Here is a 57,671-nt window from a genome sequence, read left to right on the forward strand (position 1 = left end):
CCACCGTGGCAAGAACGGCAGACATAGCAAGTGGAGTTCCTCCAAAGGTCGTAGCATGACTGCCCGCTGTGAACGCTTCACGCAGGTATCCTTTACCAAGCATCGCTCCCACAGGGAAGCCGCTCGCAATCCCTTTTGCTACGGTGAAAATATCCGGTTCAATACCGTAATGTTCATGCCCGAACAATTTTCCTGTCCGGCCCATTCCCGTCTGTACTTCATCCATAATAAGCAGCAGTCCATGTTCCTCACACAATGCTTTGACCTCTGCCAAGAAAGCAGGTTCTACGATGTGAATGCCGCCTTCTGCCTGAATCATCTCAAGCATAATGGCTGCTGTATGCGGCCCAATCGCTTCTTTCAGCGCCGGAATATCGTGTAGAGGTACGTGAACAAACCCTTCAGGAAGAGGAAGAAATCCTTCTTTTACCTTGTCTTGGCCCGTTGCCGTCAGCGTAGCCAGTGTGCGTCCGTGGAAAGACTGCTTGAAAGTAACAATTTCATAACGATCGTTACCTAGCACTTTTTGCTGATATCTTCTCGCCAGTTTAATAGCCGCTTCGTTCGCCTCAGCACCGCTGTTGCAGAAAAACACAGCATCTGCACAAGTGTTCGCCGTAAGCAGCGCAGCCGCTTTCTCTTGAGCAGGGATATGAAACAGATTCGATACATGCCACAATTCATCCAGCTGATCTTTTACTTTGGCAATAACTCGATCTGGCGCATGACCGAGATTCGTAACGGCGAGTCCGCTCATGAAATCAAGATATTGATTCCCCTTATCATCCCACAAATAACTTCCTTTTCCTTTCACAAGGCTTATCGGATAACGAGCATAGGTTGGAAAAAGGGAACTCTCTGTATTCGCTGTCTCTATCGTCTGCTGTTCCGTGTGTGATTCCTTTACAGGCTGCTGAGATGAATTGGTAATCGTCAATTATTTCACTCTCCTATCCATGAATACGCGTATACTGCGTCCACTTACTTATTTAGAAGTTCTATGAATTACATCCGTACAATTCGAGTGCCGATCACTTCACCTTGAAGTACTCTGCTGAGCACGCTTGGCTCACTTCCATCGACGATAATAACTTCCTTCACTTTCCCCTGAATACATTCAATGGCTGCTTTTACTTTGGGAATCATGCCTCCATAAATTTCGCCGGTCTGAATCATATCCTGTATCTCTTGCACCGCTACGGTACCTAGCACTTTTTTCACACCATTCACATTCTTCATAATTCCCGGCACATCGGTTACCACAATTAATCGGCTCGCCCCAAGGTGTGAAGCTACTGCTCCTGCTGCTGTATCTGCGTTGATGTTATAGCGCTGTCCATCCCCATCTATTCCAATCGGAGCAATAATCGGCATATATCCCATATCTAGCACCCCTTGAATAATTGATGCTTCTATTCGGGTGACATCTCCTACATGACCTACTTCTGCATGGTTACTGACGGGTTTCGCCTGAATGAGTCCTCCATCCACACCGGAGAGGCCCAGCGCTTTACCACCAGAAGACTGGATTCGCCGTACGATCTGCTTGTTAATGCTGCCGGCAAGTACCATCTCTACAACATCAAGAACGGGTTCAGTCGTTTTACGAAGTCCATTCACAAATTCGGTCTCAATCCCCAGCTTTGCCAGGTTCTCAGATATTGCAGGTCCGCCGCCATGAACAATGACAGGCTGCATCCCTTCTGCTTGGAGCTTCTGCAGGTCTTCAAAAAAAGCATCCGGAAGCGCAGCAAGTGTGCTGCCTCCGCATTTCATAACAAAGGTGCGGATATCTTTTTGCGCCTCGTTATTCTTTTTCAAAGTGTCTTGTGTTATCGTCATGCCTCTATCCCCTTCCTCGTAACAAAAGTAGCGGACAGCCCTCTCTTACGTCCGGTAGGCCGCATTAATTCGAACATAATCGTAAGTCAGATCACAGCCCCACGCGGTTGCGTTCCCGCTTCCTCCATGCAGATCCACATGGATCTGAACTGAATCTCCTTGCAGATAACGCAGAGCTTCTTCTTCATCAAAAGCAACCGGACGTGATCCCGATAACACTAAAATAGATCCAAGCTTCACATCCACCTGATCGGGCTGAACGGGTTCTCCTGCACGACCTACAGCTGCAATGATCCGTCCCCAGTTCGCATCCGCTCCAAACATCGCCGATTTTACGAGACTCGAACCAATGACCGTCTTAGCTATCGCTCTTGCTGAATCATCCGATACCGCACCCGCAATATTCACTTCAACGAGTTTGGTCGCTCCTTCTCCGTCTCTTGCAATCGCCTTAGCAAGCACTTCACACACATAGTTAAACGCTGCTGCGAAGTTCTCCCAATCCTTATGCCCCGGGTGCAAAGTTTTATTACCTGCAAGCCCGCTTGCCATCGCAATGAGCATGTCATTTGTACTTGTGTCACCATCTACGGTAATCATGTTAAAGGTAGCATCAGTTGATTTTCCAAGCAGACCTTGAAGTGCAGCCTGATCCACCTGTGCATCGCATGTCACAAAAGCCAGCATGGTTGCCATATTCGGATGAATCATCCCGGAACCTTTTGCAGCCCCTGCGATCATTACTTCTTTTCCATCTATATAAGTACGGACGCAAATTTCCTTCTTCACCAGATCCGTTGTCAGGATGGCTTGGGAAAAATCACTCGCTTCTTGTTTTCCTGAACCTACTCTTGCAGGTAATCCTTTAATCCCGGCATGCACTTTTTCCATATTAAGCAACTCACCGATCACGCCTGTCGATGCCACGGCTACATTCTCTACTGCAATACCCAGCTCTCTTGCTGTTGCGAGCCGCATGGCATAAGCATCTTTTTCACCTTGCTGCCCTGTTACGGCATTCGCATTCCCGCTGTTTACAACAATCGCCTGCAGTTTACCGTTCTGCATACTCTCTCTGGTAACTTGAAGCGGTGCGGCTTGAAATACATTCGTTGTATACACTGCCGCTGCATCCGCTAGAACTTCACAGGTAATGACACCAAGGTCATTACGCTCTGTCTTTTTGAGTCCACAATGCAGTCCCCCTGCTGCGAAACCTTTTGGTGATACGATTGATCCTTCCGGTATAACTTGAAACGCTTGATATGCAACCTGTGCCATAACCTCTCCCCATTTCCATACAGGTAAATAAAATCGACTGCAATACGGCTATCTCATTCGAATTACGGGTATACTGGTAAAAAATTCAGTCCGGTCTGTTCATCCCAGCCCATCATCAGGTTCAAATTCTGGATCGCTTGGCCTGCAGCACCTTTTACGATGTTGTCAATGACGGATATAATCGTAACTCGGCCTGTTCGCTCATCCACTGCAAAACCAATATCACAATAATTGGATGCGAATACTTCCTTTGTAGCCGGCCAAATCCCTTTATCACGGATTCTTACAAAAGACCGGTTCTCATAATACTGCTTATAAACATCTATAAAATCTTGATCAGTATATTCGCCTTTCAGCGGAGCGTACATTGTACTCATAATTCCTCTAGTCATCGGAACCAGGTGTGTTGTAAACGTAACGGTAACCGGCTCTCCTGCTTGGTCGCTAAGGACCTGTTCAATCTCAGGAATATGCTGATGCTTATTCACTTTGTAGGCTTTAAAATTCTCATTCATCTCTGCGTAATGGGAAGATAGACTCGTTCCTCTCCCAGCACCAGATACTCCCGACTTCGCATCAATGATAATACTGCGGTGATCGATCAGCCCTGCCTTGATTGCGGGAATCAGTCCTAGCAGCGTCGCTGTTGGGTAACATCCTGGATTGGATATAAAGGAAGCACCTGCTGCATTCTCTCCATAGATCTCGCTTAAACCGTATACCGCCTGATCCAAATAGATATCTTCTGCCGGACTATGTTTATACCACGCTTCGTATTCCGCACCATCTGTCAGTCTAAAATCACCTGAAAGATCAATCACTTTCAAACCTGCATTAATCAGCTGAGGAACCAGCTTCGTACTTACTCCCGATGGAGTTGCTGTGAATACGAGATCAATCTCTTCTGCCATCTTCACAATATCAATCCCGTCCAGCTTCTGATCCACAATTCCTGTCAGATGAGGAAACCCTTCAGTGATCGAAACACCGCTTGTTGAAGACGAAATTACAGAAGTAATCTCTACATGGGGATGCTGATACAAAAATCGAATGAGTTCCACACCGCCATATCCAGTAGAACCTACGATTGCAACTTTGCATTTCTGAGTCATTGGGTTGCCTCCATCTCATGAATAGTCTATTTTCTATGTATGTAATCCATTTATAGGTTGATCATGCTAAAATATACTTTTTTATTCATCGATGTGCATTATTATACATTGATGTTTATATAAATACAACACTTTATACATTATTCTATACAAATGAAATCATTCATTATTATTTAGCACCCAGGGATTCGATGAAAAATGAAATATCTATTTCCGATGTTTCCAACAGAGTGTTATGATGCATAATAGGGTTTAAATAAATCTCTATATCATATTTAAAGGAGCTATCGCTTTGGATATTAATCACATCAGCTCTATTATCATTCTGGTGATCAATATGCTGCTGGCGGCAGCTGTTGTTTTCCTGGAACGAAAGGATGCTACCTCAACGTGGGCTTGGCTGCTTGTGCTCACCTTCATTCCGATTCTCGGATTTGTTCTCTACCTGCTGCTTGGTCAGAACCTCACTCGCTATCGCCTCTTCCAATGGAAAGAACGCGCTAAACTTAATATCGATCAGATGGTCATTGATCAAGTTCATCTTTTGCAGGAAAAAGATTTCCCGTTTCGCAAACTAGACACTTTAGAATACAAAGACTTCATCTATATGCATCTTATACAAAATGGAGCTTTATTCACCGAAGATAACAAGGTCGATATCTTTGTAGACGGTCATCAGAAGTTTGATAAACTGCTTGAAGATATTCATAATGCGAAAGACCATATTCACATTCAGTACTACATTTATCGTTCTGATGGACTTGGGAAACAAATTCGGGATGCACTGATTAAGAAGGCTAAGGAAGGTATTTATGTACGAGTTCTTTATGATGCGCTTGGTTCTAGAACGCTGAGAAAACGTTTCTTTAAGGAACTGACTGAAGCTGGAGGAAAAGTAGAAGTGTTTTTCCCATCCAAACTAAGTCCCATTAACCTTAGACTAAATTACCGGAATCACCGAAAACTCGTCATTATTGATGGACAGATTGGATATACGGGTGGATTTAATGTAGGGGATGAGTATCTCGGTCTCGACAAAAAATTTGGATACTGGCGTGACACGCATCTGCGAATTCAAGGAACTGCAGTTGCGACCCTTCAAGCTCGCTTTATCATGGACTGGAACGAAGCTTCTCGGTATCATGACATCACGTTTGTACCTGCCCATTTCCCTGAACCAGAAAAAACAGGCCATGTAGGGATGCAGATCGTTACCAGCGGACCTGATGCAGAAATCGAACATATCAAGAACGGGTACATAAAGATGATATCGGCGGCCAAGAAATCAATCCTGATTCAGACCCCGTATTTTATCCCGGATGCTAGTATGCTCGATGCTGTTCGTATCGCTTGTTTGTCGGGAATTGATGTACGTATCATGATTCCGAATAAGCCGGACCATATGTTTGTATACTGGGCAACCACTTCCTATGTTGGTGAACTGATTAAAGTGGGCGCAAAAATCTTTGTTTATGACAATGGCTTCCTCCATACCAAAATGATTGTCGTCGATAATAAAATAGCAACCATCGGGTCAGCTAATTTCGATGTGCGCAGCTCCCGTCTGAACTTTGAAATCAATGCTTTTATCTATGATTCTGATATTGCACAGCAGCTGACCGATGCTTTCGAAAAAGACTTACAGCTCTCAGCCGAGCTGACAGAAGAACATTACAAGCAGCGTTCCCTCTGGATTCGCTTTAAGGAATCCATCTCCAGATTGCTTTCACCTATCTTGTAAGAGGATACGAAAAGCATAAATACAAAAAAGGACAGACCGATGAAGGTCTGTCCTTTTTTTCAGTTCATTTGAGCAACTAGCCATTTGCTACCGCATTTCCAAGTTATTTATACCATATGCTCAGCTGTTTAAGCTCTCGTAAATCCTTCACCTAATACTTCATGTGCATTCGTAATCGTCACAAAGGCATTCGGATCAACGGAACGTACGAGGGCTTTTAAACGAGTAATTTCATTTTGTGCAACGACGACCATCAGCACCGTCCGATCATCATCTGTGTAACCGCCTTGTGCGGAAAGTTTGGTTAGACCACGGTCCAGATCATCGAGAATCGCTTTTGAAATGGACTCTGTTTGTTCCGAAATAATATAAGCCACTTTGGAGGTGCCAAAGCCCATTTCAACAGAGTCAATTACTTTACCTGTGACATACAAACTGATGAGAGCAAACAAAGAGTTCTCCAGTGAAAGTATCCATCCCGCCAGAATAATGACGGTTCCATCAAGCAGCATGACACATAAAGAAAGTCGTAAACCGCTAAATTTCTGAATGATCTGTGCAAGAATCGTAAGACCACCCGTTGAACCGCGGCCCCGATATACAATCCCAATCCCTAGACCGACTCCAATCCCGCCGAAAATGGATGCCAAGAGCGGATTGCTTGTCGGAACTGCCCATGTATCCGTCAGATAAACAAAGAAGGGAAGCATAAAACTTCCGAGTAAGGAACGAACTCCATATTGTCTGCCCAGAATGAGATAACCGGCAATAAATAGAGGGATATTCAGCGCCCACTGGGTGTACGCAGGTTCAACACCTACCGCCTCCTGCACGAGAATGGATATTCCCGATACACCGCCTGATGCAATCTGATTGGGAACAAGGAATAAATTAAAGGCAATCGCCATAACAAACGATCCAAATATAATCAAAAATGTATCTAGTGCCATTCGTAGCGGTCCATCAATCGGAATGATGGAGTTCCATCTTTTGTTTTTGGGTTGTTGTGCTTGCTGCATTACGTTCTAATCTCCCCTTAAAATAATATCGCTATATATTTATTTCATAATCCATGCCACAAGGATAAAAATGATTACGGCATGATCGATGTATCCCCTATTTCAACCAGCAAAAAAATTCCTACACGGTTATACCCCTTACCATGTAGGAATTCCCTATAAATTATTCAGACTCCACCTTAATTTGCTTGCGGAGATATCCGTCAATAAACGGATCCAGGTCGCCATCCATGACAGCACCTACGTTCCCTGATTCTACACTTGTACGGTGATCCTTTACCATACTATAGGGATGGAACACGTAGGAACGAATCTGGCTGCCCCATGCAATATCCGACTGTTCCCCTCGGATTTCATCCAGTTGTTTTCTTTGTTCTTCTATTTTACGTTCATAGAGTTTAGAACGAAGCATCGTCATCGCACGCTCACGGTTCTTGATCTGAGAACGTTCATTCTGACATGTTACGACTACACCCGAAGGTAAATGGGTGATACGCACCGCGGAATCCGTCGTATTGATATGCTGACCACCGGCACCACTTGCCCGGTACGTATCAATCTTCAGATCTTCCGTCCGGATATCCACCTCTACATCTTCCGTAATCTCCGGTACCACATCACAAGATACAAAAGAAGTATGTCTACGGCCAGAAGAATCGAAAGGTGAGATCCGAACCAGTCGGTGTACTCCTTTTTCCGCTTTTAGATAACCGTAGGCATTATAACCTTTGATGGAGAGAGTTACACTTTTAATGCCTGCCTCATCTCCCGCTAGATAGTCGAGCACTTCCACTTTGAAGCCATGTTTCTCGGCCCAGCGTGTATACATCCGAAGCAGCATCTCGCCCCAATCCTGGGATTCCGTTCCGCCTGCCCCTGGGTGAAGTTCGAGAATTGCATTCATTTTGTCATAAGGCTGATCGAGAAGTAACTGTAGTTCGAACTCATCCAGCTTATTCACAAGCGATTTGATGGTCTCTCCTACTTCAGCAGCGACATCTTCATCGCCCTCTTCGTCGGCAAGTTCCATCATCATCGTGGCATCGTCATATTCTCGTTGTAACTTCAAATAATCGTCCACGGATCCTTTTACCGCGTTCATCTCAGCAATGATTGCTTGTGCTTTATCACTATCGTCCCAAAAATCAGGAGCAGACATTTTCTCTTCAAAGTTAGCAATCATTTCATTCTTTAGGTCTAAGTCAAAGAGACCCCCTAAGGTTGGTTAATTTCTTGCTGATTTCGCGCAAATCTTGTTTTACGGACGGATCGATCATATTGCAAATTCCTCTCTTTACTGTAGATAAAGCCCCATCAGAGCCTGCCAGGTATACTAGCAAGCTCCAAGGAGCTGTATAGGTTGTTATATGTTTACGTTATTGTATGGCTGGTTGATTAATTTTGTCCATGGCATTGTTTATATTTCTTGCCGCTGCCGCAAGGACAAGGATCGTTACGTCCGATCTGGTCATCCACTTTCACAGGACGTTTCTCCGCAGGTTCGCCGCTGGTAGAAATTTTGTTCTCATCCACTACCGCTTGACGTTCCTGGTTGCTCTCGATTTGAGCTCTCATGACATAGGTCGAAACTTCTTCCTGAATGGTAGCGATCATCTCATGGAACATCGCAAAACCTTCAAACTGGTATTCGCGAAGCGGATCGGTACCGCCGTATGCTCTAAGGTGAATCCCTTGACGGAGTTGATCCATCGCATCGATGTGATCCATCCATTTGCTGTCTACAGAACGAAGCACGATAACTTTCTCGAATTCACGAACCATATCTTCCCCGATTCGTTCTTCTCGCTCGTCATATTTCTTCTGCACTTTATCGAAGATAAATTCGACGATCTCTCCGACTTCTTTGCCCCATAGATCATCACGTGTAATGGCGCCTTCTTCAAGCATTTTGCTGTTGATATAGTCTGCCACTTCTTGCAGTTCCCAGTTCTCAGGAATGTCATCTACACAGTGTGCTTCCACATTACGCTGAATCGTTCCGCGAATCATCTCCATAACAATGGTTTTGATGTTCTCGGATTCGAGCACTTCACGGCGCTGTTTATAAATAACTTCACGCTGCTGATTCATAACATCATCGTACTGGAGTACGACTTTACGCATATCAAAGTTATTACCCTCTACCCGTTTCTGAGCAGATTCTACAGCACGTGTAATCATTTTACTCTCAATCGGTTGATCTTCTTCAAATCCAAGACGCTCCATCATGTTCAGTACATTATCTGCACCAAAACGTTTCATCAGTTCATCTCCAAGAGAGAGATAGAACTGTGTGGAACCTGGATCACCTTGACGTCCTGCACGGCCGCGCAGCTGGTTATCAATCCGACGGGATTCGTGACGTTCCGTACCAATAATGTGAAGGCCGCCTAGTTCAGCTACACCATCACCCAAAATAATATCTGTACCCCGTCCAGCCATGTTCGTTGCAATCGTAACTGCACCCGCTTGGCCAGCACCGGAGATAATTTGTGCTTCTTCTGCATGGTATTTCGCATTCAGTACCTGATGCTTCACGCCTTTACGTTTAAGCATTTCGGAGAGAAGTTCAGAGTTTTCAATGGAGATCGTACCTACGAGTACCGGCTGGTTCTTCGCATGACGTTCTACGATCTCATTCACAACTGCTTTAAACTTGCCTTCCACACTCTTGTACACAATATCCGCCATATCATCACGGCGATTTGGACGGTTGGTTGGCACTTGGAGTACTTCAAGTCCATAAATTTTCTTGAACTCTTCTTCCTCGGTCTTCGCCGTACCTGTCATACCTGCCAGCTTCTTGTACATCCGGAAATAGTTCTGGAATGTAATCGTAGCAAGTGTCATGCTCTCGTTCTGAACCTGAATTGCCTCTTTTGCTTCAATCGCTTGGTGGAGACCATCACTATAACGGCGTCCAGCCATCAGGCGTCCCGTAAATTCATCAACGATCACAACTTCATCATCGGTTACTACATAATCCACGTCACGGCGCATAATGACATTCGCTTTGAGGGCCTGTACGACATGATGATTCAGTGTAACGTTCGCTTGGTCATACAAGTTCTCAATGCCAAAAGCACGTTCTGCTTTTGCAACCCCTGCTTCGGTAAGGGCCACGGATTTCACTTTAATATCTACCGTGTAATCTTCTTCTGCAACGAGACGTTTCACAAAACGATCTGCTGCAAAATAAAGTTCAGTCGATTTTTGAGCTTGTCCTGAAATGATTAGCGGTGTACGAGCTTCATCGACCAAGATGGAATCGACTTCGTCAATAATACAGTAGTAAAGCGGACGCTGTACCATTTGCTCTTTATAAAGGACCATGTTATCGCGGAGATAATCAAATCCGAATTCATTGTTTGTACCGTACGTAATATCGCAAGCATATGCTGCCTGTTTTGCCGCATGATCCATACCGTTGAGGTTAATCCCAACACTCATGCCTAGGAATTCATAGATCTGTCCCATCTCTTGGCTATCCCGCTGAGCAAGGTAATCGTTGACCGTAACAACATGGACCCCTTTACCTAATAATGCATTCAGATACACAGGAAGCGTACCTACGAGGGTCTTACCTTCCCCTGTCTTCATCTCTGCAATACGGCCTTCATGAAGGGCAATACCACCGATCATCTGTACATCATAATGACGCTTGTTCAGGACCCGTTTAGATGCTTCCCGCACCGTAGCAAAAGCTTCAGGCAATAGTTCGTCGAGCGTAGCTCCCTTTTCAATACGAGAACGGAATTCCTCCGTTTTACCTTGCAGCTGAGCGTCGGAAAGCGCGGTAAATTCCGGTTCCATTTTATTAATTACATCGACCGTCTTCATCAGACGTTTGACATCACGCTCATTGGTGTCGCCGAAGATCTTCTTCACTAGTCCTAGCATGGTTAACCCCTTTCGTGCAAACAGATAATATAATCAAGCTCGGCATACTAAGGGTAGTGTTAGAAAACTCCAATGTGAAATACATTAACAGTTCTTACATGCACAAGCTGACGTTATCAAAATCATATTATTAAAATCATATATATATAGAAACATATCCATTATAAATTAAACCCAAACTCGGGCTTCAATTGAAAAATGGTTTTGCCTAAATTGTAACAGTTTGTAAAGACTGTCGCAACACGGAGCACCCTTTATTTTACTTGATTTACCATCGATCTTACGAGTTTTATGGCAAAAAGCAGACTCTCACCCCGTGTATATATTAGACGCAGGTCCTGCCTAATAAGTTTCGCTTCATCTGTATGCAATTAATGGAAATCAAAAAGGACCCCCTTTCCGCAGAATTGGAGGCCCTTCACTATCATCATATTATAATATTCTCATTCAACACTTAAGTAATTCATAAAGAAAATATCAGATATCCTTCGCTTCCGAGTGGAAGGGCTATTCTTTCTCAATTAAACCATATTTACCGTCTTTACGTTTGTAAACGACGTTTACTTCATTATTCTCAATATTGGAGAATACGAAGAAATTATGGCCGATCATATTCATCTGCAGAATCGCTTCTTCCACATCCATCGGTTTGAGTAAGAAACGTTTCGTACGCACCACTTCAAAATCATCAATATCCATATCCAGTTCATCATCGGTTGTAGGAGATGCACTAGCAGGCACATTTTCTACAAAGAGAGTCTTCAGATTGCCTTCTTGGCGGAATTTACGATTGATCTTTGTTTTGTGCTTGCGAATCTGACGTTCAAGCTTGTCTACTACAGCATCGATGGAGCCATACATATCATTGCTTTCATCTTCTGCGCGGAGTACTAGACCTTTCATAGGAATGGTTACCTCTACGGTGTGCAGGCCTCGATTAACACTTAGCGTAACATTGCCATCAGAGGTAAGAGGTTCGTCGAAATACTTTTCCAGTTTATTCAGCTTCTTATCTACGTAATCTTTCAAAGCATCAGTAACCTCGATTTGTTGTCCTCGAATACTCAAATTCATAGGGCAGTCCTCCTTTTCCTTTACACCTCGATTATAACATGAATGATATGGTAAAGTAAAAAATTAAAGCGGTTTCTTTGTTCATATGAAAAGAGATGTGACAATTTTATTAAGTCCGTTTGAAAAGGGTTGCAATCGGTTAATACTAGAGTTAATTCTTCCTAAGAAAACATAAAAAAACCTCAAGACCGAAGTCTCAAGGTTTGAAGCTAACTACTATACAATTGTTAACCATCTAACCGTATATGTAGGTCGGACTATGCCGGATGATTATAATTTGATTACGTTAGCTGCTTGTGGTCCACGCGCACCTTCAACGATCTCGAATTCTACGGATTGACCTTCTTCCAAAGTTTTGAATCCTTCGGATTGAATTGCGGAAAAGTGAACGAATACATCGCCGCCATCCTCAGTTTCGATAAAACCATAACCTTTTTCTGCGTTAAACCATTTAACTTTACCTTGCATGCACGAACATTCCCTTCGTCTTCAAATGAAGTGAGCGTAGCTCACAATTCAGACTATAACATCCAAACTTATCCATTGTCAATTGGAAAAGAAAATGATTACCTGCAAATATATAACATATCAATGTTAATAATTTTAGAGGTGAATATAGTATCTTCACTAATACAAAGTAGTCCCCACACCTCTGTAATTTAGATTAATTATTTCCGGCGATCTAGAAGGAAACTCTCAGAGCTATATGGATTCTCATATGCATTACGCTGCGTCTTTATAAGGGTTCGTTTCTGTATCCAATCCATTGCTTCATTCTTTAGTTCTTCCATTTTCTTATAAATAACTGAATCAAACTCTAAAAGTGCCCTTATCTTCACTTTCATTTCACTAGACACATTATAATTAACAACCTCTGCTAGTAGAAAACCAATTAATTTTTGACGACCTTCAACAAATTCTTCTACATCCTCGAAGGTTATAAAATCAAGGCGACTCAGAAAATGTAAGGTAAGCTCCTCCAACTCTCTAATATAGCTATTCATTTCCTATACCAGCATTAGCAATTTTACTTGCTTGGATCCAAGTATCTCTCAGCTCAATTAACAGTATAAGCGTTGTGGAAGCAGGTTCAGCACACTTTTTAATATTAGCCTGAACTAGTGAGTAATTCATATATTCATACAGTGAAAATAGGTCTTTAGAAATAGTTATGTCATGATTTAACGTTGACATAAGTTCGCTGATAATCATCTGCGCTTTTCCAAAATAACTGTTTACCTGGTCATAATTCCGTATTTCTAACTCTTGAAGGGCAGTTTTGATAAATTTAATTGCACCATCATATAGCATAATGACCAACTGAGAGGGTTTGGATGTTTGTACGGAAGACTGACGATATTTTTCATATGGATTAGCAATCATCTTATTCACTCCTTCATATTATGAAAAATAGCTCGACAGGCTTGAAGACTGTGCATTATATTTATTCATCGCTGTTTCCATCGCGGAGAACTGCTTGTAATAGCGAGTTTCCATGTCATCCAAGCGACTTTGCAGCGCCTCAATTTGTTTGTTGTAGTTCTTAAGTTGATTACCCATAGAGCTTTCTTCTTTAAAAATACTATTTACACTTGCATCAAATTTAGATGTACCTGCTTTGGATACTAGCATATCCAGTGTGTTGTTCAGCTGATTGTTTAAACTTTTAAAAATTCCGCTTTTAGAGGAGGATGAAGAACCTTGAAACAAATCCATAACCTTCTGAGGATCCGTATTGAGAGCAGCTTTTAATTTGTCTTCGTTTATATATAACTTACCATTCTCATAATATTGTCCCGTAGCAATTCCAACTGAACTTAGATCTCCTAAAGCGGAATAGATAACTGACCGCATAGAGGAAATAGCGGAAGTCAAAATACCATCATTTTTGTGCAGTCCGCTTTTCGCTTTTTCTTCCCAAAGTTCAATCTCTGACTCTTTCATTTCACTCTTCTGTTCATCGGTTAACGGTGTATAGTCGCGGTAACGTGTCTCTTTAGTCCTTGTGTTTAATGTGTCGAGCAAACTGTTATATAAGTCTACAAAAGTTTTGATAGTTTCCAGCGCTTTATCCGGGCTCGGTTGGGTCGTAACCGTAGTAGGATTACCCTTGTTTTCCTGTAGCAACGTCAGCTGAACACCGTTTACCGTGACTGTATTATTTGAAGTAGTAAATTCTCTGCTCGCACCATTAGAGGTAACTTTTACCATTCCATCTTGTGCCTTTTTGAAATCTCCACTTGGTGAATCCGCTCTTATACCAAATAAATCCAGTAAAGTACTGTCTTTTTCTATCTTCTCTGTACCGGTAAATTTCAAATCATTTGAAGAACCATACTCTTTAGCTGAAATTGAAAACTTCCCACTGATTTCATCAAAAGTAGCAGTGACATTTGCTGTTGAAGCATTAATCTTTGCTACTACTGTATTGATCGAATCAGCCCCATCAAATGTAATAGTAGTATTATTGATGTTTAATTCAAATTTCTTAGATGTGTCACCCGAAATTTCTGCCAATGTGTTCGTAGCAATAGCATTTGTCTTACGATCTGCTAAAACTAGCATAGTTGGGCTTTGGACTGCAGATTTCGTAGCCAGCTGTGCAACTTCTACTGTCATGTTCGACAGTAAGGCACTTGCGGAAGGATCAGCTTTTACTGCTGTAATATTTCCAGTTACCGTTGATTGGTTTGTATTCATAGCAGCGGACTGTGTAAAACTGGACAACTTAGTTCTAAAATTAATAATTTGGCTGTTAATTTCGCGATAACTGTCCCGTGTCCACTGTAAAAGTTGCTTTTGCTGATTTAATTTATCTAGTGGAACACGCTGAGCTGTCATTAATGACGAAACCAAGCTGTCAACATCCATCCCTGAAAAACCGGTAATACGCATAGTTTTCCTCCTTACACCTTCTCATCTATAATCATTCCAGAAATCTCCATCATTTTAGTTACTAAGTCTAACGTTTTTTCCGGCGGTATTTCTCTTATAAGTTCTCCGTTTTCTTTATTCAAAACTTTTACCATAATTCGATTTGATTTTTCATGAATACTGATTTCTAGGGTGGTTTCAGGACCTTGCAGGGCCTTGGCTGCACGCTCAATCGAACGGATGAGTTGATCATCTGCAGAAGATACAGCAATACCTAGTCTCTCAAGTCTAGCAAGCTCAGAAACCCTTCTTATTGAATTGATTAATTGCTCATTCGTGTTTGAAGCAGCATTCTCACTTGGCTGACTTGAACTAGTTGTTTGGCTACATATAGTATTTGTGGAAAGAGATAATTGCAAATTCACTTATACCCCTCCGTAAGCATTATTTACTTACTTTATCGGTTATATATATATATATTATGAAGAGTAAAACCACTAAATTCTTTTGCTGTTCAGTCGTATATTTAACAGTTCAGTGACCTTTTTTGCACCTTTTTCATTCATATGGTCCATATCCACAAAATCTTCCTCTTCAAATTCTATGTTCTCCTTTAGGTCAATGAACTCAAAATCATGTATTGTTTTTAGTTCTTTAATGATCTGATAGTATTCCTTTTCAAATTGATTATCCAGAGAATTAGCATAGTATTTAGTGCTTGGAAAATTTAAAATAATTAATTTTATTTTTTTCTTATACAAGTAAGTCAAAAATTCATTAAGCATTATTTGGGAATTTATTCTTGTTTGTTTAAACTTAATTAGTTTATTATGTTGACCCGCTCGGGCAATCCCTATTTCTCTCTTTTTTAAAGCATCTAATTTTGTTAATGCACAGGGAATCAATTCTGTACGCTCTGCACGTGACAGATTGGCATGAAAATAGCTACTGTTATAATGCCGAAAAATAAGATGACCAAATATTCTATATAATTCATCTACGTCAAATATTTTTGTGATTAAAGGAGGTACGAACATGGATATGTCAGAAATCCGTTTAAGGTCTTCATATATGTAATTATTGCTATCTCTAAATATTGGATAATACACCTTTTCGATGCGAGTGATAGCACTATTTTTAGCTTTGGATAAATCAAAATGAAAGGACCAATATCCTGTTCCTAAATAAACCTCTTTAATACTATTGTTCTTATCTATAACACTCTTAGCAATCAATAAGGAATAGTATATATCTTGAGATGGCAAGGATAAATTAACAGTACTTTGTGATATTCTTCTATCATCTATACCAAACATTGGATAAGAAGAACCGATTATTATGCTTTCTGTTGCCGCTTCCTTAGCTTTGGTAATAGCATTAACCAGAAAATTATAATCGTAATTTGAATTATATATATTATTTGATAAGCCGTACAAATCGTTCATTAACTTATCATAGGTTATAACTTCATCAAAATCGTTAAAAAACATCCCTTCCGACACTGTCTCTTCACTTAGTAATAGTATATTAAATTCAAAACAACCTTCCTTACTACGAGCTCGTGTCTCACCATCTTGCAAAATAACAATCTCATAATTAATAATTTTCTTTAGGATCTTGTACTTGTCTGTACCTTTGAAGTAAATCTTAAATTTATAACTATTTAACACATCATTATATAGCTGTGAAAGCAACTTTATAATCTTAAAATACTTATTTAATAAATCACGGGTTGAGTAGGACCTGCTATTGCAGAAGTTAATAATATCAACGAGTAAATCTGCTATAGCGATATAGGAGGAAATCACAGAGTATTGACTGTTCTTCTGAATAAAATCAGCTAATTGATTCATGAAGTTAAAAACCTCATCTTCGTCTTCTATTACTTCACTTTCTATAGATTTATGAATACATAAAAAATCTAAATTTCTTATGTGTTCCTCTATAGTATATCGATGTCCTAACAATTAAATCACTTCATTTCCCCAAAATAAAAGCCTGGTCTTTTACAAGTTTTGCCCAACTAGATATAACTTGAAAACCTACTTTCTCATGCAGTCTATGTGCTTGAAGTGTATAGTAATAAGCGAAAACCTCTTTTCCCTCTTGCAAGAGATCAAAGCAAAGTTTGCAGTAAATCTGATGAGCATATCCATTTCCTCTTTCATTAGGAACGGTAAATATTCCCGATGTAACACCGATCTGATTAGTTTGCGCATACGTCGCACAGTGAGAAACGATAACCCCTCTTTTTTTAATAATATAGTTTCTTCCAAATCCTTCATTGTAACGCTCTTTTAATTGATGTTCCAACAAAAGAATGTCGTAATGTCTTCCTAATCCATCATCTTCACTTAGTAGTTTTGCAATATCATACATATCATCTAAAGAAGCTTCTTCTATTAATTTCGAACTTACACAAGGAATTTTCTTCACTTGCCCAACACTTCCATAGTGTGCGGTATAGTCTGTAAAAAAAACTTCGATTCTTTTAATAATGGGGCCTGTACTATTAACAATCGAAGGACTATTTTCACGTATAAAAAAAACGAGATCCTCCACAATATAATCATCTGACCTGCAGTAAATATGAACACCTGTATAATACCTTGCTATAAGAGCAGTTATCCCCCCCTGATCATTCAAGCTAACCCATATTTTGAAATTATTATTCTTAAAACCGTACTTTTGAAAATTTATATACGTATATAAGCATTTTGAGTAATCTTCTTTGATATAGTCTAAAATAGCGGTTGTCCATGAAGAATTACATTGCTTCAGCATTCCACCCACCCTTTACTATTAGTTATGACATTTGAAACAAAGTGAAGGCAGGTCTCTGTTTATAACTGTTTTCTATTTCGCTTTAATACAAATATCCATTGTTTGGTCTCTGTTTGAGTTTTAATATCTTCATGGAAGAATTCCTCACTTAGCTTTAATTCAAATCCTTCTTTATATAAAATATTTAAAATCTCATTATATTCCTTTTCAGTTCTGTAAATTGCACTATACTCATTCTTTAGTTCTTTAGAATAAAATTTGTCTAAAGTCAGTCTTTCATTAAGTGCAATCGGTTCAGACAAATAAACAATACAATTTTCCTCAAAATTCAGGATCAACTTATCCAGTATCTCTTTAATCTCTTCGTCGTTAATGTACATAAAGACTCCACCTGATATCACAAAACGGTCGAACTTGTTTTTAGGTAAAGTCTCATCAAGCCCACTTGCATACTCTTGTACTGATGAATGTATAAAGTGAGTGGTGTCCTTCTTCTCAATATCTTCTCGTGATTGTATTAAATCAATAAACTCCTTTACATAGTCTACACCAACGTATAAATCCACTATAGAAGTAATATACTTGGATATCCTCCCTGTCCCGCATCCAAACTCAAGCACTTTACTGCTGCTATTCAGACATAAGTGAGAAAGTCTGTGCTCTATCTCAAATTTGGTCCACTCTTCAATTTTGCTTTTATCCTTGTCCCCTACTAAAACTACAGGTGCATCAATGTCTATTGAAACTTTATCTATCGCTCTTTTTTTATAAAACTCTCTAAGGCTCTCAGGATCGATATCGACTTTTTCTAAGTATACTCTTCTCAATATTGTTCCCCTCTCATAGCGTCAATTAAAATTTCAATTCCGTACCGTCCAAAAATTTAATAAAGGAAGCATGACTATTGCCTTGACGCTTCTCTACAGGTGGCAATTTCATATACTCACCATAAATCATTGATAATGTCTTATCATATCCTTTGGGTGCGTAAAATAGGTGTCCTTCAAACTCTAATGTAATCACACTGTCATACCATTCGCGTTTAAATATGTATCCTGACAAATAATTATGTGATACCAAGAATGAGGTGTTTTTCCTATTGTCACATTTAGCCATGAAATTAAATATAGATACAATTAGGCTCCGAGGAATATAAGATAACAGCTTATAAATTCCTCTTAGTAACGGTTGACTGGCGTTTTTCTTTCCCACTTGCGCCCACAAAATTTTCCTGCAAACTTTACATATGAGCAATGTTAATCTTTGTTTGAATCTATTATCCGTGATATGGTCTAAAGGAAAAATATCAATAAATATCCCATCTTGCTGCTTTAAATGTTCTTGTCCAGATCGAACGTAAGAAGTGTTTTTCAATTTTAATTTACCAAAAACCCAATTATAGTGTTGATCAGTTTGTTGATTTTGCAGCGAAAATTTCGTGTGATCCAATTCTGTTTTGCATAGCTCGCAGAATTTTTCATAATCCTCCCGTAGCATTTCAATATCCACATCATCATCCCAAGGAATAAAGCTTCCATGTCTAACTGCCCCAATTAAGGTTCCATATGCTAAAAAGTATTGAATGTTATGTTTTCTACATATGCGATCTACTTCTAGCAAAAGTAAAAGCATTTCTTTTTGTAATTTTTTCAGATGATATTCACTAAGTCTTAAGTAACCAGTCTTTTTATTCATCTTAGACCTCCACTGAGACTACTTATCTCCTTATCAATATGGGCTATAATTCTCTCATAATCGTCAAAGTAATCTATTTCCGACCAAAAACAACCTTTAATGTCTATAGTCTCAATGTCTTTTTCTTTTGAATCAGCCAATGAATACAAGATATTTTCCCACCACAATTGATGTTGTTGATTATCCATTAATTCTCCCAGTCTTTCTTTGAATTTCCCCGTAAACTCTCTTCTTATTTTCCCTATACCCACATATTCGCAGCTACGCTCCTGCAATGGTAAGTCTTTTCCATACTTTTCAATGAAGCCGTTCTCCAACTTCAAAAAATAATCGCCTTCTACTGTTCGTCCAGTGTCTACCATTAAGGAACATACTTTTTTTGTCTCAATAATTCGATTCAATATGTCCTCATCTATATAAACATCGCCATTCATTATAATTGTATCTTCAGTCAACTCTTCTCTAGCAAACCAGAGAGAGGCGAGGCTGTTAGTTACATCATAGAATGGGTTATAACAATAAGTAACATCCAAACCTTCTAGAGCCTCAAATATCTTATTCTTACGATATCCGACACATATTATTGGATGAATGTTTTTTTTTATCAACATCATTACACTTCTTCTAATCAACGGTGTTCCATCTATTGGCAAAACTGACTTTGGAATATCTTCAATCATTCTTGATATTCTTGTTCCTCTTCCTGCTGCTAATAATATCGCTTTCATAATTTCACCCTACTTCCCTACTTGAATTACAATATACCTTTTCAATTATGATCTACCTCTTTGAAACTTCCCCAAAAAATTTGCATAATTTCTTTATTTGCAGTGGTTACTCGGATCCAGTCGGATAGTATAGGATTGTTATATACCTTGATTAGAATCTTACGTCGTTTTAACTCATCGAATAGATACTGTGGGTGTTTATTGGTTTTGATCAGCAAGTAGTTTCCATTGTTAAAATGATACTCGTATCCATGATTCTCAAGTTGTGCTAGTAAATATTCTCGCCCCTCTCTTTCTTTATCCATTAGCTCCTCAATAATTTGAGGGTTATCTAGAATAGTTTCAGCTATTTCAACAGCGAAGTAGTTTACTGCGTAAGTAGAACTTGCTTTTTTTGCCTCTTTAATTAAGTGACTATTTGAGTAGATATAACCTATTCTAGCACCCGCAATAGATAACATTTTAGAAAATGTACGAAATAACATTACATTATCGTATTTATCTACATAATGAACAAATGTACTTGATGAAAAATAATAATATGCTTCATCAATTGCAACTATCGCATTATTTTTTTGAGCTTTCTCTATGATTGCTCTAACTTCTGTTTCTGACCAAGCTGTCCCTATAGGACTATTTGGGTTAAGTAACACAACAATACTTGTATCATGGTCAATGGAATTCATAACTTGATCTAGATTAACTTGGAAATCATCATCATAAGTAACTGGCTCATGAACTAGCCCATACATGTTGGAGTATACTGAATACATTTCAAAGCTAGGGCTAACCGATACAACTTTTTTGCCTGGTTCTCCGAACACTTGAAATAGCAGCCGAATTGCATCATCAGAACCATTCGTTAAACAAATATTAGATGGCTGACATTCTAAATACCTTGCTAATTTATCAATTAAAGGAGACATCTCAGGATACATTGCAACATATTCCGGACGGATATTATCTATAAACTTCTCAAAAAATTCAGTAGGTAGTCCAACTGGATTTTCATTCATATCAAGACGAAGGAATTGTTTACGGCTTTCATTGTAAGAAGTTCTGTATAAGCTTTTTATATTCGGATTTACATAATACATATGAGTCTCACCTTTCCTGTATCAAGCATGCTTCATTTGCTTAAGAACTTCATTCTTAATATTGGTATGAATCTCCATCCCACAAGTACCATCCGTGTTACTGAGACTTTTTTTAAATCTTGTGATACGCTCCGTTTTTCTTAAATCCTCGTTATTTTCAATCATTTCAATAAATTTAGTAACACTTAAATCCTGATCAGCAAAGTAGCATCCTAGATAATCTGCATAATAATGCAGATCTGACGCTGTCTTTCCTTCATCTAGAATACCTAAAATAGGTTTCTCAGTAATAATACTTTGCAACATAATCGAGCTATAATCGCTTATGATAGCATCTGCAATAATAATCGCAGGGTAAACGTCACTATTATTATCAATGATAATATTAGTAGCTTGTTTTAGATTTCTTTCTATCTCTTCATATTGATTGACAAGATGGGGCCTCATTGTTTTCAATGTAATCTGAGTAAGCGGATGTGGACGCCAAATTAAAATATTTTTATCATTCTCAATAAAGCAATTCAAAATGTGCACTAACCGATCAAACCACATATCAGAGGATAGAAGATCGGCAATTCCTGTATTTAATAAAAACACTTTTCTATTCTTAATGATTTGATTCCAGTGCATCGGAATATTCACTAGTCCTTCTCTTACAGCAGTTAACATAGCATCTATTTTAGGTGATCCTAGATCTAGTATTTTTTGTTGTTCAATCCCGCTATAAATGTAGGCATCTTTCAGGTGAGTTGATTGTACAATCAACTTATTTGCATATATATATGACGGCATAATATTTAAACTAAGTGTCTCAGTACATCCTGCAACAAAATAAGGGACATAAACTAACATATCTGTATATTTCGCTAGGTTTTCTGAAAAAAAACGAGGATTAACCATCGTTAGAGTATTGTAACTGTCATAAGGATTGTGAATATATACTATATCTGGTCTTCTATTTTCAAAGTCATACAATTCAAAAGGTATAGTGTGCACATTCTTTGGAAATTGGTTTCCTTCATAACAAAACCTAGTGATTTCTCCCTCCTTATTTTTCTCATAGTAGGGAATTGGAACTACATAACATGTGCAATCCGGATCTTTCATTGCTTCATTATATATACTTTCCAATGAGTCCCACATAGAGGAATTGTATGGAAAAAAGACTATTTCAAATTCATTTTTAATGTCAATTATAATTGAACTTTTTATATTATATATAATCCCCTTTAAATGGTTAATATTATGATTAAATAGATCATCGCTCTGATTAAAATCAAACGCCTGGACTTTTTCCATTGCTCTTTGAATAAGTTTTACTACTTTGATTTCATTACTTAAAACACTTGAAAGTGCCTGTAAGCTTTCATAGCAGTCCTGTATCATGCTCGGTGAGTGGTTATTTCCATTGATACTTATATAATCAATTCCTTCTTCAATTGTAGATATAAGTTCCATTAATTGACGCTTTATGTTTATTCGCATAATCGCTCTCCATTTATATAATTTATTTTCCGGTGGCTCATAAGTTAATGATATCTAGCCATAAAATTACTCCGATTCCTATATCTTTTGTACTTTAAACCCTATATTCTTATATCAATTTCTGTCATCAAGATTCCTATATATTTATTCTATCGACATAATCCAACAAAACATGAATAGTCCATTAAGCTCATATGATAGGCCCTCAATGAGGTGCTTTTTTCTTCTATTAATGTAGTTATCGATACCAAAACAAAAAAAGCCGATTCATTTCATCGGCTCTTTAAAGGGAATTATTTAATCTTTTTCGAAGGTACTCATTTGACTTTAATCTTATATCAATTTGCCTTCACCCATGATACCTGAGGGAATTTCAACTTTATCTTTTTTATGATATCAGACATTTTATGCTGATCTTCTAAACTTACATAAAATTTATATATTCTTTCATAAGATCTATAATTAGGGCGTAATTTAACAAGTCTGTTATATAATATCTCAGCATCCTCTTTATAGCCGCTAATAAAACAAACATCTCCTAATAACTCTATAGTATGGACATTGTTAGAATGTTCTTTGTACAATTCAGATAATAAATCTATAGCTAATTCATAAAAACCGAACTCTATAAATTTGCTACATACATTTAATTTTGATTCAAGAGATCCTCTCCAAATGACTTCAACAACAGTTTGGATAATATCATATTCTTGCAACACTAATAGACGTTCTATACAGATTTCTAAGATCTGTTCTATACATGGAGACAGTTTTGATGATTTTATAGAGTTACGCTGAAGTAAATCAGCAAGTAGCTTTCTATCAGAATGAGTGAAATTAAACTTATTTTTAACTAACTCATACATTTCAAGATCCTGTAATATTATTGCAAGAAGTAATACATCTATATTGTTTTCCTCAGATATGTTCGATGATAGTAGCCAAGCATTCTTTGCGTCTTCGTATTTCTTATTGTATTGATAAGCTGAAGCAATAACATTAGGCTCTGTTTTGACTTGATACTTTTCTAAATAAGAATTTAATAGAGGGCTCCTAATACTATAGAGAACTTCTAATGCTACCTTCAAATCATCAATAGACTCTATTTTAAAAATATATTCCAAATTTTTCACAACATTCGGTTGGTTAGCTTTAGTTATTAAAGTCAGAAATTTCTGCAATCCTCCAGCAAATGATTTATTTATCCGTAACGCTTTTATAATTACATCATACGCCTTATCAAGATCATACTCATGTTCATATATTTCAGCTAATCTGAAATATGACAAATAACTTCCATTCCCTTGGGTTACAGTATAGCCCACATCTCCTAACTCAATACATTTTGTAAATGATCTAATCGCATCTAGATAGAATCCAGCATCCATATATAATCTACCCTGCATATGAAGCATATCAACTTCCTCAGAGAATATCTCAAGGGCATTATTTATTACCTGTAAACCCTCATCATATCTTTTCTTTACATACAGACAATAACTTAATGAAGTTATGAGCTCAGGTAAGAAGATTAATCCCTTACTCAAAGGATATGCTTTCTTAAAAAATAAGAGTGCCTTGTCATACTCACCTAACCACATATATGTTTTTCCCATATTAAACAAGTTATAAGCAGTTGGATGTTCTTCAACTTCTTTAATCATAAGAGGTAAGTTCCTCTTATTTTTTTCTTTGGACTTCATTACCTCGTCTGTGTATCCACTATGGTAAATGGTAAGCTCACTTCTTTTTCCAGTATAGTTTTTCCTTGGATCCATCGTATTAAGATGTTCATGGAGTTTGTTTTCATAGAACATCCCTTTGTTATTTGCAAATATCCGAATTGCTACATGCTTCATTACCTGTCCATAAGAAAGAAGATTAAACATGTCTACAAAGTAATAATCAGCACTCATAGAAATCATTTCATATAAATTAGTGTCTTCCAGCAAATATTCATCTGCATCAAGAACAAGAATATAATCAGAAGTTGCATAACGGATTGAAGCGTTTCTAGCTGCTGCAAAATCATCAATCCACTTAAAATAGTAAACCTCGTTTGTGTACATTTTGGCAATTTCAACAGTTCGATCTTTAGATCCTGTGTCAACAATAACTATTTGATCCACCTTATTCTTAACACTATTTAAACACCTTTCTAGACTTTCCTCTTCGTCCTTAACAATCATACATAATGATATCGACTTTCTTTTCATTAGTTCCCCCACTCTCAAAACTTAATTAAGCTATTATATGTATCGGCATATATGCCTACGGAATAGAGGATAAGTTAACTGTAGTAATAAAAAATAGACCACCGATTAATACCGGTAGTCTTCTTAGTTTAAGTTTTGAATTAACGAAGCAATTGCAATACAGCTTGCGGCTGTTGATTTGCTTGTGCCAACATTGCTTGAGATGCTTGAGCTAGAATATTATTTTTCGTTTGATTCATCATTTCTTTTGCCATATCCACGTCACGAATACGGGATTCAGCAGCAGACAAGTTTTCAGAAGTAGTTCCTAAGTTGTTGATTGTATGTTCCAGACGGTTTTGGTTTGCACCCAGTTTTGCACGTTCTGCGGATACTAATTTAATAGCGTCATCCAAAGCGGTAAGAGCTGCATTTGCACCAGTCTGTGTACCGATAGCTACAGAAGTAATCCCCAGGGAAGCAGCGCCCATGTTTCCTATTGACAAGGTAATACTTTGACCATTATTTGCACCAATTTGGAATACAGCACTGCTCACGCCAGTACCATTCAAGAGTTTCTTAGTATTAAACTCAGTATCTGTAGAGATACGTGTGATTTCATTAGTCAGTTCAGCAACCTCTTTCTGAAGTTCTTCACGATCAACATTAGTATTCGTGTCATTCGCAGATTGAACCGCCAGCTCTCGAACACGTTGCAAGATACTGTGAGTTTCGTTCAGTGCACCTTCAGCTGTTTGAATCAAGGAAATTCCATCTTGAGCATTTTTTGTAGCCATGTCAAGACCACGTATTTGTCCACGCATTTTTTCAGAGATCGCAAGACCAGCAGCATCGTCCCCTGCACGGTTAATACGAAGACCGGAAGACAATTTTTCAATTGCTTTGTTTGTGTTTTGAGTATTTGTACCCATTTGGCGATGTGTGTTCATAGCCGCAATATTGTGATTGATAATCATGTTAACATTTCCTCCCTGAAATAAGTTGATATCCACGTCCTTGTGGAACGCCTAAGGCGAAAGGTCGGCCGCCCTTGCCCTCAGCGCCTACAACATATATCGACTACAATCACTTCATTATTTATAGCAAAACCAAAAACTTTTTCTATTATTTTTCATTTTTTACTGACTGCTGAAATTGCGCGATTAAAGCCTCAATATGATCCTTCGTTGAAGCGGCGGATTGCTTGTTCGCTTCCTGTATTGCGAGATGAACCTCTTTACGGAAAATATCAACTTCCGCAGGTGCGGAAATGCCAATTCGGACCGTCTCTCCTTCAACACCGAGCACGGTAATCTCAATATGATCATCGATCACGATGGACTCTCCCTTTTTCCTGGATAGTACTAGCATCTTTATTCACCATCCTTTGCAAAAAGGGTTCTGGCTGCAGATAGTTCCTTGATGGCATGCCGTGTCTGGTAACCGGATTGTTGCAGCACGATCTGTTTGGCCTCAACATTCTCTGGATTCATGACAATGGGAGCTAACAAATTGATACTTGATTCCTCAATCGATGCTTGAAGGGTTACTATACAGCGTACGAGTACCTTCTCTTTAATTCCTAGTTCCATGGTATCGTGATCTGGTAATTCAAATTCATAACCCGGCTCAAATAGAAATGGGTCCGCTAATAAAAAGGATAGACTTGGCTCACTTAGTGATTGCATCATACTAAATGGACTATCCTCATAAGGTAGAATGGCAAACTCTTTCTCTTCTTCAAATCCCGGAATTCCTCTATTAAAATGAAATATTTGATCGTCTTCTACTTCGATACTGCCCCAAGAGGCGGATTCAATGATCAATGTAATCTCTCCTTTATACTTGTGAGTCTACTATTCTATATAAAAAAAGCTACAGATTTGGCGATCGCCTCTCTATAGCTTCTATGTTACACCGTCTGATCTACTTCAGAGGGAATAAATTGGATGGACGGATACTGCATCATATAGATCTGCAGCTTGCCCCGCTGATAGTCTATGTCCGGCTTGTTTACTTTTACATCGATATCTACGGAACCTCTTTCAATCTCGATGTCCGTCTTTCGAACATTAAAGTGTATATCTACATTATCTATGGAGGCTTCGCCTCGGAATTCCCCTAGAACCGGTAGAGCTTCATGTTTCCCATATACCTCAGCAATCGTATTACCCGGCTTATAAAAATCAGTCATCCGGTTACCCTGCTCAACTCGTTTGGCAATTCCCTCAAGGAAAATTTGCTTAACGTTTGAATACAAGCGCTGTGTCATCTCTATCTGCGTTCCCCCGGTAAAAGCAGCTTTCGCACGCGACGAATCGACAACAAGCTCAGGCTGATGCTGATCGATTTGAAGGGTTGCTGGGTTACTTTTGATCTGAAGATCTGCTTTCGGTTGTCTTATGGAATACTGTCCTAAATCTGCATCAATGCCAATACGTCCGTTCTGCTGCCTGATCTGAAGCATAGGGATTGTGCTCATGATAATAGAAGCCCCCTCTCGTCTTACTTATCTAAGAAAGTCAACTAAGGAAGAGGAGATGATTTTCGCACCAACGGATAACGTTGCGTTATAGATATTTTCTTGAATCTGCGAACGAACAGCTAACTCTGCGTAATCCGCATCTTCTGTTTTCGCTTGCAGACTCGTTAAATTATATTCCATATCACCAAGTCTATTTTGCATTAGTTCAATCCTATTCATTTTCGCGCCAATACCCGCCTGTGCAGCCGTTAGTTTTTCTACACGAGTATCCATGTGAGCTAGTTCAGCAGAGATCGCATCGAAGTCTCCCACTTCCAGCGCTTTACTTAAACGATCCGCTATTGCAAATACATTGTCCGTCTCATCTGCAGATCCCATTACATCATTACCGCTCACATTAATAGCGAGTTGTATCCCGCTGCCGACAGCATAATTTACATTTCCGGTATCAATCATATCTCTTGTGAATCCAGAAGTATCGGATACATTCTCAGCGTTTTTCGCAAAATCATATGGTTTCTGATTATAACCCTCACCATTAAAAATATATTTCCCGTTAAGCTGGCTATTACCGATATCGACAAACTGCTCTTTCAGCTGATTCACTTCAAGACGAATACTCTCCAGGGCACTTTGTGGATTGGTTCCACTTGATGCCGTAACTGTTAGTTCTCGCATTCTCTGCAAAACTTCGTTGGTCTGAGATACGACGGTATCTGAGTAATCCAGCCAGGAAATGGCCGAATCCACATTGCTCTGATATTCCGCATTGGAATTCAGTTCTGTACGGTATCGTAATGCATATGTAATACCTACTGGGTCATCTGAAGGCTTGTTAATCTTCATTCCCGTGGACATTTGAAGCTGCGTATCATTAAGCTGCTTCGCGTTACGGTTAATGTTCATCATGAGCTGGTTGCTCATCATATTTGAGGTTACTCGGATCATCGTATTACCCTCCTGCCTGCCTTATCTTCCTACAGTCTTCCTACTATCTTCCTACAGTCCCGGTTCCATTAATTAATTTCTCTAACAGCTCATCAAACGTCGTCATAAATCTAGCAGCTGCGCTATAGGCATGCTGGAACTTAATCATGTTGCTCATCTCTTCATCCAGCGATACTCCGCTGACTGATTGCCGAGAGTTCTCCACCTGAGTCACCAAAGAAGCAGAGTTCGTCATTTTACGATAAGCTTCCTGTGTCTGAACCCCAAGTTCTCCAACCATGGATTTATATAAATCATTAAGTGTCGTCTTATCTGTTCCACCTGGTGTCGTAAAAGAAGTGCCTTTCAGACTGCCCATGAGTGAGGCTAGGGTATTATTCCCTTTCACCGCATTACCTGAAGCATCAAGACGTAAGGAGGAAGCAATCTTATTTGGGTTGAGCTGAATTTCTTTATTAAGGGTAATGTTGCCTGCCGTAATCGGTCCGCCATCTGCCCCTGTGAAAAAAGGAATGCCGGCACTTGCAGAGCCATCTAATGAAAAACCAAGCTCATGCAGTCCGTTGAGGCCCTTCACCGTTAAAGGAGTCTCATTCTTGAGAACCGCTCCCGCGGGAAATGCTTGTCCTGCCAAAACGGTAGACTCGGCACCATTTACTGTAATCACGGTATCTTGATCTGCCACCGTACCTTCACGAACAGAGGAACCGGCAGGTAAAGTAATCGTAATATCGCCATTCGCGATGGTATTTGCCAGTTGATTCAGATCATTCTGAAAGCTCGTTACAAAGCTGTCTCTCGAAACGACCATTCCATACACTTCGCCGCCTTTAAGATCCCCAGATGCATAAGCGTCCGTAAGAAGAGCGCTCGTCACTTCTGTAACTGCCGTACCATTCACGAGATTCGTTCCACCAATGGAGATGTTGTACCCTTGTTCATTTTCCGTTACGGTTATGTTCGCAATTTTGGATAACTTATCAGTGAGGAGATCACGCTGATCGCGAAGATCATTTGCGTTATCGCCCAAAGCTTCAATTCTTGAAATCGTATTATTCAAATCGGCAATAGACGTAAGATACGTTTGCATCTCTTGCGCCTTAACACCGATATTTGCGGTAAGGTCCTGACTTAATCCATCTAGCTGCTTGCTCATAAGGTTCATCGCATCCGTCAGAGCAAGTGCAGATTCTTTTACAATATTACGAGCTGTGAGGTTCTCTGGATCTTTACTTAGATCAGACCAGGAGGACCAGAACTTATCTAATACGGTCTGTAGACCCGTATCGGAAGGTTCCGTCATGATTCCCTGGATCTTATCCAGTGCATCATATTGAATCTCCCAATTCCCGAGGCTCGAATTCTCGCTGCGGAACTGGCTGTCGAGGAACCCCTGGCGAATTCGTTCAATAGCTGAGAACTCCACCCCCGAACCGAGTTGGCCCGGGTTTGTAGATCTTAAATAAGCAAGCGGATCCATAGGAGAAGAAGCGGTCATTTTTACCGTTTGTCTCGTGTAACCCTCTGTATTGGCATTGGATATGTTGTGACCTGTTGTATTCAGTGCGGCCGTTTGTGTAAACAAACTGCGTTTTGCAGTCTCTATCGAATGAAAAGTGGAAACCATCGTGTTACTCCTCCTAACTTAAGCTCGTGAGTCGAAATATCCGAATTGACCTACCGCTCCATGGCGTTGATCTGGATGTTTATACACCGGCTCCTGTGTGGGCTTATCGATCAGCACGTCCAATGAATAATCAATAAATGCGAGTGACTGTTCCAGCAATTTTTGATTAATTTCATTCACTTCTTTGAGCTGTAATAAGGTTGTGCTTAGCGCCATTTGAGCTTGTTGCAATCTTTCCTTATCCTCTACATCAAATACGAGACGAGAGATTTCCGTAATGGTCAGATTTAATTTGGACTTAATTCCACGCTCGAGTAAGAAGGAGACAATTGCTTCATTTTTCATAACTTCCTGACTTTGAATGCGCTTCAATAGGACTGACTCTTGGTTTAACAAACGGATTAATGTATCTGTATCGTTCTTAATAATGGATTCTTTTTTCACTTCTGCTGTACGAAGCATCTCACGATGCGTTGTCTCAAGTTCATACATGGCATCAATTAATTGATTTAGGGACATAACTCTCTCCTACTTCTCGGAACTTGATTTAAAATACGGCATCATCTTCTCGGCAAGCTTATCTGTATCGACTCTATAGGTGCCTGAAGCAACTTGTTGTTTCAGTTCCTGAATACGCTGTGTGCGTTCACTGTTTTGGACTTGTTCTTGTTTTTGAAGCATTTCCATCGCCTCTGGAGAGATCGTAATCTCATCCTTGCGGTTTGTTTTCTTTCCTTCGGTCTGCTGAGCAGACTCTATGTTTTTGGAATAAGAATGAATTGCTCCAATGCGACCGGATTCATTAATTTTCATATACGAAGCACCTGCCCTTTCCCTTATATCGGAATGATCTATTGTATCATCAAGTCATCTAAAATAAAAAAACCGATAATCTTTACTAAAGTTATCGGTAGAGGTTGAAACATTGTTTATAGTGTTACAGCGAATTAAGCCCTGTCTCCTAGGAACGTCCTGATTTGTCGATTGCACGATAGGCACCTGCTCCTAGAGAGCGTCCTTCCCCCTGACTAACCTCCCGGGCTGCACTGCTCAAATCCTTGGACAAACGCGAACGACAGCTTTCGCACATATGTCCTTCACGAATGGAAGTACCGCAAACTTCACAAGGCAACATAAGATTCGGCGCATCCACTACAGAGATCCGGCCTTCCTTAATAAAACGTGTAATCTGCTTAATGGATACACCTGTCTCATCGGACAGTTCTTGGACGTTCGCGCCCCTGTGTTTACGTAAATATTCGGCACAGTCAACATACTGCTGTTCGATTTCTCTGAGACAAGTTGGACAACAGCCCATTACGTTAAGCGCGTAAAGCTTGCCGCAGTGAGGACAGTTACCTACATTCATCCTCTTCAGCCTCCTTCTGGGATCATTTCCGAATGCTTTTCCTCATTATACCTACGATATTTAGCCTTGTCATCTTTGGTAGTTATGAGAAACAGTGGAAAGCCAGTGCTTGCATAACTGTAAAAATAGAGCACGAATCCGCTTACTTTCACACGATGATTTGACTAGTTTATTTCTATATCGGAGAAACGCCTCCGAAATCTTACTAGGATCTGGCCCAAGTGAGCGTATAAATTTTAAAATAGATACCGCGCTCTTCTCCCCATCGCTTAATTGCCTGGCTGCAAGCTTCGAGTGTACTGCCCGTTGTATAAACATCATCTACCAGAATGAGGTGAATCAGTTGATGATTTTCGTTTTGTGGCAGATTCATTAGTATCTTCTTCATATAAAATGAAGCATCCTCGTGAACAGCAAAGATGTTTCGCATCGATTCTACCCGCTCTTTACGAGACTTATAACTTTGTTTCTCCGTGTGCTGTGTACGCATCAGCATGGGAATGACCGGAAGACGCACCTCATGACTAAGTACTTCAGCGAGCCTTTCGGCTTGATTAAACCCCCGCTCTATATGTCGCTCTCTGCTCACCGGAACAAACGTAACCGCCTGTGCCTGCCAGATCATATGAGGAGAAAGCGTCATTTCACGCTGTAAAGCACGGTAAGCTGTACCCAGCATGGTCCCGAGAAGTGGAGCCATCCGTTCTTTGCCCCGATATTTATATACCGCCAGCCACTCTCGCATGAGAGGATCATATCTTACCGCACTTCGGTTCATCTCAAAAGAACGGCGGAGGTTCTCAGCTCTTGCACAGTCTGGGCAGCCGATCGCTCTACCGCAACGATGGCAGCGTATGCTTCGAATCCAAGGAATACTAGAAACACAGCGCGGGCATAACCCTGGGAGCGTGGTAGATAGAGCGCCTCGGTTACCACATGCAACGCAGATCTGTCCCGGCGGCGCAGCCAGCCCATGCAAAAAGGATCGTACCCACTCAAAACTAATCACCTGCAGACTCCTTTCCCAATAAATACCCTTGGCGTCTTGCGATCGTATTCATTCGTTTGATTTGCTTAACGGCTTCTTTCTGACCGAGACTGCGCTCGGGTGCGGCAAAAACGACGTTTCCGGCAGGATCATCTTTCGACCTTCCTGCTCGTCCTGCCATCTGCACAAGAGAAGCTGCATCAAACAGCCGATTGTTGGCATCGAGGATATACACATCACTTTTGGGTACGGTGACCCCGCGCTCGAGAATCGTGGTTGTGACGAGCAGACGAATGGACCGATCCCGAAAAGCCATGACCTTCTCTGCACGCAGCGGATCTTCAGACGAGGTTCCTTCGATTCTTAGATCAGGCAATGTAAGCCTGAGCAAATGTAATAAAGCATCAATCTGAGCAATCCGAGTGACAAACATAAAAATTTGCGCACCTCGCTCTATGGAAAACGTGAGTCTTCTGAGTAATTCCGCAGGCAGCTTATGTTGCTTCAATAACTGCTGGACAGAAGGGACTTTCAGCAGCAGCGGTACGGGCAGAGGATGCCGATGAAAACGAACCGGCACTCTCGCATGGGCAAGCTTGCCGCTGGCTGCTTGCTTCTGCAGTTCCCTAGGCGGGGTGGCAGATAAATAGATAAAGCTGCCGCCCTGTTTGCAGCATGCTTCCGCTGCATAAGCGAGCATGGGATCGTTGTGGTATGGGAAAGCATCGAGCTCATCGATGATGACCAGGTCAAAAGCGTGGCGGAAGCGAAGCAGCTGGTGCGTTGTGGCGAGGGTAAGTTCCCCTCGCCGCCAGCGGTCGCTGCTTCCGCCATAGAGGGTGGCGCGCGTCACCTCAGGGAACGCGCGGGCCACCCGGGGAGCGAGCTCCAATACTACATCGCGCCGCGGTGTGGCTACGAGCACGCTCCCCCCGCTGCTGAGAATGGCATCCAGCAGCGGGAAGGTCATCTCGGTCTTGCCGGCGCCGGTTACGGCCCATAGCAAGAACCGGCCTTTGGCCGCAGCGGAGCTGGCAAGGCGCCGCTCCGCCAAGTACGCAAGCGCCGCGCCTGTGGCTGCGCTTTGCGCTGGGCTAAGCCCCCACCGGCTGTCCGCCGCGGTGGGGAATCCCCCGGCCGCTCCCTTAACGGCCGGGGGCGCTGCACCTTGCAGCAGCAGCGCACAAGCCCGGCTGCGCCCGAGCGCGAGGCAGGCCTCGCAGTAAGCGCATGCCGAACTGCCGCATGCCGCGCATGGGCTTTGCTCGGCTGCGACACTACCACAGCGCCGGCAGTACAGCGGTACCCGCTGGCCCTGAACCAGCCACTGCCCCAAACGATGCCGTTGCTTATGAGGCGGCTGTTCAGCTACGGCTGCTTCATAAGTGATCCGTCCCGCCAAATATCCAAGCTGAATAGCTGCTTTAGTTTCGGTTTGCATACTCGGAACGTTCTCCGCTAGCAGTGCTTCCGCTTCGGGAAGCAACAGCTGTCTGCCTGTCAGCTGCTCCGCGGCCTCTACTGCATCATCATAAAGGGAATGAATCACTCCCTCTGCATGACTCGTTCCCCTGAGCGGCACGATTTTAATATCTAGGCAATCACGAAGTAACTTCATGCCCTCTTTCCCCGGTTCCTGCGATGCCTTCTCTTGTAGAATGGACTCCGTCCATCTTTGCCAGGTTTGAACTGATGTCTTCTCTCTAATCATTACATTCTGCTTGTGGAAATTTTCTCTCAGATGACACGCCCAAGAAAAAGGCATCTGGGATGAAATCCAAATGACAGTCGCAGGCTCCTTCGTCTTCTTTCTTCTAGCTTCCCACCATAACTGGTCGGCTTCTGGGCAGATTGATATATATAAATTCAGCTCATCTAATTTGGCGGGATCTCCCTCTTCTTCCCTTGCCAAATATACAGCTACTTTCACAGTCTTCCCTCCTTGATCACGCAAAAAAGCACATACCTCGGTAAATCTACCGAAGTATGTGCTTCATACTCAATAATAATATAGAAAAAAATAACATATAAGTTCTATATATACAATATTAATGACAATACCGCAACTTTTTCAAAGCTCATTCGTTTTATAATATATCTACAGTTTGCTTACGAATGGAATTCCTTGAAGAGCGCCTTCTTGACGAAGATCAATAGTTTTCGTATCTTCCCGTTCCTGTATACCGCTTACGTTCATATACGACAAGGATTCGTCGCCAGCCATAATATCTAGTTCGATTCCAGTTATATCAAACAGCCGATTTAGCAAAAGCAGGGTTTCATCGCTTGAGCCATAATCCACTACGGTAACATGATGGGTTTTTCCTCGTAAAGATGCATCTAAAGACAGTGCTCGGATAATCCACTCCAGTATAAATCCATGGTTACTTGTAATCAAAACATAACGTGTTTGCTCGGTTTGTTTCTGATTCGATTGCAGCGTTCGATAAACAAAACGTACGGTTGCAGCAGATAGGCCATAAACCAGCGCAATCCATAACAAATGTTCGATCATGGCGACTGCACCTCCCTTTACGACAATATATGCCGTAAATATGGACGTTGACACAATGAACGTTTATAAAAGTTTTATTTATTTAGCCGCTGATTCGCATCAAATAACTCCGAATAGCTCAAACTCTAGTCATATTTTATACTGCATTACAAAGAAACCGACTTGCGCCATATGTATGCCTATGGGGCGGCAAAAGGCTGCTTACGATAGCTTGTACGTTCTAACTTCAGCATTTCCCCCGAAAAGTTACACCCCTATTTTCCTTCTCATGCTAAAGTTTATCCTACGTTATAGAGTGACCCAACCATATTTAATGGAATTAATTACGGCTTGTGTCCGGTCATCAACTTCCATCTTTTGCAAAATACTGCTGACATGGTTCTTCACTGTTTTCTCACTGATGAACAAGAACTCACCAATCATTTTGTTGCTCTTACCTTCTGCCATTAAACGAAGCACTTCTGCTTCACGGCGAGTCAGTGGATTATTATCTCCAGCAACAAACTTCACGCCTGCTTCTTTTACGCCGCCTTCACTCATGGTACCTGTTTCATTCAGATAAGTCATTCGGCGGAGCTGCATAATCAGCTTTCCTGTTACTTTTGGATGAATAAATGCGTACCCTTCGTGCACAGAACGGATTGCATTGATCAGAGACTCTGCCTCCATATCCTTCAGCAAGTATCCACTTGCTCCTTTACGAAGCGTTTCAAATACATAACTTTCATCATCATGAATAGACAAAATAATAACTTTCACATCTGGGAACATTTCTCTAAGTTTTTCTGTCGCTTCCACACCATTTTCAATCGGCATGTTGATGTCCATAAGAACGATATCCGGCTTGATCTGATTACAGAATTCAAGTACCTGGATTCCATCGCCGCATTCGCCGATGACCTCAATATCGTCCTCCATGTTCAGTATGCGTTTGAGTCCTTCACGAAACAGCTGATGGTCATCAGCTAGTAATACTTTAATATCTGCCTTATTCATGTTCTGGTTTTCCATCCTGTTACTCCTTTCCCTTCTCCACGTTTGTCGGGATATGAATCACGATCTTAGTGCCTTGATTCTCTCCTGATTCAATCTCCATTCGGCCTTCGAGCAGTTCTACCCTTTCCCGCATACCTATGAGTCCAAAATGAGAGTGATCCTTACTTTTCTCCTCTAACTTCTCCGGTTTAAATCCAAGACCGTTATCCTGCACGACAATCTTGACGAGCTGAGCCTGGAAAGTAATCTCGACCACCACATATGTTGGATAAGCGTGCTTGGCTGCATTCGACAAACCTTCTTGCACTAATCGATATATCGCTGCCTCCATCGCGGAAGACAAACGGTGTTCTTTCCCTCTAGTTTCAAACAGTGCACGAATTTTCGTTTTTTCCTCAAAATCCTGCACGTATTTACGAAGTGTGGGAATTAAGCCCAGGTCATCCAGGGCCATTGGACGCAAATTGAAAATAACTTTTCGCATTTCCCCAAGGCTGGAACGAACTTGTTTTTTCAAATCTACTATTTCGGCCTGTACCATCTTAAAATCCTGCTTAGCCAGCATTCTTTCTACAATTTCCGTCCTAAGCACTAGGTTGGCAAGCATTTGTGCGGGTCCATCGTGAATTTCACGAGCGATTCTTTTCCGCTCTTCCTCCTGGGCCAATATGATCTTGAGACCAATCATTTGTCGATTTTTGGCAGATTCAATAATCCGTGTAACCTGACCCAATTCACCAGACAGATACTCCATGACAACATTCATCTGTGAACCAATTGTCTCGGCTCTTTCCACAGATGCCTCGATACTGCGCGCACGTTTTTGCAAATCATCACGGCGAGCTTTGAGGTACATTTCTTTTTCTCTGTAAATCATCAAATCCAGCTGCAACTGCGTAGCCTTCTCATAGGCTTGCTTGATATCATGTTCAGAGAAACGGACAAAATCGCGGCTGACCTCAGTCAGCCGGATTCGAGACCTGCGGAAATTGAGTTCCAGTTGATCTACCTTTTCAATCGTTTCGGCCGTCTCTTTCAGGATGGATTGAACCTCCTGATTCAGTGCTTTCAGCTCGGTACGAGACGAGTCCATGATTTCAAAAATTTGATATTTACTACTTTCCATGACCTGCATGGCGTTTTTTATAACGCGATCGAGAGCATCTGCTTGAAAGTCCACGTATTTTCGACTCCATTCCTAACGTTTCCAGGATATATCATACCATATCACGAGTCGATGGTGACGGTCTTCGTTTTCTGTTCCCATTTTACAGTCAGTCCAAGCTGTTCAGAAACAAGCCTTAGAGGGACTAAAGTCCTACCACCTGATATATAAGGTGCCACGCTCGCGTTTTGACGTTGCCCATTGATTACAAATTCCTTCTGACCAACCGTCAAATCTATTAACTTACCACCGCGTAGTATGGTCACTCGCTGGTTTTTACTATCCCAGGTTGCCTGTCCCCCAAACACATCAAGCACATGCTTAATAGGAATGTAGGTAGCATTATTTTTCAGTACGGGCGCTGCATCAATGGTTCTCTTTTGACCGTTAAATAACATCGATTTTTGTCCTAAAACAAGCTTGGCGACTCCCTCAGGCAGACCGGCCTCACTTGATAGAGATGGCATTGTAAATGCTATATTATCAAATGCTACGGTTCCTGTCATGGCTCGCTCGTCCTGTCCTTCGTCCAAATTCACGACATAAACCCGCTTTAATTTGGCTGGATATGAGATATCCGAACTACTTAAGTCCACATTCAGCTTCTTCCATCCCGACCAGTCTATATTTCTTGCCAAATCCACATACACCGTTTTCCCCTTCGCATCGGTAAGTTCTGCCCGCAGCCAGTTCAGGCTGTGATCTCCAAGAACATCTACCGATAGAGCAGTGGCTGCAGATTCAATCGTTTTGCCGGATGTTCCATTCAGCTGAGCGTAAGCATACATTTTACCACTTCCGCCCGTCATATCATAGCTGAGCTGGAGCACTTTGGATCCAGCTTTTTCCCCGGTTCCATTCACTACTTCTGCAGTTCCCGTTACCCCTGCTGCGTTCGTTGTAAACTGAACTCCATAATTCACATTCTCGAAGTCTTCCCACATACTTTCTCCTGCTGCAGACAGGACTACTACCGTACTGAATCCATCATAACGTCCAATCGCGTAACCGACCGTTGCCCCTGTATTAATAGAAGAAACCGTTAATTTATCTCCCTTCACGCTGCCTTTAAAGCCAATGAACTCCCATTTCAGTGCATCCGCGCTAAGTGAAACGGTTTGTCCATCTTTGGTTGTAGCCGTCACCGGAATATCGATGCTGGTTCCTGCTTGTAGTGAGCCCGTACCTGAACCGGCTTTCAGTGCAGTCAGATTGCTTCCGCCTACTACCGTCACTTTCATCTTGCTGCTTGCTGATCCACTTACCGCAGTAAGTGTAGCTGTTCCGCCGCCTACTGCTTTGATCTTTCCGCCGCTTGTGCTGATCACCTTACCATTACTTGATTTCCAGGTAACTGAGGTTGTTCCCACATCGTAAGGGTTGTAGTACGTGTCATACCCTTTCAGGCTGTACTCTGCCTCCTGACCTACAAGAAGAGAAGAAGAACCGCTGATAGCAAGCCCCTTTAATTTTCCTGCGGGAGCGAGAGAATACACACCAAGACCATTAACAACCGCACGCTGTTCAGTCCCATATTCTGTTGAAAAAGCAAGACCGGTAGCCGTCATTCCAAGGGGTCTCGTAATCATGGTAGTGGAACCCCCGCCATCCAGGTTCATCCCTTTCCAGATCCCGATACTCGTCATAAAGGATTGCATTTCTTTTAAGGACATCCCGCTGCTTGCACTATTATCTTGTACAGCAATCAGATAAGCATAACGATTATCTTTGGAATAACCTACTGCTGTCCGAGCACGGTAGCCTCCAATGCTTGATGTATCACGGGAGAAAGAAGTCGCTTTCCCGCTGCTCACTAGAATCGTATGTCCGCCGATCATCATTTGCAGCGTATCTGGGTTCACCTTTTGACCCGTTGTCTTCGCTACTAACTTGTAATCCGTATTTACTGCCTGTCCTACTGTGAGGTTTGCAACCAACCAATCCGCTGCTTTGCCATGAGCACGCAAAATGTAACCATCTTCCGGAATTGACGTGCTTAGTGCACTCTTATAAGATACTTCCTGAACAACATCATTCTGTACAAGCACTTCAGTCGGCACTGTAGCAGGATCATTCGGGCGTTTAGGAGAGGTCCATGCCGAGGTATATATGTAAATCGAATTGGCGTGGCTGTATTTCACACTTCCTGACTCCAAATAATAGTCTTCCTTATTCATACCCCGTAAAGGATAAGTAGCACCACTCGATGCCTGGACAGAACCTTCAAAGCTGTACTCGTCAATCATCGGTTTACCCTCTTTGCTAATCGTCATAGCATACATCCCAGTTAGCTCGGACGGGGTAGACATTAGTGTGCCACTAGCAATCTGTCCGCCAATCGGTGCAAGTTCACCGCTCACGTTAAAATAATCTCCGTTCACACCCGCTACGGCTCCTGTTTCCTTTACCATGCCGCCTGTACTTTGTTTACTATTAAATGTACCTCCCTTGCCTGTCATTACATCAAGTTTGACATATGGATTATTCAGATCCACCTCAATGACATTTGCAAGTATATTGGTTTTGGCATTTGAGCGTGTTGTGGTGAACTGGTAATTTATCATTTTGGCACCGGACGTAATCATCTCTTCAGAGAGCTTTGTTGTACTCGCTGCTGCTTGCGCTACACTCGTTATAGGAAGTCCCGTATTCCAAGCTCCGCTCGATCCAAGAACCGGAGTGACCCACAGAACGCCTGCGATCGTAATAATAAACCATTTTTTCTTCCTGCTATCCTTCTGTTGTTTCCCCTTTTGCATTCGGTTTGTTCCCATAGAAAAGCGACTCTCCCATCTTGTTTTGCATTATCTAATAGATTCAGCCCCGATACTCGTAAGGAGAGTACGGAGCTGAAGACATTTTTATCCTCTACTTAATAGACTGCAAAAAATGGAAAAAGTTACGCTCTCTTTGAAGATTCATGAATTCGATTATCCCTCGTCTTGAGTCTCGTTCTTCAGGAGAAGGATATAGGGCATCTTCCCTCGAGAAAAATAAAGCAGAACATCAAAAAAACCTTCGATGATAACCGTCATCGAAGGTTTGATGTGTAAAAACTTCATTAAATGAAGTTCTAATCTATTAAATGCCTGCCTGCGACTGCAAAGCTTCCACTTTGTCAACGCGTTCCCAAGGTACATCCAGATCGGTACGGCCAAAATGTCCGTAAGCAGCCGTTTGTTTGTAAATCGGACGACGCAGGTCTAACATGCGAATGATGCCCGCTGGGCGAAGATCAAAGTTATTGCGAATGAGTTCTACAAGTTTTTCATCACTAACTTTACCAGTGCCGTATGTATCGACATTGATCGATACTGGGTTTGCTACACCAATTGCGTAAGCAAGCTGAATTTCTACTTTGTCTGCAAGTCCAGCAGCTACAAGGTTTTTAGCCACATAACGTGCTGCATAAGCTGCAGAACGGTCCACTTTTGTAGGATCCTTACCGGAAAAAGCACCGCCGCCATGACGAGCATAACCGCCATACGTATCTACAATAATTTTACGTCCTGTAAGACCTGCATCACCTTGAGGTCCACCAATAACGAAACGACCTGTTGGGTTGATGAAGTACTTGGTTTCATCGTCAAGCAGATTAGCTGGTACTACAGGAAGAATAACCTTCTCTTTAATGTCAGCTTGAATTTGCTCAAGTGTGATTTCTTCCGCATGCTGTGTGGATACAACGATCGTATCTACACGAACAGGCTTGTCTCCATCATATTCTATAGTAACTTGTGTTTTACCATCTGGACGAAGGTATTCAAGCGTACCATTCTTACGTACTTCAGCCAAACGACGAGCGATTCGGTGAGACAAAGCAATCGGAAGCGGCATCAGTTCTTCCGTCTCGTTGGTTGCAAAACCAAACATGAGGCCTTGATCCCCTGCACCGATATTTTCAGTCTCTTTATCCATTTGATCTGGATCACGATTCTCAAGTGCTGCGTTAACGCCTTGCGCAATATCTTTCGATTGTTCGTTCAGAGATGTTAATACTGCAGACGTTTGATAGTCGAAACCATATTTTGCACGAGTATAGCCGATTTCTTTTACCGTATTACGTACAATTGCCGGAATATCGATATAATCAGCAGAGGAGCTGATTTCTCCGATGACAAGTACGAGTCCAGTAGCTACAGATACTTCACATGCAACACGCGCATTGGGATCAGCTTCAAGAAACGCATCAAGAACGGCGTCGGAAATTTGGTCACAAATTTTATCTGGATGTCCTTCAGTTACGGACTCAGAAGTGAATAAGTGGCGCCCTTTAACAGACATAGTAGTTTCAACCTCCCACGTATATGGATTTGTATGGTATAAGCCATCAATTCTATCCAATACAAAAAATGAACCTTTCCCGAAACGGAAAAGGTTGCAATACATCCTCATACGACATATTAACGTATTTGTCAATCGGTGTCAATCAATGACAAACGTGATCATTTCCACAATTTTTTAAAGAATTTCTGAACTTTTTTGGTGATTTTATTGAGTCTGCTCATGATTTATTCACCTCACAGTTTGTGTCCGGCTGCATGTAGCTCCGCAGAACGAACCAATCGTTTTGTCATTTCTCCACCAATCGAGCCATTCTCGCGGGAAGTCAGATGTCCCCATCCGGAGTAAGTATGGCTGCTACCACCAATTGACCCCAGTTCATCGCCAAACTCTGCATTTAGATCTTTACCGGTGTATCCACCTACTTGGATGCCGAACTCTGCGGCGATCTCATATTTCATCTGGTCCAACATCTGGCGGCTCTCCGGGACAAGCTTTTGATTATTTCTTGGCATAATATGATTGCACCTCCTGCTTATGATCTTGCAGGTATAGTGTCTGCAATTGGGATGAATATAGACTGGTGAAGTATTGTTACTTTTGGGAAAATGAAGTGAATCGGTCTTTGAAGTATAAATCTACAGAGGGATACATATACGAATGCAAAAAAATCTCTTCCTATATATAAGGTGAAATTGGGAATGAATTATTGGGAATGGTTTTTCTAATGATGAGGAATGGTTTATGAAAATAAAAAAATGTTTCGCTCCATATATAAAATGAAGCGAAACATCGCATACTAATGATGATTAGGAAGAACATTCTTTTTATAAGTGCTGCTTGATTACTACTGGAGCTTATAAGATCCGCGAACCATTACGGTCAGGTTATACTTATTCCCTTGCACAACTTCTATTCCACGACCTTCACGAGGGAAGGATAATAAGTGGTTATTCGTAATCGCTGTTCCATTACCAAGGTCTGCACCTTGAGTTAGATCTGCCACACCGTTGCTGTCTGTAGAGTAAATGACTGCTTTACCGCTACGGACAATAAACTCAGTACCTGCACCTGCAATCAGACGCTGTCCTGGTTTCACGACCACGATCTTGAGTTCATCTTCAGCACTTGTACTTGGTGTACTTGTACCTGGTGTGGAAGGAACGGAAGGAGTCGTACTTGTGCTTCCTCCGCTGCCTTGTCCTGCATTTTTAATGGCTTGATCTACATAACTCTTCGTAACGACAGGGTCATCGGCTGTACCTGGCTGGGACGGAACTGATGCGCCTTCAGCTGAGATATTCATAATTGAACCAATCCATATGCCTCCGCCTACGGCGATGGTTGCCATTCCTACTTTCCACATGCGTTTCATGATGTTCTTCCTCCTTAAATCTTTCATCCTTTTGTTTCTGTAACTCTAATGATAGAGGGTATCAAGCTAGTTCACAAGAAAAAGTTACCAAATTAATATAATCCTTTGTATCGATCTTTATCTACAGTTGAAATTTGTTGTTTGTATACTATTCACCAGTAGGCAGTTCCACCGGAATTCGGTTTGGATTATAGTACATCGATTGACCTGCTATCTTATACTTTTCTCCTTGGAATAGATCATAGATCGAGATTTGATAGGTTCCTCCTCTGCGATCTTCGAATACACGATCATCAATAGCCCAAGAAAGCAGCTGATTTGTACCAATCTTAAGATCTGTTGCAGGTACTAGCTCCTTCGCGAACACACGCCCAGTCGCATCTGTAATTTCCACGACGAGCTTATGTTCACTTTCCGGCAGATCGTATGCATCATCTACAGTTAACGTATAATACCACTCAACCGCAACACTGCTGCCGCCAGATAAATAAGCATCAAATGTGTGTGTTTTGATCTGATAAGGGTACAGTTCCACTTGTTCAATCTTCGTAAGCGCCGTGAGCTGTTCTGGTGCAATTTCAAGTGATGCTGCATTCACATAACCCGTAGGCTCTTCCTTGATGGCAGTCAGTTTATCTTCTGTTACACCTTCTCCGACAATCAGTCTCATATCTGAGACTGTGACACGTTTCGGGATTTTTGCCCACATGGTGACAATACTCTTATCTTCCGGACCTGCTGGATATTCAATTTGTTTTACGTTTGTTTTAAAATAAAGCCCGCTTGAAGACTGATAATATCCGCTAAGCTGAGATAACTCCGTCTGACGGTTTTCTAGATTCGTCACTTCAAGCTCGGTATAAACAAGGTCCGTACTCGTACCTGGGTACACTACCGTTTTTCTGGTCTTCACTTCTGCTTTTTTACCAAGCGTAGTAAGGGTAAACTCTTTATTTTTTTCAATCTTAGGAACGTCAGGGATGGCCCCAATATTCGTCAGCTTTAGCCATTCAAAAGATTCTTCTCCTACCTTCTCTTCTAAAGATACTTGTAGCTGAGCAATATCTAAAGATGTCGGTACTTTCGTTAATAGATATAAATCTATTGACTGACCTGGACCGAGCAAGGATGCGGCTTGGCTCTTAATCAGCTTGGTACTTGTCATATCTTTCGCAGAATCCACCGTAAAGGCTCCCTGCAGTTCAGGAAGGCGCAGCGTTTTGACAGAAGTATTCTTCACGGTCAGCTTCGCAGACAAAAGGTCTCCGTCTGTCCATGGCAAACGTTGTATAGATGACCAGGTCACTCCATACGTGCCATTATCGCTTTTCACCGTTGTTTCCGATCCTAATGTATTCTGCAATGAGGATGGTGTAGGTAAGATATAGACCCCTGCTGGGTAGCTAAAAGATGGTTCTTTTTTCTCCTGATCTTTAGGTACATTCATTTGCAGTTTGAGTGCACCCTGGGCAACGGCATAGGATACCGAGATATCCAGCTTAATTGTCTTCTCTTCATCCGGTTTCAGCGTCACGTTCTCAAGTGCTTTTGTCGTAATGGGATAAGATTTACCCGTTCCACTCAGCAATACGAACTCATACTTAGGTACCGTGATCGTCTGCTTCCCTGTATTTTGCAAATGAAAACGAATGGATAGATCGTTCTTGTCATAACTTTGGTTCACTGTTGCTCCTTCAAGCGTAGTTTGCAGTTTTTGACCATCCACATCCACTTCCCTTGCCTTAAAGGGAGCCGTCGCAACAATCTTCGTTGTACTTGCTTTAGGCAGTTCTAATGTGGCTAGAGGCAGTACTGTCTTCGTCTCCCCTTCTTCCTCCACGAGCACTAACTCTGCTCCTGTCAGTTTTACAGCAATAGGAATGGTTGCGTTCAGCTTTATCGTTTTGTTCTCCTGTGGCTGAATATTAAAAGGTGCCGCTTCGGTGCTTACCGTTTCCGCTATAAGCGGATAATTACTTCCTCCTGCTGTTCTCAGCACCCATTTCGCCGTTGGATTCTCTAGCATTTTATAACCGACATTATGCAGATTTACCGTCACTTCGGCATAGTTATATTCATTCACGGGATGTACTGCTAGTTTGGTTACTTTGACTTTAACGGGGGTGTCACCTAGTCGAATAGATTTAGACTTATTTACAGGTGTAGATAACGTATAGGATGCCGGTACATTAAACTGTCCCAGACTGCTTTCATAATTTGGCTTGCTGAAATCCCATTTCACAATTTGAAATAAAAGATCGCTAACGTTCACGCTCTTTCCTACTTTTACAATATACGTCACATCAAGGGTAGAACCTGCGGCAACACTTTTCTTCTCCTTGTCACGTGTAATCAGGTTAGGGGAATAGAGCGTTCCGCCTTTTGTTTTCACTTTAGTCCAATAGTCGATAAGCATGAGATTCTTGCTGTCATTGTTCTGATAGGTGAGGGTATACGAGATGGTCTTGCCATCTTCTTGTGTGAGTACATTGAGGTCGGTTAATTTCACTACACTTTTCGAGGTTAATTTGACTGATTTTAGGCTAGACAGAGTATATAGGGTTTTGTTTGTTTGGGTGGTGGTGGAACTGGACTTTGCTTTTGCAGAGGTACTCGCTGACGTACTCTTTGATGTGCTGTTCCCCGTAGATGCCATTTTTATTAGTGGATTAGCAGCATTAGCCGAAGAATTACCAATTAGTGACTGTGGATGAGTACCAGAGCCTGTATATATCAGAGTGGAAGGGTATGGAGTATTAATGTTTGTTGTATTTTCTTCAGATGAGTGGACTATACTGGATGTGTTTTCATACGACTCAATTCCAATAGTCTGACTTGTCCCCATTAAAGAGGATGAAGAACTAGATGAAATATATTTCGCTTTTCCTTGGTCATTCGTGCTTGCACTTACTAGAGTACCTTGTCCAATTACAATAGCTGCAGAAGCAATCCATAGTAACAATTTTTGATTTTGCTTTCGATTCAAGTCAGCAACCCCCATTTATTACCTTATTTTGAAGTTACTATATAGACGTATGTAATGGGGTAAAAGTTTCTTAAAATACAAAAACAGTGAAGACCTAAAAGGCCTTCACTGTTAGAAAATTGATTATTATTTGAATACTACAGATTTAGAGAAGGATTTTGCTGCATTTCCTTTTGCATCTTTAACTACTTTAGAATCTGCATTGCTTGCGTTCAACTCAACTGTAACAACAGAGTCAGTTGTCAATGCTTTGTCAGTAGTGAAAGTTACAACGAGATCTTTACCTTCAGCTTTGTATGCAACATTGCTTACAGTCACACCAGTAACAGCAGCGCTAACAACGTTAGTGCCTGATACAGCAGTGATTGCTTCATCAAATGTTACTCTAGCTTCGTAAGAAGTACCTGATCCAGTAACTTTCAGTGGGTTTTCAGATACGATTGCTGGTGCAATTTTATCTGCAAGATTAATAGTAAGTTCACTATCTACTTTAACACCAAATTCAGTTGCAGAGTTTGGCACATCAGCTGTTACTACAAATGCATAATTCGCAGCATCAGCCGGAAGCACTTTATCGCCTCTCAATACGAAGTTGTATGCATCAGAATTTACACCATCATAAGATACTGCATAAGTGTCGCCTGTCACAGTATTTTTGATTGCAAAGTCGTTTGCATCAATGCTTGACAATTTCGCATCGAATTTAACAGTTATTTTATTATTGGAAACTGCATTAGCTTCAGTAGCTCGAACTGCAGAGTTTGGCTTAGCAGTTACATAACCAACATAACCATTGTTTTTGTAAGCAAAGTTTCCTGCTTTATCAGCTACAAGAGTTACACGAATTGCAGAACCTGAAGCATCTACAGTTTTCTTAGTGTTAGGTACAGTTACTTTAACTGTATCAGAAGTAATCAGATCTACAGTCGCATTGGTTGGAAGTGCTTCGTAAGTATCGGAAGAAGCAGTCCATTTAACATTGTATTTCGTTTTTTCTAATACACTACCGGAACCTTCAATAGCCATATCTTTGCTGTAAGTAAGATAGAAGCTTACATCACGTGCTCCATCAGTATTAGCAGTTCCCAATTCAACCCATGCTGATTTCAGTTCTGGAGTAGTTGTATCACCTACTTCAAAAGTACCAGAATAAGGGAGAATTGTGTTAGGAACATAAGCGTTATCTTGTACACCAGCAACTGCTAATGTATAAGTACCTTGTTTAAATGAGCTGGACAATGTAATTGTAGCTTCTGTCTTAGCACTGTTCAATGCAATGTCTCTTACTGGATGTCCAGCAGAATCTAGACCATTACCAGACACAACTTTTCCGTCTTTATCTTTAATAGTGTAGTTTTCTTTGCTTGTTGCAAAGTTTACGGACTCACTATATTTAACTTTGAGTTCAACTTCACCGTTGTCTTTAACACTTGTAGTCAAAGATGCAACTTCTGGACGAGTAGTATCCAAAGTAGGTGTGATTTTCACTTCACGAGTAGCACTGTTACCACTGTAATCAGTTGCTCCTTCAACTACAATTGTGTTCTCACTTACAGAAAGAGCGTTCTCTCTAGTGAACTCAACTGTAATTTTGTTACCAGAACGAGTCACTTGACCTGTTTTAGAAGAAACACCATTGTATACTTTACCAACTGATTTCAGTGGCTCGTTAAATTCGATTTCAACTTTTGTCAAGTCAGTGGATTTAGAAGTAACAACCGTTGGAGCTTCAGTATCAACTGCTACAGTGAATTCATTTTCGACTGGAGTTACTACAAAGCCAGCGAAATCTCTAACACCATTCACAGTTAATTTGTGTTCTCCTGTTGCAAGTTCAGTAGTAATTACTACAGTTGTAGGGGAAGTATATTCTACAGATCCCGCAATAGATTTACCATCAATTTTGTAGTTCACTGTAGAAATTGCAGTTGCACGATCTACTGGCTCAGAGAACTCAACTTGGAATGCTTTTGTTCCAAGACCTTTAACTTCATTCACTTTAGGGATAGTAACATCTACAGGAGTAAATGTAATCTCTTCAGAGAAAGTTTTAGATTTGTCAGAGTTTTTAACGCCGTCAACTTTAATTTTTACTGCTTTTTGGTTCTCCAATTTGTTAGTATCTGAGTAGTTTTCACCTTTCAGAGTAAGAACAACGGATTTTTTATCTGCAGAAAGTTCAGCTTTATCGATAGTTTTAGAGAAAGAGTAGTTTTTAGCGTTTTCTGCTGTTTCTTCATCCAAATCACCGTCAAAAGTAACAACAACTTGTTTCAGGTTGCTAGCAGTTACGCTTTGCACTTTAGTAGCTGCAGTTACTACATAAGTTACTTTCTCAGTGAATTCTTTGTCTTTGTAAGTAAATTTAACTTCAGTTTCTTTGTTAGCTTCAAGAGCTTTATCCAAAGTTACTTTTACAGTTTCATCGTCGCTCATTTTGAATTCTACAACTTTTCCACCTTCGGATACAGTGTAGGATGCAACTTGAAGGCTAAGCTCTTGATCAACTGCGTAAGCAGCGCCTACAAGAAGAGCACGATCAGCATTAGATTGGAAGTTAGCTTTCGCATCTACCAAACCAGCGTTGATTGCTGCTTGAACATAACCTTTAGCCCATGCAGTTGCAGAGTTGTTAGTTTCAGTTGGTACTTCAAGATCAAGCGCACGTACAAGTACAGTTGCCATTTCTTGAACTGTTACAGGACCGGAAAGGTCAAAGATTTTCTTAGTTGTGTTTTTACCTTCCATGATACCCGCAGCGGATACAGCTTCTACGAAAGGAGCTGCCCAGTGTTTAGCACCGTAGTTTTTGTCTTTGAAAGAGTAAACGCCATTGATCTCTTTCAGACCCAGTGTTTTCGTAATTACTTTCGCGAACTCAGCGCGAGTCATTTGTCTGTCAAGGTGTGCTTGACCATCTGGGAATCCAGAGAAGATACCTTTTTCTTTCAAATAACTGTATTGTGCATTTACATCAGTAAGACCTGCTTGACCGAATGCTACAGATGCAAACATTGAGAATGCCATTGCTGTAGACAAAGCCACGGATAAAATTTTCTTCATAAACTTTTTTTCTCCTCCTCGAGAAATCATCACATGATTAGTATTTTTATAATTGCTGTTACTAGTAAATGGGTTGCCCGTGTTACTCATTTCGTTACACCCCCCTTCCCAGAGTTAGAGCAAGTAATGCATATAAAATGATGTCTGTGAAATTTCACAGAAACTTGTAAATTAAGCCAAGTATAAAGAAATATAGATTAGTTACCTAATCCTACCTCCCGTATTATACATTGTGGTAATTAAGCCGTAAAGGAATATTTTCTAATTAATAGACAATTTTCTCCATTAATCTCAATTTTCTTCCTCATTGTTTTCGGCTATACATCTTAAACGCAGTAGTTTCAAAAAAGTTGCGACTTCTACAAAAAAATTTTCTTTAATTTTAAAAAAGTGGAAACCAAGCTTTATATTTGAATGCATACAGCTTATAACAAGGGTTTAGTACATGTTTTGAACTATACAATACATAACCATAATTTTCTATTTTATACCATTCAAAATCAACTTTTTAAAAAATTCTTCTTTTCTCAGAAAACAGAACAAAAAAAAAGACACCTCTTGGGTATCTTCTTCGTTTCCTTATTACTTAATCTTCATTGCCAGATCAATAATACGAGCCCGCATCTGAGGATCGGTATTCAAGTTCGCATACATTTGTTCGATGGGCTCTTTATTCTCTTTATATGTCTTCTCATGCTTAATCGTTACATGGGACCAATCAATAAGTTCATTCTCGGAAGCAACCAAATTATTATATGCATCGTGGAAACCTGTCTTCATCACAAGCTCTTCCATAACTTCTTGCGTGATTTCTCTAGTTTTCTTCGTTTTCTCAATTTCCATTTCTAGAATAGCAGCTTGTTTTTCAAATTGTGTCTTTGTTTTCATGTAGCCAAGTTGTGCCTTTGAATAGATCGGTTTCATTATATTAATTCACCCTTTAGAAAAATGTGTATTTTCCGTTATTGTATCTCATAATCTATTAAATTACAAAATCTATTCTTTAAACCTACCATTGGAAAAGCCAGATAATGCATGTAACAACAGCATCATCTGGCTTTCTAGAACAACTAACTTAAGTTAGCAGGAAATACTTTCGCATATTTTTTCAGAAGCTCTACTGCAATTTTCGCTGCTTCTGCACGAGTAAGGTTCGCATCTGGATTAAACATATACTGTACTTTAGATTGACCGCTAATTGTTGTTGGCGCACCCACCATAATTTTAGCTTTAGATACAGCTAAAACTGCAGGTCTGGCATAATTATCAATTCGCCCTGAATCGATAAACGACTTCGCGAGAGTCTCAGCCAGTTTTGTGTCATTTGCAGCCAATTTTAGATTTGTAGCTCTCGCAATCATCATCGCTGCCTGTTCTCTCGTAAGAGGTGAATTTGGAGAGAATATACCATCACTTATCCCAGTAATAATTCCGGCTCTTGCTGCCGTCTCAATATATTTATAATCCCACACTGCAGTCGAAGAATTTAAGTATACATCGGTAAACGTCAGTTTACCCGAATAACTTAAAGGCAGATTTAATCCTTTGACAAGCAAAGTCGCAAATTCCCCACGAGTGGTTTGATCCTGGGCTCCAAACTGTTCAAACGTCAAATTCTCCATGTATCCCTTGGCATACATTGCATTCAATATATTCCGAGCCCATGAGTGATTTGTAATATCTGAATAGCTTTTGCTGAGCTTCATTACTTTGTAGTATCCAAACTCATCGAACGGTACTGTAATTGTATGCTTCTTGGTGTCTACTACTCCACCGATCCGTTCCCATTTTGGTCTGGAATCACCTGTCAAGCTTTTCTCTTCTTGAGTAATAGGTACATAACGGTATACCGCAATAGTTGAACCAACCTCATCTACTACGCTGGTATTATAACTTAGTGTGAGACTACCTCTTTGGCTAGGTGTAATTTTACGTTCATTTTTGATGTTATTAAACATTCCTGCTACAGAATAAGGCGTAATCCCATTGGATGATTGAATGTTTGTCCCTTCAACTTCCCCTAGTCCTCCGCTAATCCAATAGACGTTAGAAATCAATGAAAAGTTTCTAGACTTATCTGTTGATTGGAAATTCAAAAGATCTTCACTAGTTACGTTAATAACCGGATAGCTTGAAGAGTTCGTATCATTACTTGGACCCGGGAGTTTAACGATCTGACCATAGTCATTTCTTCGTTCTACAATCCCATTCTCCGGGTTAGCAATACCAAATAAGATTTTTGTGTCAGGATAAAATTTAGTTATTCCTAAATCTGTTTCTGACTTTAAGATCGTTCCTTTTGGGAAAGATAACTCCACTGACTTATTAAAAACGCTGTATTTGTTTGCCGTCTTAGCTGGCATATACTGTGAATCGACGCCCACCGCACCGGCATAATAAATATTAATTGTCTCGGTATAACTTGTTTCGCCAGTAGAAATTACTACTTTAATGCTGTTGTTCTTATCCTGTTTCAATCCTACATAATCTAGTACATAACGGCTTTCCCCTAACTCAGGGTTTAATACAGCGGGTTCTTTATCTATAACCACCGAGGTAGCGCCTGGAGCATATATATCAAAATGTATAAAGTTTTTGTTCACTACATACTTACCATCTACGGTCGGTTTTGGAGCATAAATATCATAGGGTTTCACTTCACTAATAATAGTTAAATTCTCTGAACTATAAGAACCTGTATTTTTATAGACGTTCAAATTGTAGCTATAAGTTCCGGGATTCGATACATTAAAACCTTGAACTCGAATAACAAAATCTTCCTCACTACCATAGATTTCATAGGTATATGTCTGCCCATTGTACGTGAAGGATTTTGGATTATTATCCGTTGATGCTATTGTAGTCGGAGCAATAATCTGTTTGGTTCCCTCTAATAATTCAAACTTAGAAGCACCACTTCCTCGGAAAATCAGGTTATACTGTTTAGCTACTGTTTTATACGTGTTTTCTCCTTGGTAATCAAACTCAGGTGAAGCATCGAAGAAACTTTCCACTTCTGTTGGTTCTGTCGGAAATTTTTTATTTCCGACCTTAGCAGGAATAAAATTTTTAATATTCGGTTGATTTTCATCTATGATATAGATAATTAGCTCAGTAATATACGTATCACCATTACCTTTTAGTACGATACGGTTTTCACCATAAACAAGTACCTTAGCAAAATTAGAATCAGTGCTGTTGCTATCCTGCATTGATAAAGGTATTGAGAACTGCCCATCTGTTATGGAAACCCATTTTTGATCTGTTGATCTTACCTGAACACCATTAACATATAAACTTCCATTGATTTTTCCATCCACTATAGGGAAATTCATGTATTGACCCTTAAGGTAAACTTCTATTTTATCTGTATCGTTTGCGTTAACAGGTACAATCTGTCCGTTCGTATGGCTGCTAACATGGATACCTATTTTAGATACAGAATTAATTTTGACTTGTACATTTTTACTATTCGAGCCATAGTTAAAACTTACATTTTGAGCTCCGCTCTTAAATTCACTAACTTTATAGATATATTGATATTTATCCGTCACTTTTCCTACATAACTAACGTTAACTTTTCCTGTTGGGATGTAATTTGCTGCTAATATTGCTTCCTTAATATCATTTCTCGTTTCTACTAGAATATAAAAAGAGCTTCCACTAACCTCTGAATTATTCAAAGTTTTTGCCCCTTCAACAGCACTTGCTAAATACTCTTCCTCTTTTACCATATTCGCTTTAGGGTTAAAACTTGAAGGAAGCAACTGAAGGTTGTTGATAATAATTTGATCTTGCGCATAATTAAATTTCAGTGTTCGGCTGGAGGTTGAACTAGGTGTGGAATCTTTAGGATATTTTACATCTACATCAAATTGAACTTGATCAATCTGTGGAAAACTAAAGTTATTAATTACCAAATTAATCATTCGATAACTTGGTACTATACCAGCAGTTCCTTGAAATACTTCTTCGGCACCCGGTTTAGATCCGATACTTCCATCGTTGTTCATATTCAAAAAGGTAACGTCACTATCACTATTAAGATTAATTTCACTAGTCTGATCACCAATTGAAATCGCAAGTGTACCATTATCTTTAAACGATTTTCCATCAGCGTCTTCCAGCAAGAATTGCATATAAAGCTTCCCTGAAGCTTCCTTTAATGTCCAAGTAGGATCATTCCCCAGCAAATCAATTCGGTTATCGCCCTTTTTATCGCCAAGATGAGCAGAAATAATACTGTTGCCCTCTTCATAGTAATACAATTGATATGGCATATTCACCGTACTGGTACCATCAGTCACTTTAATAACCAAGTTATTTAATCCTGACTTAAGATTCATTTCCGCAGAGTAGAATGTACCATCCTGTAAAAGAGTAGAAGGCAGAGCTGAACCGTTATTTAAAGTAAACTGTACTTTCGTTGCATTGGCTACTTTACCTTCTATTGTAATGGTTTTATTAGGCACAACTACAGTTGCTCCCTCGTTCAGGGTAATCGAGTTATAGCCTGTTAGTATATTTACATTTTTAATATAAGTCGTTGGTTTAAAATACACATAGAAACTTTCGTATTTTGAATTACTTCCTGTTACCCCGGAATTGTCACCTTGTATACCGCTAAAAGTGATCTTATTCATTCCTGAATGTAACTGTACATTGGCAACAAACTTATTGTCCGGTGACTCAGAGTCACGTTGGATGGAACCCGTATTCACCTGATTGGCTACTTCTGTCCAACCGGAATTTTCTTTTTCTTGAGTCATTCCTTGTACTTCTACACGCATCGTCGAACCTACTATTCTTAGGTAAGAACCTTTAATTTCAAAGTTAGACTCTGTTACTTGAAGTGCATCGCTAACTTTGAGTAGATCCGAATCAGTTGTACCAAGTCCCTTACCATGAGTTGCTTTCAGTGTAGGATCATCTGGGAAGAAGTAGGTTGGTAACACTGCTGCCTCCGCCCTACTTACCAAACCTGGTGGAAATAATGAAATAACTAATGAGACTAACAGCAGCCATACCATCGGCCGTTTGATGCGCTGCATAAAATCGCTCCTTTATTTTTAATTACCTTCTATATCGGACAGCTATGTAGAAATATGAACCCAAAAACATAAAAAAACCTTATTCCCGTTAAAGAGAATAAGGTTTATGAAATATTGAAAAATAAGATAATAGCAGTTTCATAGTATAACACGAGTATCTATTATGACTTTGTTTTTGCCTCTGCTGCTTTCATTCGAAGCTTGTGAAAGAAATTCAGAACCGGACGTTTTGTCTTATCAATCAGACCAATGACTTCTGCCCCAATCTGCAGGAAGAACATCATCACACAGATCACCACAAAGGTTACCCAGTTGGCCTCATGAATTGCAGCAGCGGACTGGATGACAGCCAGCACTCCGAAAAATGCAGCAATTCCGTAAATAATCAGTACAGTCTGACGATGACTGAACCCAAGATCACGCAAGCGATGATGCAAGTGACCTTTATCCGGTGCAAAGATCGGTTTCTTATTAAGGAAACGACGAATGATCGCAAACAGTGTATCCGAGAGCGGAACCGCAATAATAATCAGCGGTGTAATCAAGGTTACGACTGCAATTTGTTTAAATCCAAGCAGAGATAACATGGCAAGGCTGAATCCGAGGAACAGCGACCCTGTATCTCCCATAAAGATTTTCGCAGGGTGAAAGTTAAAGAACAAGAATCCAATGATACTGCCGAGCAGAACCATGCAGACCATAGCCGTCACGATATTCCCCATGATTAAGGACATCACTGCAATCGTACCGATCGCAATCGCAGATACACCTGCTGCAAGACCATCCAGTCCATCAATCAGGTTGATTGCATTGGTTACGCCCACAATCCAGAAGATCGTTACCGGAATGGAAATCCAGAGTTCCAGTGAAGAATATGCATCAACAAATGGAATATTAACAAAATCTATTCGAATATCAAAGGCAAATACCACTACACACGCCGTAATAATCTGAGCTAAGAATTTAATTTTGGCCGATAACTGAAATTTATCATCCATGGCACCAATGAGGGCAATCATGGTTCCTCCAATGATGAAAGCATAGATGAAGCGGTTATCTCGAGCAGTAAAGTACTCCGAAACAAACGGAAGTAATGCCAGCAATGTGACCATAAAAGCAAGAAATATCCCGAGACCGCCAAGTCTTGGCATAATCTTGGTGTGGACCTTACGTGCATCAGGCACGTCAACAGCTCCCACCTTTATCGCAAACTTCTTTACAAGCGGAGTAAGTAGAACCGCTAGTCCAAGAGCTACGATAAATCCCAAGATATAGAACATTAACATGTGCTCATTCGACCCCCAATTTATCAAAACTAACTCCATGCATTATACTCCCTAGATTCTTGAATTACTATCCCTGTTTTCTAGAAAAAATCAAAGATTTTAGCAATTCTTCCTCCATTTACACCGATTTTGTCACGTTTTCTTTTTCACGCACGACTTTCGCAACAAACTGTGGTAGAGCCAGCATTCTTTTTGCCCGGGTCGGTTCACGCAGTAAACGATAGAACCATTCCGCTCGCATTTTTTGAAACAGAACGGGTGCTCTCTTTGATTTTCCTGAAATGACATCAAAACTGCCGCCGACGCCCATAACAAGAGGTACTCCTAATTTGTGTTTATGTTCACCGATCCACGGCTCTTGGTTATTAACCGCACGTGCTACAAACAGTAGGTCTGGAGCAGCTTCCCTTATCTCAGCAATTACTTCATCGTCTTGATCCGAATCAAAAAAGCCATCGCGATATCCACAGATCACGACACCAGGATACTGTTTTTGTAACCTGCTTGCTGTCTCTTGAATCACCTCAGGTGTAGAGCCTAGAAGGAATACTCTCCATCTATACGTTTCTCCAACCCGCATTAATTCATGTAGGAGATCAAAACCGGCCACTCGTTCCGCAACAGGGATACCGCAGTAGTTCGCTGCCCATACCACCCCTGTACCATCCGGGACAACCAGCTCAGCCGATTTCATGACCTCCATGTACTTTGGATCTTCCAGCGCCGTCATCACCATAATTGGATTACCCGTGATAACTTGGTGGATCTGCCCTGTACGAACGACTTCTTCAAGATAGGCTACCGTGTCATTCATATCCATGCGTGAAAACCGAATTCCAAAGATGGGCACGGTCGGTACAGACCTTGTCTGTACTTGCTCCATATGCTCATTCATGACTCATTCATCCTTTGCCGCTTAGAAATTTTAAAATATGGACCGCAGGCTCCTGTGCTTGCTCTTTAAGCGAAGCAATTGCTTCTTCCCTCGTCGCAAGCCATTCCTCACGGTTCGTTAGAATCTTCTCAAGTTCCTCAGCCAGCTTGTCTGCTTGCAGCGAAGCTGTCGTGCCGATCGCTTGAGAATCCAGTCGATGAAGAAAAGCATCAATCTTCGGATCATACGATACACCAATCAGCGGTACACGCTGGGAAGCTGCATAGATCAAACTGTGTAATCTCATGCCGAGGACAAGTGCACAGCGAGACACTTCTAACAACATCATTTGCGGATCTGTTACATTTGAACAGATGCTTACTTTACTGCCTGTACCATGTAGAGGCCCTATTTGCTGCTTCACATACGTAGACGCTTCTTCATCAGAAGGCAAATGGAAGGGAAGCAGACGAATATGCACTTTATGTTTGGTAGCAAGCTGTTTGAGCCCTTCTGCGATCTGGTCCAGTTCATTACGATCCTTCTCCCAGAAACGCACAGAGACTCCAACCACCGGCAGCTCTTCTTCTTGTTCTGATTTCGGTGTGGTTCTTCTTGCACTTCCTCCTCCGTAAGATGCTTGTTGCACCTTCGTTAGTTCAGGAAGCGGAAGTCCCATAACAGGGTCAGGAACGATGTGTACATCGTTCCATCTTATTCCAAAGCCCTGAATTAACTTAGCTGATTCTTCATCACGAACCGAAATATATTCACAGTGTTTAAAAATACCGCGAATCATCGTTTTGAAAATGTCGCGTTTTACAGGCCCAATCCCCTGAGAATATATAAACGTTGGTTTTTTCATGTTCTGTGCGATTTTAATAACGCCAAGGTAATAAGGGATGGATTTCCAGCCTGTTGCATCTTGCAGCAAACTTCCTCCTCCGCTAATCAACCCATCACTTTCTTTGATGGCCCGGCGAACCTCGCCAAGTTTCATCCGATGTACAGCACGAACACCATACGTCTTCTGCGTCCACTCTGGGTCGCCTGAGAGAACGATCGGTTCTACCTGCACGTTTGTGCGCTGACTTTCTGACTCCAGTGCAGTCAGTATCGATTTAAGAACAGCTTCATCTCCGCTGTTATGAAAACCATAATATCCTGAGATAACTATTTTCTTAGTAGTGGTGACCATTTTTTCCAACATCCTTCCAAAACTTGCCACACCACAATTGCAATCAATCCAACGATGAGACCAAGTCCGAGACCTAACACCCCACGAATAAGGGAAAGATGCGCTGGTGTATGAATATGAGCGAACGTATCCACCATAGACAACTGAGCAATCGATGCAATAATCATTAAATAAATTCCATTACGATATTTAAGAGCAATAAATGCTCCTAAAATAAACATAGGGTGCCCCAGTAAAAATTCCTTGTTACGAGGACGAACGCCAAAGGTATCTTCCAAGAATGTCCGTACCATCATTTCCAGCGGAGTTACACTGCCCGAGTTTCCTGTACGGGTCAGATAGTAATAGCCTACCATACCTATGATACCCGCTGCCAGTATCCACAAAAGAGTGATTGGCTCATTCAGCAGTTTGCGGACAAATGCCATACTTAGCGCCTTGCGGTAGAACAGAACATAGAATGCCGTAAGTGCAATCGGAGCTAAGTGCAATAGGCTTACGCCTCTAAATTGCTCAATCACAAGTGCATAGGTAATGTTATTCAGCAGGGCAATCATGAACGGAACAGCAAGGAAGGACAACAGCGATGTTCGGACAAACAAGATAAGCGCTTGTGTCACACGATCCCTCACTG

The 57,671-nt window shown here is 40.8% G+C and carries 48 protein-coding genes (2 of these 48 running past the window's edge); 1 reads left to right on the forward strand and 47 read right to left on the reverse strand.

Annotation, left to right across the window (positions count from 1 at the left end; genetic code table 11):
• From QPK24_RS21555 to argC, 4 genes are all read right to left on the reverse strand, one after another.
• Positions 1 to 877, reverse strand: the 5' portion of a protein-coding gene (locus QPK24_RS21555; RefSeq protein WP_285749488.1) for an acetylornithine transaminase. It extends 332 nt beyond the left edge of the window; only the first 877 of its 1,209 coding nucleotides appear in the window; its start codon is at positions 875 to 877; its stop codon lies beyond the left edge, outside the window.
• Positions 878 to 1,005: 128 nt separating this feature from the next.
• Entirely contained in the window at positions 1,006 to 1,842 is an 837-nt protein-coding gene (gene argB / locus QPK24_RS21560) for an acetylglutamate kinase (protein WP_285744584.1), read from the reverse strand.
• 45 nt (positions 1,843 to 1,887) lie between these two features.
• The gene (gene argJ, locus QPK24_RS21565) at positions 1,888 to 3,123 is read right to left on the reverse strand and encodes a bifunctional glutamate N-acetyltransferase/amino-acid acetyltransferase ArgJ (protein ID WP_285744586.1); all 1,236 of its coding nucleotides are present in this window, start codon (positions 3,121 to 3,123) and stop codon (positions 1,888 to 1,890) included.
• Between the two features lie 62 nt (positions 3,124 to 3,185).
• On the reverse strand, positions 3,186 to 4,235 hold the full coding sequence (gene argC / locus QPK24_RS21570; protein WP_285744587.1) for an N-acetyl-gamma-glutamyl-phosphate reductase: 1,050 nt from the start codon (positions 4,233 to 4,235) through the stop codon (positions 3,186 to 3,188).
• A 292-nt stretch (positions 4,236 to 4,527) separates the two neighbouring features.
• Between argC and cls the strand changes: the two genes are divergently transcribed.
• Positions 4,528 to 5,976, forward strand: a complete 1,449-nt coding sequence (gene cls / locus QPK24_RS21575; protein ID WP_407082936.1) for a cardiolipin synthase — start codon at positions 4,528 to 4,530, stop codon at positions 5,974 to 5,976.
• A gap of 128 nt (positions 5,977 to 6,104) precedes the next feature.
• On the opposite strand, the gene QPK24_RS21580 is transcribed toward cls, so the two are convergent.
• From QPK24_RS21580 to QPK24_RS21790, 43 genes are all read right to left on the reverse strand, one after another.
• Complete coding sequence (locus QPK24_RS21580) at positions 6,105 to 6,995, reverse strand: YitT family protein (protein ID WP_285744588.1); 891 nt, start codon at positions 6,993 to 6,995, stop codon at positions 6,105 to 6,107.
• Between the two features lie 163 nt (positions 6,996 to 7,158).
• Positions 7,159 to 8,272, reverse strand: a protein-coding gene (gene prfB / locus QPK24_RS21585; protein ID WP_285744590.1) for a peptide chain release factor 2 whose coding sequence is annotated in 2 segments (ribosomal slippage) — positions 7,159 to 8,199 and positions 8,201 to 8,272 — 1,113 coding nt in all. Because the reading frame shifts where the segments join, the coding sequence is not laid out codon by codon here.
• A gap of 118 nt (positions 8,273 to 8,390) precedes the next feature.
• A complete protein-coding gene (gene secA / locus QPK24_RS21590) occupies positions 8,391 to 10,895 on the reverse strand; it encodes a preprotein translocase subunit SecA (RefSeq protein ID WP_285744592.1) in 2,505 nt (834 codons plus the stop codon).
• A 507-nt stretch (positions 10,896 to 11,402) separates the two neighbouring features.
• A complete protein-coding gene (gene hpf / locus QPK24_RS21595) occupies positions 11,403 to 11,969 on the reverse strand; it encodes a ribosome hibernation-promoting factor, HPF/YfiA family (RefSeq protein WP_213530366.1) in 567 nt (188 codons plus the stop codon).
• A 270-nt stretch (positions 11,970 to 12,239) separates the two neighbouring features.
• Complete coding sequence (locus QPK24_RS21600) at positions 12,240 to 12,437, reverse strand: cold shock domain-containing protein (RefSeq protein ID WP_009594275.1); 198 nt, start codon at positions 12,435 to 12,437, stop codon at positions 12,240 to 12,242.
• 200 nt (positions 12,438 to 12,637) lie between these two features.
• Positions 12,638 to 12,973 carry a hypothetical protein gene (locus tag QPK24_RS21605; RefSeq protein WP_285744596.1) on the reverse strand — a complete coding sequence of 112 codons (336 nt, stop codon included), beginning with the start codon at positions 12,971 to 12,973 and terminating at the stop codon, positions 12,638 to 12,640.
• Complete coding sequence (gene fliS / locus QPK24_RS21610) at positions 12,966 to 13,352, reverse strand: flagellar export chaperone FliS (protein WP_285744598.1); 387 nt, start codon at positions 13,350 to 13,352, stop codon at positions 12,966 to 12,968. The genes QPK24_RS21605 and fliS overlap by 8 nt, the downstream gene beginning before the upstream one ends.
• A gap of 18 nt (positions 13,353 to 13,370) precedes the next feature.
• The gene (gene fliD / locus QPK24_RS21615; protein WP_285744600.1) at positions 13,371 to 14,864 is read right to left on the reverse strand and encodes a flagellar filament capping protein FliD; all 1,494 of its coding nucleotides are present in this window, start codon (positions 14,862 to 14,864) and stop codon (positions 13,371 to 13,373) included.
• 11 nt (positions 14,865 to 14,875) lie between these two features.
• On the reverse strand, positions 14,876 to 15,268 hold the full coding sequence (locus QPK24_RS21620) for a flagellar protein FlaG (protein ID WP_285744602.1): 393 nt from the start codon (positions 15,266 to 15,268) through the stop codon (positions 14,876 to 14,878).
• A 72-nt stretch (positions 15,269 to 15,340) separates the two neighbouring features.
• The gene (locus tag QPK24_RS21625) at positions 15,341 to 16,696 is read right to left on the reverse strand and encodes a hypothetical protein (protein WP_285744604.1); all 1,356 of its coding nucleotides are present in this window, start codon (positions 16,694 to 16,696) and stop codon (positions 15,341 to 15,343) included.
• Between the two features lie 124 nt (positions 16,697 to 16,820).
• Complete coding sequence (locus QPK24_RS21630) at positions 16,821 to 17,627, reverse strand: GNAT family N-acetyltransferase (protein ID WP_285744606.1); 807 nt, start codon at positions 17,625 to 17,627, stop codon at positions 16,821 to 16,823.
• Between the two features lie 59 nt (positions 17,628 to 17,686).
• Positions 17,687 to 18,454, reverse strand: a complete 768-nt coding sequence (locus QPK24_RS21635) for a class I SAM-dependent methyltransferase (RefSeq protein ID WP_285744608.1) — start codon at positions 18,452 to 18,454, stop codon at positions 17,687 to 17,689.
• Between the two features lie 25 nt (positions 18,455 to 18,479).
• Positions 18,480 to 19,322: a LicD family protein gene (locus QPK24_RS21640; RefSeq protein ID WP_285744609.1), complete on the reverse strand. Its 843-nt coding sequence runs from the start codon at positions 19,320 to 19,322 to the stop codon at positions 18,480 to 18,482.
• Entirely contained in the window at positions 19,319 to 20,050 is a 732-nt protein-coding gene (locus QPK24_RS21645) for a phosphocholine cytidylyltransferase family protein (RefSeq protein WP_285744612.1), read from the reverse strand. The genes QPK24_RS21640 and QPK24_RS21645 overlap by 4 nt, the downstream gene beginning before the upstream one ends.
• A gap of 41 nt (positions 20,051 to 20,091) precedes the next feature.
• Positions 20,092 to 21,147: a pyridoxal phosphate-dependent aminotransferase gene (locus QPK24_RS21650; protein WP_285744614.1), complete on the reverse strand. Its 1,056-nt coding sequence runs from the start codon at positions 21,145 to 21,147 to the stop codon at positions 20,092 to 20,094.
• Between the two features lie 21 nt (positions 21,148 to 21,168).
• The gene (locus QPK24_RS21655) at positions 21,169 to 22,632 is read right to left on the reverse strand and encodes a CDP-glycerol glycerophosphotransferase family protein (protein WP_285744616.1); all 1,464 of its coding nucleotides are present in this window, start codon (positions 22,630 to 22,632) and stop codon (positions 21,169 to 21,171) included.
• 338 nt (positions 22,633 to 22,970) lie between these two features.
• Positions 22,971 to 24,848 (reverse strand): TPR domain-containing glycosyltransferase, encoded by a 1,878-nt coding sequence (locus QPK24_RS21660; protein ID WP_285744618.1) that lies wholly within the window; start codon positions 24,846 to 24,848, stop codon positions 22,971 to 22,973.
• Between the two features lie 140 nt (positions 24,849 to 24,988).
• Positions 24,989 to 25,804, reverse strand: coding sequence for a flagellin N-terminal helical domain-containing protein (locus tag QPK24_RS21665; protein ID WP_285744619.1), 816 nt, complete (start codon positions 25,802 to 25,804; stop codon positions 24,989 to 24,991).
• 148 nt (positions 25,805 to 25,952) lie between these two features.
• Positions 25,953 to 26,198: a carbon storage regulator CsrA gene (gene csrA / locus QPK24_RS21670; RefSeq protein WP_285744621.1), complete on the reverse strand. Its 246-nt coding sequence runs from the start codon at positions 26,196 to 26,198 to the stop codon at positions 25,953 to 25,955.
• 2 nt (positions 26,199 to 26,200) lie between these two features.
• Positions 26,201 to 26,653 (reverse strand): flagellar assembly protein FliW, encoded by a 453-nt coding sequence (gene fliW / locus QPK24_RS21675; RefSeq protein ID WP_285744623.1) that lies wholly within the window; start codon positions 26,651 to 26,653, stop codon positions 26,201 to 26,203.
• Between the two features lie 86 nt (positions 26,654 to 26,739).
• Positions 26,740 to 27,309 carry a DUF6470 family protein gene (locus tag QPK24_RS21680; protein WP_285744625.1) on the reverse strand — a complete coding sequence of 190 codons (570 nt, stop codon included), beginning with the start codon at positions 27,307 to 27,309 and terminating at the stop codon, positions 26,740 to 26,742.
• A 27-nt stretch (positions 27,310 to 27,336) separates the two neighbouring features.
• On the reverse strand, positions 27,337 to 28,260 hold the full coding sequence (gene flgL, locus QPK24_RS21685) for a flagellar hook-associated protein FlgL (RefSeq protein WP_285744627.1): 924 nt from the start codon (positions 28,258 to 28,260) through the stop codon (positions 27,337 to 27,339).
• 43 nt (positions 28,261 to 28,303) lie between these two features.
• A complete protein-coding gene (gene flgK / locus QPK24_RS21690) occupies positions 28,304 to 29,887 on the reverse strand; it encodes a flagellar hook-associated protein FlgK (protein ID WP_285744629.1) in 1,584 nt (527 codons plus the stop codon).
• Between the two features lie 18 nt (positions 29,888 to 29,905).
• Complete coding sequence (locus QPK24_RS21695; protein WP_285744631.1) at positions 29,906 to 30,406, reverse strand: flagellar protein FlgN; 501 nt, start codon at positions 30,404 to 30,406, stop codon at positions 29,906 to 29,908.
• Positions 30,407 to 30,415: 9 nt separating this feature from the next.
• Positions 30,416 to 30,700: a flagellar biosynthesis anti-sigma factor FlgM gene (flgM, locus tag QPK24_RS21700; protein ID WP_285744633.1), complete on the reverse strand. Its 285-nt coding sequence runs from the start codon at positions 30,698 to 30,700 to the stop codon at positions 30,416 to 30,418.
• 148 nt (positions 30,701 to 30,848) lie between these two features.
• Positions 30,849 to 31,256, reverse strand: a complete 408-nt coding sequence (locus QPK24_RS21705; protein WP_285744635.1) for a flagellar protein — start codon at positions 31,254 to 31,256, stop codon at positions 30,849 to 30,851.
• 205 nt (positions 31,257 to 31,461) lie between these two features.
• The gene (locus tag QPK24_RS21710) at positions 31,462 to 32,265 is read right to left on the reverse strand and encodes a ComFC family protein (protein ID WP_285744637.1); all 804 of its coding nucleotides are present in this window, start codon (positions 32,263 to 32,265) and stop codon (positions 31,462 to 31,464) included.
• A complete protein-coding gene (locus tag QPK24_RS21715) occupies positions 32,258 to 34,174 on the reverse strand; it encodes an ATP-dependent helicase ComFA (protein WP_407082937.1) in 1,917 nt (638 codons plus the stop codon). The genes QPK24_RS21710 and QPK24_RS21715 overlap by 8 nt, the downstream gene beginning before the upstream one ends.
• Before the next feature lie 168 nt (positions 34,175 to 34,342).
• Positions 34,343 to 34,759: a hypothetical protein gene (locus QPK24_RS21720; protein ID WP_285744639.1), complete on the reverse strand. Its 417-nt coding sequence runs from the start codon at positions 34,757 to 34,759 to the stop codon at positions 34,343 to 34,345.
• Positions 34,760 to 35,047: 288 nt separating this feature from the next.
• A complete protein-coding gene (locus QPK24_RS21725) occupies positions 35,048 to 35,770 on the reverse strand; it encodes a response regulator transcription factor (protein ID WP_213530394.1) in 723 nt (240 codons plus the stop codon).
• A gap of 4 nt (positions 35,771 to 35,774) precedes the next feature.
• On the reverse strand, positions 35,775 to 36,935 hold the full coding sequence (locus tag QPK24_RS21730) for a sensor histidine kinase (RefSeq protein ID WP_285744642.1): 1,161 nt from the start codon (positions 36,933 to 36,935) through the stop codon (positions 35,775 to 35,777).
• 47 nt (positions 36,936 to 36,982) lie between these two features.
• Positions 36,983 to 39,694, reverse strand: a complete 2,712-nt coding sequence (locus QPK24_RS21735) for a stalk domain-containing protein (RefSeq protein WP_285744644.1) — start codon at positions 39,692 to 39,694, stop codon at positions 36,983 to 36,985.
• A 307-nt stretch (positions 39,695 to 40,001) separates the two neighbouring features.
• On the reverse strand, positions 40,002 to 41,204 hold the full coding sequence (metK, locus tag QPK24_RS21740; RefSeq protein WP_285744646.1) for a methionine adenosyltransferase: 1,203 nt from the start codon (positions 41,202 to 41,204) through the stop codon (positions 40,002 to 40,004).
• 236 nt (positions 41,205 to 41,440) lie between these two features.
• Positions 41,441 to 41,719 (reverse strand): alpha/beta-type small acid-soluble spore protein, encoded by a 279-nt coding sequence (locus QPK24_RS21745; RefSeq protein ID WP_285744648.1) that lies wholly within the window; start codon positions 41,717 to 41,719, stop codon positions 41,441 to 41,443.
• 332 nt (positions 41,720 to 42,051) lie between these two features.
• Positions 42,052 to 42,579: a cyclic nucleotide-binding domain-containing protein gene (locus QPK24_RS21750; protein WP_285744650.1), complete on the reverse strand. Its 528-nt coding sequence runs from the start codon at positions 42,577 to 42,579 to the stop codon at positions 42,052 to 42,054.
• 148 nt (positions 42,580 to 42,727) lie between these two features.
• The gene (locus QPK24_RS21755; RefSeq protein WP_285744652.1) at positions 42,728 to 45,565 is read right to left on the reverse strand and encodes a hypothetical protein; all 2,838 of its coding nucleotides are present in this window, start codon (positions 45,563 to 45,565) and stop codon (positions 42,728 to 42,730) included.
• Between the two features lie 126 nt (positions 45,566 to 45,691).
• Positions 45,692 to 48,718 (reverse strand): Ig-like domain-containing domain, encoded by a 3,027-nt coding sequence (locus QPK24_RS21760; protein ID WP_285744654.1) that lies wholly within the window; start codon positions 48,716 to 48,718, stop codon positions 45,692 to 45,694.
• 492 nt (positions 48,719 to 49,210) lie between these two features.
• On the reverse strand, positions 49,211 to 49,552 hold the full coding sequence (locus tag QPK24_RS21765) for a hypothetical protein (RefSeq protein ID WP_285744656.1): 342 nt from the start codon (positions 49,550 to 49,552) through the stop codon (positions 49,211 to 49,213).
• Positions 49,553 to 49,698: 146 nt separating this feature from the next.
• Positions 49,699 to 53,679, reverse strand: a complete 3,981-nt coding sequence (locus QPK24_RS21770; protein ID WP_285744658.1) for an S-layer homology domain-containing protein — start codon at positions 53,677 to 53,679, stop codon at positions 49,699 to 49,701.
• A gap of 161 nt (positions 53,680 to 53,840) precedes the next feature.
• Positions 53,841 to 54,965 carry a glycosyltransferase family 4 protein gene (locus tag QPK24_RS21775; protein WP_285749494.1) on the reverse strand — a complete coding sequence of 375 codons (1,125 nt, stop codon included), beginning with the start codon at positions 54,963 to 54,965 and terminating at the stop codon, positions 53,841 to 53,843.
• A gap of 118 nt (positions 54,966 to 55,083) precedes the next feature.
• Positions 55,084 to 55,860, reverse strand: coding sequence for a WecB/TagA/CpsF family glycosyltransferase (locus QPK24_RS21780; protein ID WP_407082938.1), 777 nt, complete (start codon positions 55,858 to 55,860; stop codon positions 55,084 to 55,086).
• Positions 55,861 to 55,867: 7 nt separating this feature from the next.
• Positions 55,868 to 57,037: a polysaccharide pyruvyl transferase CsaB gene (gene csaB, locus QPK24_RS21785; RefSeq protein WP_285744660.1), complete on the reverse strand. Its 1,170-nt coding sequence runs from the start codon at positions 57,035 to 57,037 to the stop codon at positions 55,868 to 55,870.
• Positions 57,013 to 57,671 carry the 3' end of a DUF5693 family protein gene (locus tag QPK24_RS21790; RefSeq protein ID WP_285744662.1) on the reverse strand. The gene runs 1,357 nt beyond the window's last position, so only the last 659 of its 2,016 coding nucleotides appear in the window; its start codon lies off the right edge, out of view; it ends in the stop codon at positions 57,013 to 57,015. Before QPK24_RS21790 ends, csaB begins: the two co-directional genes overlap by 25 nt.

This window comes from Paenibacillus polygoni, from assembly GCF_030263935.1.
GTDB classification, from domain to species: domain Bacteria; phylum Bacillota; class Bacilli; order Paenibacillales; family Paenibacillaceae; genus Paenibacillus; species Paenibacillus polygoni.

Coding starts and splice junctions, on each gene's coding strand:
- QPK24_RS21765 (WP_285744656.1), bottom strand. CDS start 49,552: ATGAAACCGATCTATTCAAAGGCACAACTTGGCTACATGAAAACAAAG.
- csaB (WP_285744660.1), bottom strand. CDS start 57,037: ATGGTCACCACTACTAAGAAAATAGTTATCTCAGGATATTATGGTTTT.
- QPK24_RS21680 (WP_285744625.1), bottom strand. CDS start 27,309: ATGAGCACAATCCCTATGCTTCAGATCAGGCAGCAGAACGGACGTATT.
- fliD (WP_285744600.1), bottom strand. CDS start 14,864: ATGCGTATTACCGGTTTTTCAGGGATGGATGTTGACAGCTTGGTTTCG.
- flgK (WP_285744629.1), bottom strand. CDS start 29,887: ATGGTTTCCACTTTTCATTCGATAGAGACTGCAAAACGCAGTTTGTTT.
- QPK24_RS21745 (WP_285744648.1), bottom strand. CDS start 41,719: ATGCCAAGAAATAATCAAAAGCTTGTCCCGGAGAGCCGCCAGATGTTG.
- QPK24_RS21750 (WP_285744650.1), bottom strand. CDS start 42,579: ATGAAACGCATGTGGAAAGTAGGAATGGCAACCATCGCCGTAGGCGGA.
- fliS (WP_285744598.1), bottom strand. CDS start 13,352: ATGATTGCTAATCCATATGAAAAATATCGTCAGTCTTCCGTACAAACA.
- argB (WP_285744584.1), bottom strand. CDS start 1,842: ATGACGATAACACAAGACACTTTGAAAAAGAATAACGAGGCGCAAAAA.
- QPK24_RS21625 (WP_285744604.1), bottom strand. CDS start 16,696: ATGAATCAATTAGCTGATTTTATTCAGAAGAACAGTCAATACTCTGTG.
- QPK24_RS21770 (WP_285744658.1), bottom strand. CDS start 53,679: ATGCAGCGCATCAAACGGCCGATGGTATGGCTGCTGTTAGTCTCATTA.
- QPK24_RS21660 (WP_285744618.1), bottom strand. CDS start 24,848: ATGAAAAGAAAGTCGATATCATTATGTATGATTGTTAAGGACGAAGAG.
- QPK24_RS21720 (WP_285744639.1), bottom strand. CDS start 34,759: ATGATCGAACATTTGTTATGGATTGCGCTGGTTTATGGCCTATCTGCT.
- metK (WP_285744646.1), bottom strand. CDS start 41,204: ATGTCTGTTAAAGGGCGCCACTTATTCACTTCTGAGTCCGTAACTGAA.
- QPK24_RS21735 (WP_285744644.1), bottom strand. CDS start 39,694: ATGGGAACAAACCGAATGCAAAAGGGGAAACAACAGAAGGATAGCAGG.
- csrA (WP_285744621.1), bottom strand. CDS start 26,198: ATGCTAGTACTATCCAGGAAAAAGGGAGAGTCCATCGTGATCGATGAT.
- QPK24_RS21630 (WP_285744606.1), bottom strand. CDS start 17,627: ATGCTGAAGCAATGTAATTCTTCATGGACAACCGCTATTTTAGACTAT.
- QPK24_RS21645 (WP_285744612.1), bottom strand. CDS start 20,050: ATGAAAGCGATATTATTAGCAGCAGGAAGAGGAACAAGAATATCAAGA.
- argJ (WP_285744586.1), bottom strand. CDS start 3,123: ATGGCACAGGTTGCATATCAAGCGTTTCAAGTTATACCGGAAGGATCA.
- argC (WP_285744587.1), bottom strand. CDS start 4,235: ATGACTCAGAAATGCAAAGTTGCAATCGTAGGTTCTACTGGATATGGC.
- QPK24_RS21605 (WP_285744596.1), bottom strand. CDS start 12,973: ATGAATAGCTATATTAGAGAGTTGGAGGAGCTTACCTTACATTTTCTG.
- QPK24_RS21705 (WP_285744635.1), bottom strand. CDS start 31,256: ATGAATGTAGGTAACTGTCCTCACTGCGGCAAGCTTTACGCGCTTAAC.
- QPK24_RS21655 (WP_285744616.1), bottom strand. CDS start 22,632: ATGCGAATAAACATAAAGCGTCAATTAATGGAACTTATATCTACAATT.
- QPK24_RS21695 (WP_285744631.1), bottom strand. CDS start 30,406: ATGTCCCTAAATCAATTAATTGATGCCATGTATGAACTTGAGACAACG.
- flgL (WP_285744627.1), bottom strand. CDS start 28,260: ATGATCCGAGTAACCTCAAATATGATGAGCAACCAGCTCATGATGAAC.
- QPK24_RS21775 (WP_285749494.1), bottom strand. CDS start 54,965: ATGTTAATGTTCTATATCTTGGGATTTATCGTAGCTCTTGGACTAGCG.
- QPK24_RS21780 (WP_407082938.1), bottom strand. CDS start 55,860: ATGAATGAGCATATGGAGCAAGTACAGACAAGGTCTGTACCGACCGTG.
- QPK24_RS21600 (WP_009594275.1), bottom strand. CDS start 12,437: ATGCAAGGTAAAGTTAAATGGTTTAACGCAGAAAAAGGTTATGGTTTT.
- flgM (WP_285744633.1), bottom strand. CDS start 30,700: ATGAAAATTAATGAATCCGGTCGCATTGGAGCAATTCATTCTTATTCC.
- hpf (WP_213530366.1), bottom strand. CDS start 11,969: ATGAATTTGAGTATTCGAGGACAACAAATCGAGGTTACTGATGCTTTG.
- secA (WP_285744592.1), bottom strand. CDS start 10,895: ATGCTAGGACTAGTGAAGAAGATCTTCGGCGACACCAATGAGCGTGAT.
- QPK24_RS21725 (WP_213530394.1), bottom strand. CDS start 35,770: ATGGAAAACCAGAACATGAATAAGGCAGATATTAAAGTATTACTAGCT.
- QPK24_RS21665 (WP_285744619.1), bottom strand. CDS start 25,804: ATGATTATCAATCACAATATTGCGGCTATGAACACACATCGCCAAATG.
- QPK24_RS21640 (WP_285744609.1), bottom strand. CDS start 19,322: ATGAATAAAAAGACTGGTTACTTAAGACTTAGTGAATATCATCTGAAA.
- QPK24_RS21650 (WP_285744614.1), bottom strand. CDS start 21,147: ATGTATTATGTAAATCCGAATATAAAAAGCTTATACAGAACTTCTTAC.
- QPK24_RS21760 (WP_285744654.1), bottom strand. CDS start 48,718: ATGAGTAACACGGGCAACCCATTTACTAGTAACAGCAATTATAAAAAT.
- QPK24_RS21580 (WP_285744588.1), bottom strand. CDS start 6,995: ATGCAGCAAGCACAACAACCCAAAAACAAAAGATGGAACTCCATCATT.